The following is a 57,671-nucleotide window of genomic DNA, read 5'->3' on the forward strand; positions in this document are numbered from 1 at the left end:
ACCGGACGGCGGGCCGAGGCGCTCACCCTGTACGCCGACACCCGGCGGATGCTGTCCGCCGAACTGGGCGTCGAGCCCGTGCCCGCCAGGCCCGACCCGCTGACCGACCCGCTCGGCTCAACTCCGGGCGGCCGCTTCGGCGGCAGGCCCGACCCGCTGGCCGGCCAGCCGTCGTCGGCGCGGACCCAGCGCATGCCCGCGCGGGCCGAGGTCGCCCCCGATCCGCTCACCGACCCGTTGTCGGCCGATCCGCTGTCCACGGGCAGGCGGAGCCGTCCCACGCCCCGCTCCCACGAGCCGGCGTCCGATCCGCTGGCCGGCGACCCGCTGTCCACCGGGCACCTTTCCACTGGCCACCTCGCCGCCGGGCGCATCTCCGGCGACCCGCTCTCGACCGGCCCGATCCCCGGCCGCCCGGCGAACGCGCCGAGCGGACGGTTCCCGGCCGGCGACCCGCAGCCCACCCCGGCCGCCTCCCGCCAGGAGCAGCCGCAGAGCTACGCGTGGAGCGGCACGGCCGACATCCTCGACGATCCCGCACCGGCGACCGGGCCCTGGCCGGCGCCGCCCGCGCAGGCCGTCCAGTCCTTCCCGGCGGTCGGGCAGGGCGGGGGCCGTCCGGGCGGCGAGTCCTACGGCGGCAGCTCCTACGAGGTCCGCGCCGGTTGGGCGATGATCGACGAATCCGACACCGTCACCGGCCCGTCGCCCGCGATGTCCACGCCGACCGGCCCCAGCAAGATCGTCTCTCCCACCGGCTACGGTTACGGCTCTCCCGGTGAAGACCTCCTTTCCGGTCACACCGAGCGGCGGCCCTCCCCCGCGCCGGGCGAGCCGGGCGCTCCCGGTTCGAACAGCACCTGGCCCACGTACAGCGAGCTGTACGGCCAGCCCGAGGCCGGAGCGAGCTCCGACGCCGGCCGCGGATCCGCCGCCGGACGCAGCGGCAACCACCGCGCACCCGACCCGGACTATCCCGACTATTACCGTTAAGACTCCGATCTCCCCCCGCGGTCTGCAAAGGGATCCCGCAGGCCGCTGAAATCCCCATGCCCAGGGGCATAGGGTCTGCAGCATGACAGCGAACACTCAGCGTGATGGTGCGGTGTCGTTCCGTCACCTCCGCTCCGTGCTCAGACACGACCTGCCCGCCTCCCTGGTGGTCTTCCTGGTGGCCGTGCCCCTGTCGCTGGGCATCGCGGTCGCCTCCGGCGCGCCGCTCATCGCCGGACTGATCGCCGCGGTGGTCGGCGGCGTCGTGTGCGGCCTCTTCGGCGGCTCCGCCGTACAGGTCAGCGGCCCCGCGGCCGGTCTGGCCCTGGTCGTCTTCGACCTGGTGCGGACCTACGGCTGGCGGGCCACCTGCATGATCACGCTCCTGGCGGGCGTCCTCCAGCTACTCCTCGGCCTGTTCAGGGTGGCCCGCGCGGCGCTGGCCGTCTCACCCGCCGTGGTGCACGGCATGCTGGCCGGGGTCGGCGCGGTGATCGCGCTGTCCCAGCTCCACGTGGTGCTGGGCGGCAGCCCGCAGCGATCGGCGATCGAGAACATCTCCGAGCTCCCCGCCCAGCTCCTCACCGACCATACCGACGGCGTGTGGGTCGGCATGATCACCGTCGCCGTGCTGGTGCTGTGGGCCAAGGCCCCCCACCCGCTGCGCGCGGTGCCCGCCCCGCTCGCCGCCCTGCTGGTGGCGGCGCTCGCCACGAGCACCCTCGGCCTGCAGGTCACCCGGGTCGACCTGGCGAAGAGCATCCAGGGCTGGCAGTCCCCGATCTGGCCGCAGGGCGACTGGCACGCGCTGGCCGGGGCGGTGCTGCTGGTGGCGCTGCTGGCCGGAGTCGAGTCGCTGCTGTGCTCGGTCGGGGTCGACAAGCTGCACGACGGCCCGCGCGCCGACCTCGACCGCGAGCTGACCGGTCAGGGCCTGGCCAACCTGGTCAGCGGGGCCCTGGGCGGGCTGCCGGTGGCGGGCGTGATCGTGCGCAGCACCACGAACGTGCGGGCCGGTGGCCGCAGCCGCTGGTCCACCATCCTGCACGGGTTCTGGGTGCTGGTCTTCACCACCAGCCTGGCCTGGGCCGTCCAGCTCATCCCGATGGAGGCGCTGGCCGCGCTGCTGGTCTTCACCGGCATCAAGATGATCGACCTCGGCCACATCCCGCACCTGCGCGGGCACGGCGAGGTGCCGGTCTACCTGGTCACCTTCTTCGGGGTCGCGCTGCTCGGCCTGGCCGAGGGGGTGCTGCTCGGCCTGGCGCTGGCGGCGCTGCTCGCGCTGCGCAGGCTGACCTGGGTGACCATCCAGGTCACCCCCGAGCCGGAGGGCCGCTGGCACGTGCTGATCGGCGGCTCGCTGACCTTCCTCGGGGTCCCGCGGATCACCGCCGGGCTGTGCCTCGTCCCCGCGGGCGCAGCCGTCGATCTCGACCTCAACATCGACTTCATGGACAACGCGGCCTTCGAGGCCCTGCACGCGTGGCGGCTCGGTCACGAACGGTCCGGCGGCACAGTGGACATCGACGAGATGCATGACGAGTGGTACGCGATGGCCGCCAGCGGCGACCGGATGTTCCCGGCGAAGACCCCGCCGCTGATCCCCGAACGCTGGTGGCTCCCCCTGGGCCACCGGCAGCGCAGGCGGGCGAGCGGCCCCGGCGAGACGCCGCCGGCCTCCGCGCGTGGCGAGGGCGCCGCACCGGTGGCCACGACCGGCCGGGAGCTGCTGGCCGGGGCGGGCGAGTTCCACCGTCGCACCGCGCACCTGGTCCGGCCGTTCCTCACCAGGATGGCCCGCAAGCAGGAGCCGGGGCATCTGTTCATCACGTGCAGCGACTCCCGGATCGTGCCCACGCTGATCACCGCGAGCGGGCCCGGTGATCTGTTCACCGTGCGCAACGTGGGCAATCTGGTGCCCCGGCGCGGGGCCGAGCCGTCCGACGACTCCGTGGTGGCCGCGCTGGAGTACGCGCTGCGGGTGCTCAAGGTGCGCACCATCACGGTGTGCGGCCACACCGGATGCGCCGCGATGACCGAGCTGCTGGAGGTCGGCGACGACCCCGCGGGCGAGCTGCCCGGGCTGCGGCGGTGGCTGCGGCACGGCCGTCCGAGCCTGGAGCGCTTCGCCACGGCGGTCGACGAGGGCGGCGGCACCTCGCCCATCGACCGGCTGTGCCGGCTCAACGTGCTGCAGCAACTGGAGCACCTGCACACCTACCCGATGGTGGAGGAGCTGGTCGCGGCGGGCCGGCTGGAGCTGGTCGCGCTGTACTTCGACATCGCCGCGGCGCGGGTCCACGTGCTGAACCGCGAAAGGTCCGACCCCGCGCCCGCCCCGGAGCCGGGGGCCGGTGAAGGTGGTTCCGCCCGCAGCGGACGGCTTGCGCTGGGGGTGAAATCCCCTGCTCATCAGCGGCGATCGCCCGAAGAATGACCCGTATGCGAACTTTGATCATCGGTGGAACGGTGTTCCTCGGCAGGGCGATCGTCCAGGAGGCGCTGCGGCGCGGGCATCAGGTCACGACCTTCAATCGCGGCGCCAGCGGTGCCGACGCACCCGGGGTCGAGGCGGTGCACGGCGACCGGCAGGTGACCGCCGACCTGGAGCGCCTGGCCGAGCGGCGCGAGTGGGATGCCGTGATCGACGTCTGCGGCTACGTCCCCCGGGTGGTCGGAGAGTCGGTGCGGCTGCTGTCCGGACGGGCCCCGACCTACGCCTTCATCTCCAGCATCTCGGCGATCTCCGAGTTCCCCGCCAAGGCGGTGAACGAGGAGTCGGCCCGCTTCGAGTGCGCCCCTGACGCCGGTCCCGACGACGGCGACTACGGCACGCTCAAGGCCGGGTGCGAGCGCGCGGTGGAACAGGGCTTCGACGGGAACCGGCTGATCATCGAGCCCGGCCTGATCCTGGGCCCGCACGAGAACGTGGGGCGGCTGCCGTGGTGGCTGACCCGGATGCAGCGGGGCGGGCGGGTGCTCGCCCCGGGCGATCCGGCCAAGCCGATGCAGGTGATCGACGCCCGCGACATCGCCGCGTTCACCCTCGACCAGGCCGAGGCGGGCACCGACGACCGGTTCCTGACGAGCGGGGAGCAGGGCAACACCACCTACGGCGGCTGGCTCGCCGAGTGCGCCCGGGTGACCGGCTCCGACGCCGAGCCGATCTGGGTGGACGACGACTTCCTGCTGGAACACGACGTGGAGCCGTGGACCGAGTTCCCGCTGTGGGTACCCAACAAACCCGACATGAAGGAACTCTGGGATATGTCTTCGGCCAAGGCCGCCGCCGCGGGGCTGCGCTGCCGCCCGGTCGCCGAGACGGTGGCCGACACCTGGGCCTGGCTCCGTGACATCCCTGTCGACCAGCGCAGTTTCCGCACGTCAATGCTGACCCACGGCATCGAGCCGGACAAGGAGGCGGCCATCCTGGCCGCCTGGGCCGCCCGCTAGGGGGACCATCACGCGAAACAACAACATTTCCTTCCTTCTTTTCAAAGGTGCTTACTTCCGGTGAGAAAAGGGGAAAGATTGTGAAACTGGGACCGAAGGGAGGCGAGTAACGATGGCGACACCGAAGATGCCGGAAGGCAAGCACCCGCCGCGCGTCCACGCCAAGCGACGCAAGGGTCGCGGCGAGGCCGCGGAGCGGACCTGGCACAAGCCCGACTACCAGATCGTCGAGGCGTCGATGGAGATGACGGCCTACTTCCTCACCCGGTGAGCGCGGGCCCGCCGTCCGGACTCCCGGACGGCGGGCCCCCGGCCGCACGACGACGAGGGGAACCACACATGCCCGTGCGACTCCCGGCCCCCGGCCCCGGCCTGCCGCGGCCCGTCTGAGGAGGCCGCGATGCGGTTACGCGTGCTCGGCACGGCGGCGGGCGGTGGCGTCCCGCAGTGGAACTGCGCGTGCCCCGGCTGCCGGGGAGCCCGAGCCCATCCGGAACGGCGGCGGCTGCACGCGTCGCTGGCGGTGGAGGCCGCGCCCGGCCGGGCCTACATCGTGAACGCCACCCCCGACCTCGGGGAGCAGGTCGAGTCGTGTCCCTGGCTGCTGCCCGGCCCCGGCCCGCGTGACACCCCGCTGGCCGGTGTGCTCCTCACCGACGCCGAACTCGACCACACGCTCGGCGTGCCCCGGCTGCGCGAGGCCGACGAGCTGGAGATCTGGAGCACCCCGGCGGTCCGCGAGGCGGTCGCCGAGCGGCTGGGCCTGGACGCGCTACTGGCGCCGTACGTGGGGCTGACCTGGCGCGGCCTGCCGTCCGGGGATGACTTCGAGCCGCTCGGGGGCCCCGGGGGCCCCGAGTGCACGGTCGAGGTGAGTTCGATCCCGCTGTCGGACAAACGGCCGCGCTACGCGGCCGGTCCCGGATCCCCGGAGGGCGACTGGGTGGTGGCGCTGTGGCTGCGCGACCGGGCGACGGGCGGGTCGCTGCTGTACGCGCCGGCGATGGGCGTCTGGCCGCCCGCGCTCGACGAGGCGGCGTACGCGAGCGACTGCGTGATCGTCGACGGCACCTTCTGGGACGACGAGGAACCCCTGCGGTCCGGCTTCTCCAAGCGCACCGCGACCCAGATGGGGCACCTGCCCGTCACCGAGACCGCCGCGCGGCTCACGGCGCTGCCGGGACGGGCGCTCTACACGCATCTCAACAACACCAGCCCGCTGGTCGATCCGGACTCGCCGGAGCGCGCGGAGCTGGCCGCGCTGGGCCTGGCAGTGGCCGAGGAGGGCATGGTGATCGAGCTGTGAGCACGGCCGAGGCGTGGGACGCCGCGGAGTTCGAGGCGCGGATGCGTGCCGTACCGGCGGCCCGATACCACCACCTGCACCCCTTCAACATGCGGATGCACGCTGGCGACCTGAACCGGGACGAGATCCGCGGCTGGATCCTCAACCGGTTCCACTACCAGCGGCACATCCCGATCAAGGACGCGCTGATCCTGAGCAAGCTGGACAGCGCCGAGCTGCGCCGTTCGTGGATCCGGCGGCTGCACGACCACGACGGCACCCGCGAGGGCGAGGGCGGCATCGAGCGCTGGCTGCGCCTGGGCGAGGCCGCAGGTCTCGACCGGGAGCTGCTGCTGTCCGGCGAGGGGGTGCTGCCGGGCGTGCGCCTGGCCGTCGAGGGTTACGTCGGCCTGTGCCGGCTCGGCTCCCCGCTGGAGGCCGTCGCCGCCTCCCTGACCGAGCTGTTCGCCCCCGACATCATGCGTACCAGGATCGCCGCCTTCGAGCGGCACTACCAGTGGGTCGCCTCCGACGGCCTCACGTACTTCAAGAACCGCGTCCCGCAGGGCTCGCGCGACGGCGTGGAGGCGCTCGCCCTGGTCCTGTCCTGGGCGGACGGCCGCGCCGAGCAGGAGCGGGCGGTCGCGGCGCTGTCCTTCAAGTGCGACGTGCTGTGGTCGCTGCTGGACGCGGTGGAACGGGCCTACCGATGAGCGCGGCCCCCGGCTGGCGGCCCCGGCTGCGCCGCGCGATCATGCTCCGCCACGACCCGGTTCGCGGGAAGGACCTGCTGGTCATGCCCGAGCGCATCGTGGTGCTCAACGAGGAGGCCGCCGCAGTGGTGCGCCTGTGCGACGGCGACCGCACGGTCACCGCCATCGCCGACGAGCTGGGCGCGGCCTGGCCCGGCGCGCCCGTGGACGACGTCGCCGAGTTCCTGACGCGGATCAAGGGCGAGGGGTGGGTGGAGTGAGCGAGGTCGCGGCCCCGTGGGCGATGCTCGCCGAGCTGACCCACGCCTGCCCGCTGCACTGCGCCTACTGCTCCAACCCCGTCGAGCTGATCGCCCGCGAGCGCGAGCTGACGACCGCCCAGTGGGAGCGGGCGATGGCCGAGGCGGCGGCGCTCGGCGTGGTGCACGCCCACCTGTCTGGCGGCGAGCCGCTGTTGCGGCCCGACCTGGCCGCGATCGTGGCGGCGGCGGCCCGGTCCGGGATCTACACGCAGCTCGTCACCAGCGGCGCCGGACTGCGGCCCGCGCGCATGGCCGATCTGGTCGCCGCCGGGCTGCACAGCGTCCAGCTCTCGGTGCAGGACGCCACGCCCGACGCCTCGGACCGCATCGCGGGCGGCCGGTGGTTCGCCGCCAAGGAGCGGGCGGCGGCGCTGGTGCGCGAGGCCGGCCTGCCGCTCGGCCTGAACGTGGTGCTGCACCGCCACAACCTCGGTGCGGTGGGCGAGATCATCGACCTGGGGGTCCGCTGGGGCGCCGAGCGGATCGAGCTGGCCAACACCCAGTTCTACGGGTGGGCCATGCGCAACCGCGACGACCTGATGCCCGGCCGCGAGCAGGTGAGCCGGGCGGAGGAGATCGTCCGGGAGCGGCGCGAGCGGCTGTCCGGGCGGGTGGAACTGGTCTGGGTGGTCCCCGACTACTTCGACGGCGTCGCCAAGCCGTGCATGGGCGGCTGGGGCGCGATCTCGCTGACCATCGCGCCCGACGGGCGGGTCCTGCCCTGCCCCGGTGCCTACGTGCTGCCCGGGCTGGACTTCCCTGACGTCAGGGAGCATCCGCTGCGCTGGATCTGGGAGGAGTCCGCGGCGTTCAACGCCTACCGGGGCACGGCGTGGATGGGCGGGCCGTGCGCGGGCTGCCCGCGCCGGGAGGAGGACTTCGGGGGGTGCCGCTGCCAGGCGTACGCGATCACGGGGGACGCCGCCCGCACCGACCCCGCCTGCTCGCTCTCCCCCGACCACCACCTGATCACCGGCATCGCCTCGGCGGGCGGGCCGGGACGGACGGCGGTCGTGGCCGATCGGAGGATGCCGGGCGACACCTGACGGCGGGCGGCGCTTGTGTGCACAACGCCGCGGAGCCGTGCCCGGTCGTGTCCTATCGTCGTGAGCGCTCGCCTCGGTTCTCGTCCCCCGAACACCGGGGCGAGCCCAGCGCGGGGGACAAGGGAGCGATTTCCCTCTAAGATCGACCTCTCCGGAATCCGCTTACTGGTGCGCAGGGAGCCCGCAGTGGCCACCAACCCCTTACCGAGGGTCGACACCACGTTTCCCAATACCGCGCGTATATACGACTACCTGCTCGGCGGCAAGGACAACTACGCCGCCGACCGCGCCGCCGCGCAACGCATGGTCGAGGTGAACCCGTCCGCCCCCCGCACCGCGCTGGCCAACCGCGCGTTCCTGCGGCGGGCCGTGCGCCACGCGGCCACCGAGGGCGGGGTGCGGCAGTTCCTGGACATCGGCGCCGGGCTGCCCACGCGCGACAACGTGCACCAGGTGGCGATGCGCGCGGCGCCGGAGTCACGGGTGGTCTACGTGGACCGAGATCCCGTGGTCGTGGTCCACGGGCAGGCGCTGCTGGCCACCAGCCCGCAGGTCACCGTGATCCAGGAGGATCTGCGCGACCCCGGCGACATCCTGGACCACCCGGAGACCCAGCGGCTGATCGACTTCGAGCGGCCGGTGTGCCTGCTGCTGGTGGCCGTGCTGCACTTCATCTCCGACCGCGAGGATCCCCTGGGCATCCTGGCGCATCTGTGCGGCGTCCTGGCCCCCGGCAGCTATCTGGTGATCTCGCACACCGTCGATGAGTCTCCCGCGCTGGTGATGAACGCCGCGCGGCGTGGCTTCCAGAACGCCGGTACCCCGCTCAGCCCGCGCGCCAGGCCGGCCGTGGAGCGCTTCTTCGACGGGTTCGAGCTGGTGGACCCCGGTCTGGTCGAGGTGGATCGGTGGCGGCCCGACGACCCCGTCCCGCCCGCTCTGTCGCCGTCGCCGTGGGTGCTGGTCGGCGGGGTGGGCCACAAGCCCTGACCGACCCGATCGGTCGTCCCGCTGGCCGGGTGCGACGCGTCTCGCTTTACTTACTTGGGAGACGAGGGGACCGGCGATGCGACTCGCGATCCACCGCCTGGCGGCGGCGTTAGTGACCATGCTCGGCACGACCGGCGTCGCCGTCGCGGCCGACGCCCCGCGCGACGCCGTCGCGGCGGCACGGGATGAGCCGGCCCCGGTCATGCTCGTCCTGGACGCCTCCGGCTCGATGGCCCAGCCGGCGGCGGACGGCGAGACCAAGATGGCCGCGGCCCGGCGCGCCGTGCGCTCGGTGGTGGAGGGCCTGCCCGCCGACGCGCGGCTCGGCCTGACCGTCTACGGCACGGGCACCGGCAACTCCGACGCCGACAAGCCCGCCGGGTGCCGCGACGTGAAGGTCCTGCACGAGGTCGGCACGCCCGCCGCCGAGCTGGTCGCCACGGCCGACGACATCGGGCCGCGCGGATATACGCCGATCGGCCGCGCGCTGCGCGCGGCGGCCGGGGCGCTGCCGTCCGAGGGCCCGCGCTCCATCGTGCTGGTCTCCGACGGCGAGGACACCTGCGCGCCGCCCGACCCCTGCGAGGTGGCCGCCGAGCTGGCCGAGAACGGCGCCGACCTGCGCGTCCACACGATCGGCTTCGACGTGGACGCCAAGACCAAGAAGCAGCTCGCGTGCGTCGCCCAGCAGACCGGCGGCTCATACACCGACGCGGCCGACGCCCGCGACCTCGCCCCCGCTCTCGACCGGGTGACCGGCATCGCGCTGCGCAACTACGAGCCGACCGGCACACCGGCGCGCGGCGCGGACTCCCCCGAGGGGGCCCCGCTGCTGCGGCCGGGCGACCACCTCGACCAGATCGACACCGGCGAGGCGAAGTACTACACGATCGACGTGCCGCCCGGGAACACCGCCTGGTTCGGCGCGACCGGGGTGTTCCCGGCGGCGTCCTCCGCCAGGGAGTCGGTCATGATCTCCCGTTACACGCCGGACGGCACGCGCTGCGCCTGGCGCGACACGGGCCACAGCAGCGCGGGCGATCCGGTCGTCCCGCTGGTCCGTAGCTGGACCACCGCCGATGGCGCGGACGCCCGTCGGCCCTGCGACCGTCCCGGCCGGTTCGTGGTCATGGTGGAGCGTGAGACCAGGCCCGCCACCGGCGACCCGGCATGGCTGGAGCTGGGCGTCCGCCTGGAGGCCCCCGTCCCGGGCGACCCCGGCCCCGCGAGGGGGACGGACGAGGTCGCCTTCGCCGAACCCTCGGGCGACGCCGCCACGGACGTCACCGGCGGCGGGTCGTTCGCCACCGCGGGCACCCTGTCCGGTCCCGGCCGCTACGCCGACACCGTGCACCCCGGCGAGTACGTGTTCTACCGGGTGCGGCTGGACTGGGGCCAGGGCCTGGCCTACCGGGTGCGGCTGCCCGAGTCGGCGGAGTTCGGCGCGCGCGTCCTGACCAAGACCTACCTGTACGGCCCCGCCCGCGCCCAGCTCGCCGAGTCCGGCACCGTCTGGTACGACGGCCGGACCGCCACGCTGCCCCCCGGCGGCGACGCGATGGCCACCCGGCCGGTCCGCTACCTCAACCGCGAGCTGACCGCCACCAGGGGCCAGGCCGTCGCCGGGTGGTACTACATCGCGGTCAAGTACGGCAGCCGCCCCACCCTGCGCGGCGAGGTCGCCTATCCCCCGGTCGAGATCGGGCTCGACGTCTCGGTGACCGGCGAGCCCGAGCCGGGTCCCGCCTACGAGACCGCGCCCGCCGTCCCGCCGTCCTCCGATCCGCGGCCTTCCGCTCCGGCGACCGAGCCGCCGACGCGGCCCGCACCCTCGCCGGCGAATGGGGGCGCTTGGGGGGCTCTGTCCGATGCCGGGCCGGTGGTGTGGGCCGGAGTCCCGCTGGCCCTGCTGGCGCTGGCGGGATTGATCGTGATTCTGGTCCGCCGACGTCCCCGTTAGCGCCATGATCACGTTACGCTGTGCCATGATCCGGCACGGCCCCGCCGGACGCGCGCGAGGGAAAACGGGTGCACCACATGTCAGACGACCTCCACGAACCGAGCGAGAACCGCGCCAAGCGGCAGCGGGTGGTGGAGGGGATCGACCACACCAAGCCGAGCGTGGCCAGGGTCTACGACTACCTGCTCGGCGGCAAGGACAACTATGCGGTCGACCAGCGGGTGGCGAGCATGCTGTTGCAGCTCGCGCCCGACGCCCCCGAGGCGGCCCGCGCCAACCGGCAGTTCCTCGGCCGGGTGGTGCGCCACCTCGCGGTGAACGCGGGCATCACCCAGTTCATCGACATCGGCTCGGGCTTACCCACCCGGGGCAACGTGCACGAGATCGCCCAGTCGGTGCTCCCCGAGGCGCGGGTGATCTACATCGACAATGACCCCACCGTGCTGGCGCACGGCCGGGCGCTGCTGGCCAAGACCCTGGGCACCGCGGTCGTGGACTGCGACCTGCGCGAGCCGGAGACGCTGCTCCACGACAGCCAGGCGACCGGGCTCGTCGATCTGTCCAAGCCGGTCGGGATGCTCCTCTTCGGCATCCTGCACCACCTCAACGACCACGAGCGGCCCGAGGTGATCGCCGCCGGCCTGCGCGACGCCCTGCCGTCCGGCAGCCACTTCGCCCTCTCGCACTTCTGCAATCCGGGGGCGGCGCATCCAGAGGTGGCCGAGCACGCCAGGGCCGCCGAGCGGGTGTTCAACCAGCGGCTGGGCACCGGGCGCTGGCGCAGCCGGGAGGAGATCCTGGCCTACTTCGGCGACTGGGAGCTGCTGTCCCCCGGGCTGGTGCCGCTGTCCGAGTGGCGTCCCGCGCCAAGCGACGACACCCGGCAGTCGATCACCTACCACGACTTCGTCGGGGGCGTCGCGCGCAGACCCTGACGCGATCGGGGCCGCCTGGCCCGGCGGCGATTCCTGGTGGCCTGCCGTCCATGTACTTCTTCACCCGAAACTGACCACCCGTCCGCGACACGAGGCGAACCAGGCGCCGCCGGGCCTGCCGTCGCCATCGGCCACGGTCTGGTGCCCGCGCACGTGCAGCACGTCAGCGTGTCGGGGTCGCACCCGCACATCGCGGTGCTCACCCCCAGATGGGACCGGTGACCGCCGGGGGCGGGATCAAGTCCGCTGCACCTGCGCCAGCAGCCGGGCCTGCTCCCGCTTCAGGGTGGTGAAGGAGTGCTGCACGTAGGGCCACAGGCCGTTCCGGGGGAAGTCGATCAGCGAGATGTGGTCCTTCCAGTCGGCGGAGTCGAAGCCGTCCTCCTGCCAGTGCGCGAGGACGGCCTCGTAGCCGATCACGTGCGCGCACAGGTCCTCCAGGCACTTGGGCAGGTGGTCCTCCACCAGCAGGTCGGCCCGGGTGATGACGATCTCCGCCATCCGGCGGTTCAGCGGCATGTAGACGTGCGTCATCCACCGCCGCCACGTCGCCATCTGTGACGGCGTCGGCCGGGGCGTGCCGGGCGCGAAGCTCTGGCGCGGCCACATCTCGCCCCACAGCCGGTCGCTCGCCTCCATCAGCGCGAACAGCGGCCCGTAGAACTCGGCGAGCTGCCGGCTCACCCGGTCGAGCCGGTCCTTGCGCCGTGCCAGCCGCAGGTTCGTCACGTAGGTCACGATGAGGCCGGCGACCGCCAGCAGCACCGTCACGCCGAGGGTGATCGCCGCCTCCAGTCCCACAACAGGACAAGCTAGCCCTCCCCGGCCCCGTGGTCCACCGCTTAAATTAATGCTTGACTTATATAAGGCTGGACTGACATTCTCGATGCCATGCAGGCCTTCGAGGTGCTCGGCGACCCGGTCAGGCGCCGCATACTGGAGCTTCTCGCCGACGGCGAACGGCACGCCGGGGCGATGGGCGGAGTCATCCGGGCGGAGTTCGGGATCTCCCAGCCCGCGGTGTCGCGGCACCTGCGGGTGCTGCGGGAGTCCGGATTCGCGAGCGTCCGCCCGGTCGGCAACCGGCGTCTGTACGCCGTCGAGTCCGCCCCGCTGCGGGAGATCGACCTGTGGCTGGCGCGCTTCCGCCGCTACTGGAACGCGCGGCTCGACGCCCTGGGCGCCGAACTGGCACACGGCAGGCATGCGCACCGCGCGGAAGGACCGCAGCGGGCAACGCAACCGGAACACGAGGAAGACACATGACCGACATCGTTCAGCAGGTCAACGCCACCCACCGGGAGATCGGCGACCTCGCGACGAGCACCGGCGCTGGGCGTTCACTGCTGCTGCGCCGCACCTACGACGCCCCGATCGAAGACGTGTGGAGCGCCTGCACCGAGGCCGACCGGATCGGCCGCTGGCTGGCCCCCGTCGAGGGCGACCTCCGGCTCGGCGGCACCTACCAGCTCAAGGGCAACGCGGGCGGCGACATCCTGCGCTGTGAGAAGCCCAGCCTGATCGCGGTGACCTGGATCTTCGGCGAGGGCATGCACACCGAGCTGGAGGTCCGCCTGACGCCCGGCGCCGACGGCGGGACCGTGCTGGAGCTGGAGCACACCTCGTCGGCCGAGATCGTCGACGCGCTGGTCCGCGCGCATGGTCCCGGCCACACGATCAGCATGGGCTGCGGCTGGGACCTCACCCTGCTCGGCCTCGACATGCACCTGCGGGGAGACGAGTTCGACCCGGCGACCTGGGGCGGCACCCCCGAGGGGCGGGACTTCTCCATCCGCGCCTGCCACGCCTGGGGGCCCGCCGTCCAGGCCGCCTGGTCCACCGACGACGACGCCCTCGCCGCCGCCATCGCCTTCAGCACCCGGCACTTCGTCCCCGCGCCCGCGGACCCCTCGGGCGACTGACCCCGGCCGCCCCTGGGTCGTCGTCCGTCAGCCCGAGGAGGACCGACAGCGGGCCGGGCCGGCTCGGCGGGCAGGTGGTGGACGCGGTCGGCCAGGCCCACGCGTTCGATGGCCCACATGGCCGCCAGCGGGTCGGCCCGGCGCCCGGCGAGCAGGTGCGGCAGGTTGACGTTCTGGAGCACGTCCAGGGACGGCATCAGGTTGTAGGACTGGAAGACGAAGGCCGCCCGCTCGCGCCGCAGGACGGTGAGCTGATCCTCGGTCGGCTCGCCGAGCGGCTGGTCCGCCGGCGTCACGCTGCCAGAGGTCGGCGTGTCGAGGCCCGCCGCGCAGTGCAGCAGGGTGCTCTTCCTGGACCCGACGGGCCCATCACCGTGGCCCCCTAGACGAAGACCACTCCGCCATCCCCGCCCTCGGCGAACTCCTGGCCGACCGCGGCCTCACCCTCGTAGCCGAAGTCCTCGCCTCCGGCCTCTACCAAGAACCCCCCGACCGCACCAACGACACCGACTTCACCTTCGGCCTGACCCGAATCATCGCCGGCATCGAAGCCCTCACCCCGCCTCCCCCACCCGCCGCCTGAGCCCGCCAGAGGAATTCAGTCCTCCGGGGCACCGCACGATCAGGCTTTCTCGTGGCCAGATGGAGATTCGGGGATCGTCGGCGAGGCGCCGACACCCCCTCGGCCCCAGGGGCGTCCCATCAGAGGCGCGCCTCGCCCTCCCCCGGCGCCACCGGCACGTGAACCGACTGCCGCCACTCCAGTGCCTCCGGAACCGTTTACAACGTACCGTGATCAGAACCGCCGACCGACTCGGATGTGCCCGTTCTCGTTGCCCTCTCCGGGCTGGATTGGGCGTGCGGCGGGTCCAAGCGCCCGGCCGGGGTGGACGGCGGAACAGCGGCGGGACGGGCGGGGGCAGGAGGCCCACTGGGGCCTGTCCGTGCAGGGGAATGTGGGGAAGGCGGACGAGTCGGCCTGTAGGCCGGGTTTTGTGCCTGCCCCGTAGGGCGGGCGGCGGCCATCCATCTAGGGCCGTCGTTGCCGACGGCCTCAAGCGGTCTACCCGCGCGGCATCGGGCGGGCAGCCCTCGAACGTCGCGCGCGGGGTGGTCCTTTCGGGCCGCCCCTTCTTGACCTTGCTCCGGGTGGGGTTTACCTAGCCGCCCACGTCGCCGTGGGCGCTGGTGGTCTCTTACACCACCCTTTCACCCTTACCTCCCGGCGGGCCGGGAGGCGGTCTGCTCTCTGTGGCACTGTCCCGCGGGTCGCCCCGGGTCGGTGTTACCGACCACCCTGCCCTGTGGAGCCCGGACCTTCCTCGGCGGGCCCCTTACGGGACCCGACGCGACCGCCCGGCCGGCTCGTCCGCCGTCCTTTCAGCTTAGCGTTTCTCAAGCGCGTTCCAACCGATCAACAAGCGCGGACCGGTCGAATGGGACAGGTCACCGGCCGGGAGGGCGGTGGCACGAGCGGCGGTCGTGCCGGCAGCCCCGGAGTCCGGCACGACCGCTTCTTGGGCGGGGGAATCAGCGCAGGTGGGCGGTGTCGTTGAAGGACTTCACCACGGCGGGCCCGTCGGCGTAGTACTCGATCATGGACAGGCAGGCCAGGTCGAGGTGCATGCGGTAGAGGGCCGCCGGGGGCGCCGCGAGGGCGAGGCGGAGCAGGGTCTTGATCGGCGTGACGTGCGACACCGCGAGCACGGTCTTGCCCGCGTGGTCGGCCAGCAGGCGTTCCAGGGTGTCCTGAACCCTCTCGGCCACGGCCTCGAAGCTCTCGCCGCCGGGCGGGGCGGCCTCGGGGTCGGCGAGCCAGGCCTCGAAGGCGTCTGGCCAGCCGCGCCTGATCTCGGTGAAGGTGCTGCCCTCCCAGTCGCCGAAGTCGGTCTCGCGCAGGCCGTCCTCGATGATGATGGGCAGGCCCGAGCGGGCCGCGACCAGTTCGGCGGTGGCCCGGGCACGGGCCAGCGGCGAGGACACGATCACCTCGATCTCGTACGGCTTGCGGGCCAGCCGCGCCGCCGCCGCCTCTGCCTGGGCCACGCCGTTCGGGGTGAGCCCGACGTCGCCCTTGCCGGAGAAGCGGCGCTCTACCGAGAGCGGGGTCTCGCCGTGCCGCAGGAGCAGCAGGGTGGTGGCCGCCGTGGTCGGGCCGCGCCAGCCGGTGCCCTTACGGGACAGCGGGTCGGTCTCCTCCTCGGCGAGCAGGGAGGCGACCTCGGACTCCTCGTCGGCGGGCCGGGCACTGGCGCTCCAGGCCAGGCCCTTGGCCGCGGCGTCCATGGCCTCGTTGGCCAGGCGGTCGGCGTGGCCGTTGCGCTCACGGGGGATCCAGGTCCAGGTGACGCGCAGGCGCCGGGCGAGCGCGGCGGCCTCGACGGCGAGCGGCCGCAGCCCCTCGTTCTTGATCTTCCAGCGCCCGGACATCTGCTCGACGACCAGCTTGGAGTCCATCCGGACCTCGACCGCCGAGCCCTCGCCGCCGAGCGACAGCACGGCGGCGAGGCCGGAGATGAGACCTCGGTATTCGGCGATGTTGTTGGTGGCGACCCCGATGGCCTCGGCGTTCTCGGCCAGGACCGCGCCGCCGGGGTCCTTGACCACGGATCCGTAGCCGGCGGGGCCCGGGTTGCCCCGGGATCCGCCGTCGGCTTCGACCACGAACTCCGTGGCGGAGGCGGCAGGGCTCACAGACCGGACTCGGGGGTGCGGACGAGGATGCGGCGGCACTCCTCGCAGCGGACGACCTCGTCGGGGGCGGCGGCCCTGATCTGGTTGAGGTCGGCGATGGACAGGGAGACCTTGCACCCCTGGCACCGCCCGCCGCGCAGCATCGCCGCGCCGACGCCGTACTGGCCGCGCAGCTTCTCGTAGAGGGCGAGCAGGTCGGCGGGGATGTCTGTGGCGATGCCGGAGCGCTTGCCATCCGTCTCGGCACGCTCCTTGTCGATCTCGGCGAACGCGGTGTCGCGGCGTTCCTCACCGGCGGCGCGGACCGTGGCGGCCTCGTCGCGCTCGGCGGTCAGGGTGGCGACGCGGGCGTCGGCCGACTCGCGGCGTTCCATGATCTCCAGCACGACCTCTTCGAGGTCGCCTTGCCTGCGCCGCAGGGAGGTGATCTCGGACTGCAGGCCGGCCAGTTCCTTGGGGGATCCGACCTGGCCGGAGTCGAGGCGCTTCTGGTCGCGCTCGGCGCGGCTGCGCACGGCGTCGACGTCACGCTCGGCCTTCGCCTGGTCGCGGGCGAGGTCGCCGGACTCCGTCTCGGCGCTGATCACCTGTGTGGACAGGCGGGCCTGACGTGCCGCCGCCTCGTCGATCTCTGCCAGCTCGGGCAGCGTGCGGCGGCGGTGGGCCAGCCGGTCGAGGATGGAGTCGAGCTCCGCGAGCTGGAGCAGTCGCTTCTGGGCTTCCGGGGCTGCTTTCACTTCGTATCCTCGCACTGTGCTGTTGTGGTCCAGGCGTCTGTGACCGTCGGGGAGACGCGCGTCTCAACAGTAATCCCCCGCGCGGCGAGGCGGGACGCCAGACGGGCGGCGGCGTCGGCCAGCCACGGCCATTCGGTCGCCCAGTGCGCGGCGTCGAGCAGTGCGGGCCCGCCGTCCTCGACGAACTCGCTCGCGGGGTGGTGGCGCAGGTCGGCGGTGAGGAAGGCGTCCACGCCCGCGGCCCTGGCGGTGCTCAGCAGGGAGTCGCCGGCGCCTCCGCTGACCGCGACCTTGTGCAGGACGCGTTCGGGGTCGCCCGCCACGCGCAGGCCCCAGGCGGTGCGCGGCAGGCCGTTGGCGGCGTGGGCGGCGAACGCGGCCAGCGTCATGGGGGCGGGCAGGCAGCCGATCCGGCCGAGGCCGCGCGTGGGGTCGCCGGGGGTGGGCAGCAGCGGCACGAGGTCGCCGGTCAGGCCGACGGCCCTGGCCAGGGCGTCGGAGACGCCGGGGTCGGCGGCGTCGGCGTTGGTGTGCGCGGTGTGCAGCGCGATGCCGTTCCTGATCAGGGTGTGCACGACCCGGCCCTTGGCGCTGGTCGCGGCGACGCTGGTGGTGCCGCGCAGGTAGAGCGGGTGGTGGGCGACGATCAGGTCGGCGTTCCAGGTCAGTGCCTCCTCGACGACGACCGCGACCGGATCGACGGCGAACAGCACCCGGTGGACCTTCGCGGCCGGATCACCGCAGACCAGGCCCACCGCGTCCCACGACTCGGCCCAGGCGGGCTCGTACATCGACTCGATCTCCGCGACCACGGCGGCAAGCGTTGCTCCTGGCACGTTGCGCACCTTACCCGGCGCTCATACTGTAAGCGCATCCTGACACGGGAGGGCGGGCATGCCCACTGTCGCGATCATCGGCGCGGGGTTCGGCGGACAGTGCACGGAGATTCGGTGGCGAGCCGCTGGAATCGCGTCGTTCACGGTTTTTGAGAAGGCCGATCGGATCGGCGGCGAGCGGCGGGGCAACGCGCATTCAGGATCGGGGTGCGATATCCCATTCCATTTGCATTCTTACTTTTTTGAAAAATATTCCACCCGGACTCGCCGCCATTACGCCGCGGGCATTCCCACGGGTAACGTCGTCCCCGGACATGCCAAGGACCTGAGGAGGGGCTGAACGCGATGCCGCCCGAGGAGCCGCCCGGCGTCCCGCCGGACATGCTGGCGGACCTCGCGGAGCTGGTGCTCTGCGAGTCCTACTCCGCCGACCTGGCCGCGGTCGCGCGCAGCGCCGCGACGGTCGCCGCCATGGGCCGCCGGATCCTCGGCGAGCCGCCCGAGTCGATCCTCATCGACGGCGTGACCCACCTGCGCTGGAGCTTCGGCGCGCCGCGCGTCCTGGTGCTCGGCCACCACGACACGGTCTGGCCGATGGGCACGCTGTCCACCCATCCATGGTCGGTCACCGACGGCATCGCGCGCGGCCCCGGGGTCTTCGACATGAAGTCGGGGCTGGTCCAGGCGTTCCACGCGCTGGCGGCGCTGCCGTCCCTGGACGGCGTGACCCTCCTCGTCACCGGCGACGAGGAACTGGGCTCGACGACCTCCCGCACGCTCATCGAGGACTGCGCGCGCGGCCTCGCCGCCACGTTCGTCCTGGAGGCCAGCGCCGACGGCGGCGCGCTGAAGACCGCCCGCAAGGGGGTCTCGCGCTATGAGCTGGTGGTGCGCGGCCGGGCCGCGCACGCGGGCCTGGAGCCCGAGCAGGGCGTCAACGCGGGCGTCGAGCTGGCCCACCAGGTGATCGCGATCGCCGCCATGGCCGAGGGCGCGACCACCGTGACCCCGACCCTCCTGTCGGCGGGCACCAGCCCGAACACCGTGCCCGCCACCGCGCGGATCAGGGTCGACGTCCGGGTGCCCGACCAGGCCGCCCAGGAGCGGGTGGACGCGCTGATGCGCGGCCTGACACCCACGCTGGCCGAGGCGCGGCTGGAGCTGATCGGCGGCCCGAACCGCCCGCCGCTGGAACCGGCCTCCTCACGGGCGCTGTTCGAGCTGGCCGAGGGGATCGCCGGCGACCTCGGCATCGGGCCGCTCACCGGCATCGCCGTGGGCGGCGGGTCCGACGGCAACTTCACGGCGGGGATCGGCTGCCCGACCCTCGACGGCCTGGGCGCGGTGGGCGGCGGCGCGCACGCCGACCACGAGCACGTCGTCCTGGCGGAGATGCCGCGCCGTACGTCCCTGGTCCGCGAGCTGGTCAGGGCCGTGCTCGACGGCGAGACCGGACGAGGGGCCGGATGACCGGCGAGACACCCGGCACGGAGCGGGGCGAGGGCCCGCGACCGTCCGGGGTCGAGGTCCGCGAGCTGGACGACCTGGACGAGTTCGAGCGGGTGTATCGGCTTTTCGATGAGATCTGGCGGTTCGGCTCGGGCGCCGCGCCGGTCACCGTCGAGCTGATGCGGGCGCTGGCGCACTCCGGCAACTACGTCGCCGGGGCCTACGCGGACGGCGAGCTGGTGGGCGCGTCCGTCGGCTTCCTGTCCGCCCCGGCCGGGCGGGCGCTGCACTCCCACGTGACCGGCACCCGCGAGGGCGGCGGCACCGGGTTCGCGCTGAAGCTGCACCAGCGCGAATGGGCGCTGGCCAGGGGGCTGGACACGATCACCTGGACCTACGACCCGCTGGTGCGCCGCAACGCGCACTTCAACCTGACCAAGCTGGGCGCGCTGCCCACGGAGTACCTGCGCGACTTCTACGGCGTGATGGACGACGCGATCAACACCGGCGAGGAGTCGGACCGGGTGCTCGCCTCATGGGACCTCAACGCGCCCCGCGTGGCCGCGTGCTGCTCGGGCGTGCCGTACCGCCCGGCGGTGTCGCTGGAGGCCGCCGTCGCCCTGGAAGATCGCGGCGGGCGGCCCCTCGCCCAGTTGACCGGGGCCGACGTGGTGCTGGTCGCGGTGCCCGCCGACATCGAGCTGACGCGCCGCCGCGATCCGCTGCTGGCCAGGGAGTGGCGGCTGGCCGTGCGCGAGACGCTGGGCGGCCTGATGGACGGCGGCGCGCGGGTGACCGGCTTCCATCACCGGACCTACTACGTAGTGGAGAAAGCGTGAAGATCACCGGAGTCGAGCTGCGCCGGATCGCGATGCCGCTGGTCTCGCCGTTCCGCACATCCTTCGGCACCGAGACGGCCCGCGACGTGCTGCTGGTTCGCGTGGTGACGCCCGAGTCGGAGGGCTGGGGCGAGTGCGTGGCGATGTCCGAGCCGCTGTACTCCCCCGAGTACGCCGACGGCGCGGCCGACGTGCTGCGCCGGTTCCTGATCCCCGCGCTGCCCGAGCACGTGGACGCCCGCTTGGTCGGCGCCGCGCTGGAGCACGTCAAGGGGCACCAGATGGCCAAGGCGGCGCTGGAGGCCGCCGTGCTGGACGCGTCGCTGCGCGCGTCGGGGGAGTCGTTCGGGCGGTTCCTCGGGGCGGAGCGCGACCGCGTGCCGTGCGGCGTCTCGGTGGGGATCATGGATTCGATCCCCCGGCTGCTGGACACCGTCGAGGGTTACCTGGCGGAGGGATACGTAAGGATCAAGCTGAAGATCGAGCCGGGCCGCGACCTCGCCCCGGTGCGCGCGGTGCGCGAGCGCTTCGGCGACGACGTGCTGCTACAGGTGGACGCCAACGCCGCCTACACCCTGGCCGACGCCCCGCGCCTGGCCCGGCTCGACGAGTTCGGTCTGCTGCTGATCGAGCAGCCGCTGGCCGATGACGACCTGGTGCAGCACGCCGCGCTGGCCCGCCGCCTGGCCACGCCCATCTGCCTGGACGAGTCGATCACCTCGGCCGCCCAGGCCGCCGCGGCGATCACGCTCGGGTCCTGCTCGATCATCAACATCAAGCCGGGCCGGGTCGGCGGCTATCTGGAGTCCCGCCGGATCCACGACCTGTGCCGCGCGCACGGGGTGGCGGTCTGGTGCGGCGGCATGCTGGAGACGGGGATCGGGCGCGCGGCGAACGTGGCGCTGGCCGCGCTGCCGGGCTTCACGCTGCCGGGCGACACCTCGGCCTCCGGCCGCTACTTCGCCACCGACGTCACCGAGCCGTTCGAGCTGTCGGACGGGCATCTGGAGGTCCCGCGCGGGCCGGGGCTGGGGGTCGAGCCGCTGCCCGAGGTGCTGGCCGAGGTGACCACGGCCACCGAGTGGATCCCGCGTTAGAGGCGGCCGCTAGGAGGTCCGTTTGAGGTAGTCGTCGCGGACCTTCGACCTGCTCAGCTTGCCGGTCGGGGTGCGCGGTAGCTCGGCCACGAACTCGATCGTCTTGGGCCGCTTGTAGCGGGCGATCCGCCGCGCGCAGTGGCCGAGCAGTTCGGCGACCAGGGCGGGTCCGGGTTCGGCGCCCGGCGCGAGCTGCACCAGGGCGACCACGTTGTGGCCCCACTCCGGGTCGGGCACGCCGATCACGGCGGTGTCGGCCACCGCCGGATGCTCGAACAGCGCGGCCTCGACCTCGGCGGGGTAGATGTTGACCCCGCCGGACACGATGAGGTCGGTGCGCCGGTCGCACAGGAACAGGTAGCCGTCGGCGTCGAGGTAGCCGATGTCGCCGGGGGTGTACCAGTCGCCGCGCATGCTGGCGGCGGTCTTATCCGGGTCTTTGTGGTACTCGAAGGAGTTGGCGGTGGACCTGACGTAGATCAGGCCGGGTTCCCCCGGCGGCAGTTCGGCGCCGTGGTCGTCGAGGATCCTGGCCTCGAAGGTGGGCGCGGGCCTGCCCACGGTGCCGGGCCGCAGCAGCCATTCGTCCGGCTTGACGGCGAAGGCGATGGCCGACTCGGTGGAGCCGTAGTACTCGTAGACCACCGGCCCCCACCAGTCCATCAGCGCCTGTTTGACCGGCACCGGGCAGGCCGCCCCGGTGTGCACGACCTGGGCCAGCGACGACACGTCGTATCCGGCGCGGACCCGCTCGGGCAGCCGCAGGATCCGGTGGAACATCGTCGGCACCATCAGCGTGTTGGTGACCCGGTGCTCCTGGATCAGGCCCAGCACGGTCTCGGGGGCGAACCACGGCGCGATGACCACGGTGTGCCCCATGTGCAGGGCGAAGACGGTGTGCGCGCACGGCGCGGAGTGGTACATCGGCGACGTCACCAGGTGCACGCCGTCGCCGGGGCGCAGGTCGAGGACCTCGCCGAGGAACCAGAGGTGCAGCGGGAGCACCTGTTCGGGCTCGGCGTCGCGCGGGGTGCGGCGCACGCCCTTGGGGCGGCCGGTGGTGCCGGAGGTGTACCACATCATCGTGCCGGCCCTGCGGTTCTCCGGGGGGCGGGCGGGCATGCCGGCGGCGAGCGCGGCGACGCCGTCGAGCACGGGCGTGGCGCCCGCCGCGCGGCGTACGGCCTCCGCGTACGGCCCGGCCGTGATCACCGCCCGCGGGTCGCAGTCGTCCAGGATGTAGGCCGTCTCGGCGACGGTCAGGTGCCAGTTGACCGGTACGTAGTACATCCCGGTCTGCCCGGTGGCCAGCGGCAGCGCCACGGCGTCGAGGCCGTTGGGCAGCACTCCGGCGATCACGTCTCCGGGGCCCGCCCCCATGGCGCGGAGGCCGTGGGACACCCGGTCGACCAGGGCGCGCAGCTCGCCGTAGCCGGTGACCGTGCCGTCGGGCCCGATCACGGCCCGGCGACCGGGATCGGCCTCGGCGATGCGGTAGAAGCCCGGCAGGGAGGCGATATCACCCTTGTCGCCCATATCACCCAGGTCACCCATGGCTCACGGCTCCAGAGGCTCGGCGAGGTGCGCTCGTGGATCAGGTGCGCGTCTGCCCACAGATATACCCCATGCCGACGCGGCGGGGTTCGGTATGGCGAGACGCCGCCATCCAGATGAAAGCCGACGTATGCCAGGAATGGGAATTTTACCCATTCTTAGAGCTGAATCTCCCTGACTCCGAGCAGCATATCCCTAACGTGATCACCTGATTACCGGGGGCTCGGGTGAGCAGAAGGCACAGATGGTCCATCAGGACGCGGCTGGCCGTCGGCGCCGGTCTCGTCATGGGACTCATCTGTCTCGCGGCCTCCGCGCTCGTCCTGCTCGGGGTGCGTCAGATGGCCTTCGGCTACCAGCAGGAGCGGCTCATCACCTCGACGCTCAACCTGGCGAACCACATCCAGGAGGGGGACGTGCCGAAGCCCCTCACCACGACGGAGCCGCCCGCCGTACAGGTGATCGACCCGCAGGGGCGGATCGTCTCGGCCACGCCCCGGGTCATCGGGGAGCCGCCGATCGCCGCACTCCCCCAGGGGCACAGGTACCACGACCTACGCGGCCAGTGGCGGCGCTGCGACGTGCCCGGGTTCCCCCGGCAGTGCATGATCGTGATCGGTTACCGGGTCCACAACCCGAACGGCGACTGGACGGTGTACGCGGCCGACGACGACGTCCCGTGGTACGTCGACGTGCGGTTGCTGGGCGCCCTGGCCGGCACCTCGCTGCTGCTCGCGGGGGTGATGACGGCGGGCACCTACCGCACCGTCCGCAAGACGCTGGCCCCGGTGGACGCCATCCGGGCCGAACTCGACGAGATCAGCACCACCGACCTGGGCAGGAGGGTGCCGGTCCCGCCGTACCAGGACGAGATCCGCCGCATGGCCGAGAGCGTGAACCGCACCCTGGACCGCCTGGAGACCCTGGTGGAGAAGCAGCGGCGGTTCGCCTCCGACGCCTCCCACGACCTGCGCAGCCCGATCACGGCGATGCGCACGCAGGTGGAGGACGCCCTGCTGCATCCGGGCGACACCGACTGGATCCAGCTCTCGCGGACCCAGCTCGGCAGCCTGGAACGACTGGAGGCCTTGGTCAGCGACCTGCTCATGCTCGCCAGGCTGGACGCGGGCGCGCCGTCCAGGAGAGACCGGCTGGACCTCTCCGAACTGGTGCGCGGCGAGCTGGACCGGCGGCGGCGGCGGGTGCGGGTGGTGCCCAGGCTGCAGGGCGGCGTGGAGGTGCTCGGCGACCGGCTCCGGCTGGCCAGGCTGCTGACCAACCTGGTGGACAACGCGGAGCGGCACGCCGCCTCGGAGATCGTGGTGACGGTCAAGTCCGAGGACGGCACCGCGGTCTTGGAGGTCCTCGACGATGGCTCGGGAATCCCGGAGGAACAGCGGGAGGTGGTGTTCCAGCGGTTCACCAGGCTCGCCGCCGCGCGCAACCGGGACGCCGGTGGAACGGGCCTCGGCCTACCGATCGCCAGGGAGATAGCCGAGGAGCACGGCGGCACCCTCACCGTGCGGGACAGCCCGAGCGGGGCCAGGTTCGTGGCCCGGTTCCCGTCGGCGCGCGCGTGAGGCACCCCCCTCCGCCGCGCGCGCCGACGGGGGTCACTTGGCGTCCGGGTCGGCGGGCATCATCCGATCCAGTTCCCGCAGTTCCACATCGAGCGTCTCCAGCGTGGCCAGCAGGTCGTCGGGCTCCTCCCGGCGCTCCCGCTCGGCCCCGCAGACCACGGCCAGCAGGGGAGCGCAGCGCTCGATCTGCTCCGGCGTCGCACGCAGCCGGACCACCTCGATCGCGTTCTGCACCATCTGGTCCACGATCGACTCCCCGTGTCGCTCCCCCGGCGGTCCTACGCCCCCGAGATCTCCCATGTCCGCGGGCATGACGCCGGTCCGGGGCGGGCCGCCCGTTCTCGTGCCGGGTGAGTGCGGTGGCCGGGAAGGCGCCGCACGGTACGGCACGGCCCCCGTCCCGCGGTCGGCGGACCACTCGTCGCGGGCTCCCTCCTCCTGCAGGGCGCGCAGCACCTCCGAGGCCCGCCAGCGGATGCGCAGCAGGTTCTCCCTCGGTTCCCCGGTGACACGCGGCGGCGCGGGCCGCCCGGCGGCGGGACGCCGTTTCGGCACGACCCCCGGCAGCACGACGAGCAGCATGGCGAGCGCGACCATGGCGCCCCCCACGACGACGCTGACGGTGAGCGGCTCGCCGTACACCAGGACCGACAGCAGCGCCACCCACAGCGGCTGCGACGACAGCAGCACCGCCGCGGGCACCGCCCGCACGTGGGCCTGGCCGTAGGTCCTGGCCAGGAAGCCCAGGGCGCACGAGACCACGGCGAGGTGGGCGAGGACCGCCCAGTCGGTCCCCGTCGCGGGCAGGGTGAGACCGCCGGGCAGGGACAGCGCGCCGGTCATGACCGCGATCGTGGCGAGCTGGATCACCGTGATCGCGTAGCCGTCCGCCGGGCGGTCGGTGGTCAGCCGCCCGAGGACCAGGGTGTGCGCGGCGTACAGCGCCGCCGCGCCGAGCGTGGCCGACAGCGCCAGGAACGAGACGTCCTGGCCCTCGACCCCCCGCAGCAGGGTGAACACCGCCATCGCGCCCGCCGACAGGGCGACCGCGACCCACACCCGCCGGGAGATCCGCATGCGCAGCACCAGCAGGCCGAGCACCGGCGTCATGACCACGTTGCAGCCCACGGCGAAGCCGGAAACGGAAGAAGGCAGGCTGTGCAGCGCGACGGCCTGCGCGGTCTGGCCCACCCCGAAGAGCAGACCGAGGACGACCCCCCGGGACCAGGTGGCCCGGGAGAGCCCGCGCAGGCACGCGGGCCTGAGCGCGAGCAGTACGAGGACCCCGATGCCGTAGCGCTCGGTGAGCAGGTCGGCCACGGGTATCCGGATGATCAGATCTTTCATCAGTGGAAACGCCGACCCCCAGGCGGCACTGACGAACAACAGAAGCGCGGCTCCCAGTAGGGGGCGGGAAGCTACTACTGCCATGACCAGCAGGATTCCATTACCATTCGCGACCGGCCGGTGACGTATCGCGCGGCGGTTTGGTCCTGTACCACTCGGAGTGATTCACCCTCAACCGGGGCTGATACCAGGGGCGCGCCGTTGAGCCAAATTGATGACTAGCGCACAGTCTTAGAGGTGTTATTAGATGGGCCGCCCAATTGGGCCCCCTGGTGGCGGTCCGCCGGGGATACTTGCGGCATGATCAGAAGCCATCCGCATCGCCCCGCGCCCGCCCGTCCGGGAGGCGGCGCGTGACCCGCGCCGCCGTCGTCACCGGCGGCGCGTCCGGTATCGGCCTGGCCTTCGCCCGCGAGCTGGTCCGGCGCGGCGCGCACGTGACCCTCGCCGACGTCAACGCCGAGGGCGTCGCACGGGCCGCCCGCGACCTGGGCCCCCTCGCCGCGGCCGCCCACCTCGACGTCACCGACGCGGAGGCGGTCGCCGGCCTCATGACCTCGGTGCGCGACCGGCACGGCAGGCTCGACCTGGTCTTCAACAACGCGGGCATCGTCGTCGGCGGCCGGGCCGAGGAGTACACCCTGGAGCACTGGACCAGAACCGTCGAGGTCAACCTGCTCGGTGTGATGCACGGCGTGCGCGCCGCCTACCCGATCATGCTGGCGCAAGGGCACGGGCACATCGTCAACACCGCCTCCGCGGCCGGGCTGGTCCCCGCGCCGATGATGATCCCCTACACCGCCACCAAGCACGCGGTCGTCGGCCTGTCGCTGGCGCTGCGCGCCGAGGGGGCCGCGCGCGGCGTGAAGGTCACCGTCGTCTGCCCGGGGTTCACCGACACCCCGATGCTCACCGCCCCCAACCCGGGGCTGCCGCGCACCTCGGCGAACGGCCGGGCGCGCGCGGCGGCGCTCCGCTTCCAGCGCCGCCTCTACCCGGTGGAAGATCTCGCCGCCGACATCGTCAGGGGCGTGGCCAGGAACCGGGCGATCGTGGTGGTGCCCGGATCGGCGCGGCTGGCCTGGCTCGCGACCCGCCTTTCGCCCGCGCTGGCGGTCCGCGGCGCGTCCGCCGTAGTGCGCTGGGCCTCCCGCTGACGCCGGGCCCCCGGGAGATGGCACCATTGGGGGGGTCGTGCAGACCTCTGGAAGGGATGAGGGCTCCGGTGAGGCGGATTCTGGCGGGGCTGATCGTGCTGCTCGCGTGCTCGGCCCCGGTGGCCGCCACCGCGACGGCCGCGCACAACGTGCTGATCGGCAGTTCCCCGAAGGACGGCGCGCGGCTCGACGCGCCCCCCGAGACCGTGGTGCTGGAGTTCGACCAGACCGTGCGGCAGGGGTTCGCGCGGATCACGGTCACCGGCCCGGACGGCACGCGGCCGGAGACCGGCGAGCCCGAGGTGCGCAGGTCCAAGGTCACGGCCACGCTCGGCGGGGCCGACCGGCCGGGCGACTACGTGATCGGCTACCGGGTCCTGTCCTCCGACGGCCACCCGATCGCCGGGAAGATCACCTTCAGACTGACCGCCGCGCCCGCCTCCGCGGCGCCCGCATCGGAACCGGCCGCGCAACCGCCCACAGAACCGGCCGCGCAACCAGCCACGCAACCGGCGGCGGCTCCGGCCGCCGTTGCGGCGGACGAGGACCTCAGCGCCCGGGCGGCCGAGGCCGCCCAGAACGGCGGCGCGGGCATGGCCGTCCTGTGGATCGGCGCGGCGATCGTGTTCCTGGGCGGGGCGACCATCGTGGCGATGCGCCGCACCCGCGTCACGGCCGACGAGTGAGCGGGCGAGCGATCCGTGTTCAAGCGTGACGATCGGCCCACGGCCGCCGTGGGGGCCCCGGCCCGTGTCCCGTACGCGCTGACGGGCGGCCTGGTGGGCGGCGCCGTCGTGGCCGTGCTGGCCGGGACGATCCTCACCGCCGAGGAGGCCGTCCCCGGAATCCCCCTGCCCGGTCCCGTGGTCGCCTACGGCCTGCCCGTGGTGCGAGTCCTGCTCGACGTGGCGGCCCTCGCCGTGGTCGGGCTGTCGCTGCTGCCGAAGCTGATCGGCTTCGACTCCCCGGAGACGAGCGAGCCGGTGCTGCGCCGGGTCCGCCCGGCCACCGTGTCCATGGCGTGGGCGTGGGCGCTGCTGGCACTGGTCACCGTGGTGTTCCAGGCGGCAGAGCTGACCCCGGGGGTCTTTCCCACCCCCGCCTCCGTCGCCGGATACGTGAGCGAGGTCGGCGCGGGACAGGGCCTGGTGATCAGCGCGGCGTGCGCGCTGACCTGCGCCGGCGTCGGCCTGCTCGCGGTGCGCTTCGGCGAGGCCGTCCCCGCCGAGCTGCGCGTCGTGGTGGCGCTGTTCGGGCTGCTCCCCATCCCGGTGACCGGCCACGCGGTGAACTCCGTGTGGCACGACCCGATCATGATCTCCATGGAGCTGCACGTGATCGGCGCCGCGGCCTGGACCGGCGGGCTGCTGATCACGGTGGTGTACCTCGCCGCGCGGCCCGGCCTGCTGGCGATCGTGCTGCCGAGATTCTCCAGGCTGGCCACGATCTGCCTGGTCCTGGTGGGCGTGTCAGGCTTGGTGTCGGGTCTTTCCACGATGGCGCTCACCCCCGGCGTGGAACTGCCGGGGGCGCTCCTCACCAGCGGCTACGGCCTGCTGGTGGTGACCAAGACCGCGCTGCTGGCGCTGCTGCTCCCGCTGGCGGCCCGCATCCGGTTCGTGCTGCTGCCGCACGTGGCGCGCGGACGCGCCGCCGGGGTGGCCGCCTGGGCGGGCGCGGAGCTGACCGTGATGGGCCTGGCCTACGGTGTCGCGGTGGTGCTCACCCGGGCGGCGATCGGCTGACCGGCCCGCCGGTGCAGCACCGCCACCGCCAGCCACAGCACGGCGAGCAGCGCGGCGGCGACCGGCGCCGAGGTCATCGCGGGCGGCGGCGCGGCGAGCACCACCCCCTGGACGGCGAGCCCGCCGTACGCCACGGCGGTCGCGAGCACCGCCCCCACCACGGCGCGCACCGCGAACGGCCGGACGACGAACGCCAGGTCCACGCAGAACGCCGCCGCCACCAGGAAGAACGGCACCGCCGAGGGCGGGAAGTCGGCCGCGGTCAGCAGCGGCCAGATCAGGCACCGGTAGACCGCGTAACCACCCGCGACGGCGGTCGCCGTGAACGGCCTGCCGACCAGCTTGCGCGCCACCACCAGCACCAGCAGCCCCGCCACCACCGCGTACACCGGATACAGCCACTCGGGCATCGGCATCGAGAACTGCAGCACCATGCCCCGGTCGACCGGCCGCTGGAGCTGGTCGGCGGCGAACCGCAGCAGGATCGGCTCGGCGTAGGGGGTGCCGTTGTCCCAGGCGGTGATGCCCAGCACGCCGTACTCGTGGTGCTGGTTCGGGAAGAGCATGTTCTCGAAGAAGCACAGGAAGAACGCACCGAGCGTGAGGTCACGGCGTCGGCCGGGGGCGGCGCCCAGGTGCCAGCCTCGGATCACGCCCGCCATCATCAGCGCGGTGCCGACGTACAGCATCATGTGCGACGGGCTCCACGCGGTGATGTCGAGCCCGTTGACGGCGTGGTTGATCAGGTCGAGCGGCACGGCGATGAGGAACACCCCGGTGCCCCACTGGATGAGCCGCAGCGCGGCCCGGTCGACGCCGTAACCGGTGTACCCGTGGATGATCGTGAGGGCCACCGCGATCACGGTGCCGACGGTGTTGATCAGGTGCGGCGGGGCCAGGTCGTCGCGCAGCCACTTGAAGTGCCACGAGACGTCCCACGACGAGCCGAGGATCTTCAGCGCGAAGGCGGCGAGCCACCCGGCGTAGAGCAACCGGAACAGGTCGGCCGGAGTCTCACGCCCGGGGATTCCGCGCGTCCAGTACGGCTTCGCCCAGGCCAGCAGGCGGGCGGGCGCTCCGGTGAGCGCGGCAGTGGCTTTCACGCGGTGAATGATGCCCGCCCGTCCTCGTTCTTCGCAATCGGGGATGACCCTGGGATGTCACGCGTGGGCCCCCGCCGGGGGCCATAGGATGTGCCCGTGACACACGGCCCGGATGACCTGCGTCCGGTGGACCTCTTCGACGAGGAGCCACCGCTGCTGGACGAGCAGACCAGAGACGACACCGACATCGGCTGGGGCGCCCTGTTCGACGACTCCGGCGACCCCGACGACACGGCCCGGCTGCTCGAGGAACGCCCGCCGCACTGGGGCTGACCCGCCCTGGTTCGGCGACCGGCCGTCCTCCGGCCGCTCAGGACACGATGTCCTTGGTGCGGAAGCGGCGGAAGGCCACGGCGACCAGGATCACCGAGTAGCTCACCGACACCGCCACGCCGCGGATCATCCCGCTCCAGTCCGGCTCGGGCGCGAGCGCGTCCAGCCACGCCGTGTTCCAGAACGTCGGCAGCAACTGCCTGAGCTCGCCGAGCACCTCCACGGCCTGCAGGATGTTACAGACGATCACCAGCCCGACCGCGCCGCCCACCGCGCCGAGCGGTGAGTCGGTGACCGTCGAGAGCAGGAACGCCAGCGAGGCCACCACGAGCTGGCAGACCAGCACGTAGCCGATCACCACGCCGAACTTCCACAGGGCCGAGGCGGCGGGCACGATCTCGCCGGTGCCGGGCACCTGGATGTCGTCCCAGCCGAACGCGAGCGTCCCGGCGAGCAGCGCCATCACCGGCAGCGCGATCACGGCCGCCGCGGCGTAGCCGAGCGCGACGACCAGCTTCTGCCGCAGCAGGCGGTCCCTCGGCACCGGGGCGGCCAGCAGGTAGCGCAGCGACGACCAGGTGGCCTCGCCCGCCACCGTGTCGCCGCAGAACAGCGCGACGGCCACGACCAGCAGGAAGCTCGCCGACACCGACAGGGCGAAGGCGGCGAAGTTCAGCCCGCTCGCCGTCGCCAGGTCGGACATCCGCAGCCCCGAGCCGACGGCCTGACCGGGCTGCGGCTGCCCGGCACCGAGCTGGAACGCCACCACCAGCACCCACGGCAGGGCGAGCAGCAGGCCGAACATCACCATGGTGCGCCTGCGCCGGAACTGCCGGACGATCTCCACCGACAGGGGCAGCGTGCGCCCCGGGGAGTATCCCGGCGCGGTGACCGTTCCGGTGTTCGTGCGGTTCACGCGTGGTCTCCGATCAGGGTCAGGAAGACGTCCTCAAGGCGGCGGGGCGAGCCGTTGGACCGGGGGGCGGTCTCCAGCAGCTCGCTGACGGGCCCCGCGGTGACCAGGCGGCCCCGGTGCATGACCACCACGTGGTCGCAGGTCTGCTCGACCTCGGCCAGCAGGTGGCTGGAGACGATCACCGTGCGGCCCTGCGCGGCGTAGCGGATCAGCACCCGCCGCATCTCCCTGATCTGCGGCGGGTCCAGGCCGTTCGCGGGCTCGTCGAGGACCAGCAGGTCGGGCAGACCGAGCATGGCCTGGGCGATGGCCAGCCGCTGGCGCATGCCCTGGGAGTAGGTGCGGACCGCCCGGTCGAGCGCCGCGCCGAGCCCGGCGATCTCCAGGGCCTCGTCCATCTTCGCGTCACCGGCGGGCCGTCCGGTGGCGCGCCAGTACAGCTCCAGGTTGGCCCGCCCGCTCAGGTGGGGCAGGAAGCCGGGTCCCTCGACGAAACAGCCGATCCTGGACAGCACGGGCGCGCCCGGGGACACCTTCCGGCCGAAGATGTGGATCTCCCCCGCGTCCGGCCTGATCAGTCCCATCAGCATGCGCAGGGTCGTCGTCTTGCCCGCCCCGTTCGGGCCGAGCAGGCCGAGCACCTGGCCGCGCTCCACACGGAACGACAGGTCGTCCACGACCCGTTCGCCGTCGCGGTAGCTCTTGGTGAGGCCGCTGATCACCAGCGGGGGCGCGTCGGCGCCGGGAGCCGCGTCGCCGTCGGCGGTGCGGCGGCGCCGTCCGGTGAGCAGGATCAGCGCCGCCACGGCCAGCGCGGCGAGCGGCATCGCCCAGGTCCACCAGACCGGGCCCGCCGCGGGCGCGCTCAGCTCGGCCGTGGGCAGCCTGAGGCCGCCGCCGTCCGCCGGCAGCCCGATCGTGTGGACGGCGGGCGCGGCGGGCATCGCGTAGCCCAGGTCGGTGGTGCCGACGCTGAGCCTGATCCGGTGACCGGCCGCGAACAGGTGGTCGATGGCGGGCAGCCGCACGGTGACCTCGCCCCCGCCCTCGGGGACGACGACCTTCAGCGGCGCGACCAGCCCCTTGGGCAGGACCGGCGGGCGGGTGCCGCCGGTGACGTCCTGGAGCCTGGCGAACAGCGTCACCTCGCGCCCGGCCGCGTCGGTGTCGGCCACCCGCACGGTGACCGACGGGCTGCCCGTGACACGGACCGGGCGCTCCAGGAGAGCGGTCTCGAAGCTCGCGCTCTGGCCCGGCACGTCGGTGGCCGCGCCCAGGTTGCCGGCCGCCACGTCGCCCAGCACCCCGCCGAAGCCGGGGACGGTGGAGACGGCGGCGGGCGACCCGCCGGGCGGGGTGGCCACCCGCTGGTCGGGGCCGGACAGCGGCAGTTCGGTGGAGGCCGAGCCGGACAGACCCGGATAGCGGTCGGTGGCGGCGTGCAGTTGGACGGGGCGCCGGGTGCCGGGGTCGCGCCCGCCGTCCCTGGTCACCTCGAAGCCGCTGCCCGGGATGCCCGAGCCGCCGTCGCGCGCCAGGAAGTGGTCGAACCAGGCGGTGGTGCGCTCGTGCACCCAGTCCGCCTCGCCGTCGCCGCCGTCGTGGCCGCCGTCGAACCACGCCACCTGGACCGGCGCCCCGGTGGCCGCGACGGCCCTGGCGTTGGCGTCGGCGTGCTCCAGCGGGAACAGGGAGTCGCGCTGCCCCTGGAGCAGCAGCGTGGGGATCTTGATCCGGCCGGGCACGGACACCGGGCTGGAGCGCCGCAGCAGCTCGATCGCCTCGGCGGTGGCCTTCCCGGTCTCCGCGACCTGCCGGTAGAGGTCGCAGATCTCCGGCAGGAAGCGCCCGCAGGCGGCCTGCTCCCCGGTCAGCGGCGCCGGGGGGAACGCGCGCGCCGCCGGGGCGCCCGGCTCGCGGACGACGTCCTGCGCGCCGGACCTGCCGAAGAAGATTCCGGCCCACATGCGCTTGAAGACGCCGTCCTCCGGCCCCTTGCCGTCGGCGGCGTTGGGGAAGAGCGCGGCGGCCAGGTCGTACCAGGTGATCTGCGGGACGATGGCGTCCACGCGGGGGTCGTGGGCGGCGGTCAGCAGGGCGATCGACCCGCCGTACGAGCCGCCCGCGATGCCCACCCGGGGGTCGCCCGCGGCGTCGAGCCGCACCTCGGGGCGCTTGGCCAGCCAGTCAAGCAGCGCCCGGGTGTCCTTGACCTCGTAGTCCGGGGAGTTCAGCGCGATCTGCCCGGTGGTGCGGCCGAACCCTCGCGCGGACCAGGTCAGCACCGCGTATCCGGCCTCCGCCAGGCGCTCGGCCTGGTCGCGCACGCTGCGCTTGCTGCCGCCGAAGCCGTGGGCGAGCAGGACGGCGGGCGTCTTGCCCGCGCGCGCCGGGGTGAAGAACGTCGCATCGATCGTGACCCGCTGATCGCCCGCCGGTCCGTCCATGACGTCGATGGCCGTGTCCACCGCCGTCACGGACGGTGACGACGGCCAGAACGCCCATGCCGCGGCCGCGCACACGACCACGACGACCAGCGCGGCGATGATCCCGCGGATCCCGCGCCTTCCCCTACGACTCATGCGGTGAGCCTACTCAGGGGTGCTGAGAGATCGCTGAGATGATTTGTCCTGATTATTTGCTCCGTGCGAAAAACCTTGTCACCGCATTCCGGCGCGAGCCCGTGCGTCCGCGGAGACCCGGAGTACGATGCGCAAGCAGGTGTCAGCTACCCCCCGGTGAGGCGGCCATGGCAGCCCCAGCAGGATGGCGGCGTGAAGGCAATCTGCCCGCGGAGCTCACCAGCTTCGTCGGGCGGACCCGGCTGCTGACCAACCTCAAGCGCCACCTTCATGAGTCACGCCTGGTGACGGTGACCGGCATCGGCGGGGTCGGCAAGTCCCGCACGGCGCTGCGTCTCGCCCACCAGGTCCGCGGCCAGTACGCCGACGGCGTCTGGTTCGCCGATCTCTCGCGCCTGCAGGACTCCGGCATGGTCGAGCACACCATCTCCGCCGCGCTCGGCATCGCCGACCAGTCGGCCAGGCCCGAGACCGACCGGCTGACCGAGTGGGTCGGCAAGCGCGAGATGCTGCTGATCATCGACACCTGCGAGCATCTGATCGAGGCGTGCGCGCGGCTGGTGGTCCAGCTCCTCAAGCAGGCGCCCAACCTGCGCATCCTGGCCACCAGCAGGCAGTCGCTCCAGGTGCCCGGCGAACACGTGATGCCGATCCCGCCGCTGGTCGTGCCCGGCGACGATCCGGCGGAGAGTCTGTTCACCAACGAGTCCGTGCAGCTCTTCGCGGCCCGCGCCGGGGCCGTGGTGCCCGACTTCACCCTCGACGAGCACACCATCGGCCCGGTCGCCGAACTGTGCCGCAGGCTCGACGGCATCCCGCTGGCCATCGAACTGGCGGCGGTGCGCCTGCGGGCGCTGTCCGTGCAGCAGATCCTGGCGCTGCTGGCCGACCGGTTCAGCCTGCTCGCCGGGGCCAGCCGTACGGCCCTGCCCCGGCACCAGACGCTGCGCGCCGCCATCGGCTGGAGCCACGAGATCTGCGAGCCCGCCGAACGCCTGCTCTGGGCCAGGCTCTCGATCTTCTCCGGCGACTTCGAGCTCGACGCGGCGCGGGCCGTCTGCCACGACGAGGTCAGCCTCCCGGAAGACCAGATCATGGATCTGGTCGGCGGCCTGGTGGAGAAGTCCGTACTGCTGAGCCACAACCAGAACGCGGGCGTGCGCTACCGCCTGATCGACACGCTGCGCGACTACGGCGAGGAGTGGCTGAAGAAGCTCGGCCAGATGGAGGACATGCGCCAGCGCCACCGCGACTACTATCTGCGGCTGGCCAAGACCGGCGAGCACGCCTGGTCCGGGCGCCGCCAGCTCTACTGGTTCATCCGGATGCGGCAGGAGCACGACAACGTCCGCACCGCGCTCGACTACTGCCTGACCAACCCCCGGCACCACAAGGTCGCCCTGGAACTGCTCACCGCGCTGTGGTTCATGTGGGTGGCCTGCGGCTTCGCCCGCGAGGGCAGGCTGTACCTGGAGCGGGCCCTGTCCGCCAACCCCGAGGCCAGCAAGGAGCGCTGCAAGGCGCTGTGGGTGCTGTCCTACGTCTGCAGCGCGCAGGGCGACATCGAGGCCGCGCAGCACTGGGCCGAGCAGTGCAGCTCCGAGGCGGTCAAGGTGGGCGACTCCGGCGCGGTCATCCTGGCCACCAAGATGCAGGGCACCGCCGCCGCGCTCGCGGGCGACCCGCAGAAGGCCACCGCGCTGCTCGGCGTGGCCATCGAGTTCAACCGCTCAGGGCCGGAGCTGAACCCCGGCCTGCTGCCCGCGATCCTGGAGCTGGCGTTCGTGCTCATCGCGCAGGGCGAGCCGAACGAGGCCGAGGCGTTGCTGCGCGACCTGCGGCACACCTGCGACCAGCGCGGCGAACTCTGGCTGCGCTCCTACGCGCACTGGGCGACCTCGCTGGCCCAGCGGGCGCTGAACCGACCGTCCGACGCGCTGGACAACGTGCGCGAGGCGCTGCGCATCAAGGAGCACTTCCACGACGTGCTCGGCGCGATGATGTGCCTGGAGGCCATGGCCAGCATCGCCGCCGACTCCGGGCACGCCGAACGGGCCGCGCACCTGCTCGGCGCGGCGGAGACCAACTGGCCGCTGTTCGGGCTGCCGCTGCTGGGCTCGCCCTTCTTCGGCGCGGAGCACGAACAGTGCGTCAAGGAGTGCAAGAAGCTCATGGGCGAGAGCGCCTACGACGAGTGCTTCCTGCAGGGCGCGCGGCTCAACCTGGAAGAGGCCATCGCGTTCGCACTCGAAGACGACACGCGCTCCCCTTCGGTGTGAAGCGTGCCCTGCCGGGTGTTTGCGCCGCCGTCAGCGCCCGAAGAGATCCTCCAGCCGGTACCCCGCCCCGGTGACCTGACTGACGTCGCCGGCCCTGCGGTAGCGATTGGTCTCACGCTGCCACCGCTCGTATCCGCTGATCCAGGCGGCCAGCGCCGCCGCGTAGCGGCCGACGGTCTCCGTTTCCCGTGACGTCAGCGCCAGCGCCGCGCAGACGTCCGCGAGCTCCGCGCGTAATTGCACGAACCTGGTGACCCGTCCTTCGACGAATCGATAGGCGCGCGCTATCGCGTCGTCGAGGGAACACTCGCATTCGTTGCCGATGACCAGCACGAGATTGTCGGTCTCCCCCGCCGCGATCTCCTTCTCCAGGGAGGCCAGGTCATTGGCGAGATTGACGAAGTCGGCGGTGAGACCGCGCATGATCCGCAGATGCGGAATGTTGAAGGCGACCGGCGGCACCTCGAACTCCCCGGCGACCTCACAGGCATCGGTGAACTGCTGCATGGCCCCCGTGACCAGGCGCTGCTCCAGATAGCAGTCCAGCGGCAGATATCCGCCCCGGCGGCGATTCGCCGACTCATGGACGAGCGAGGCGAAATAGCGCCGCCAGCTCTCGGCGGCACGCGCCCGCCAGGCGGGCGACTTGCCCGCGCAGGAATCCCGCCACACCTCCGAGAAGGCCGCCCGCAACGGGCTCGCCGACGGCCCGCCGACCCCGGCGCCCGGTTCGAGCAGGACCGCGAACCCCTCGGCGATCTCCCGCGCGGCGACCGGGTCACGACCGGCGGGGCCGTCGAACTGGTCGTCCAGCAGCGTGCACACCGAAACGATGCGATTGGCCAGGTCGAGCCCCCGATCGGTGGCACCGGGAAAGGCGTAGCCGACCAGTCGCTCCGATTGGAAGAGGGTGTAGAGGGCGAGCGTCGCCTCGCTGAGCAGCCGGCGCTCCGCGAGCCAGGCGAGATTGCGCTCCCCGGCGGCCTGCCAGCCTTCGTGCTGTTCACGGGGTAGGGGAATATCAAAGGTCACGTCAGCGGGCATTGCGTCGCTCCAGGATCGCCGCTATCAGTGGACCGGGATGTCGTCGACCCCTGCCACGGAGCCGGGAAAGGGAAAGCGCCCGAAGCCATACCCCGGCTCTCATCGGGTAACCCCGCTCCGGTGAATCTGTTTCATCGGGTGAGCCGGGCTATTGGTGTGGTGTCACGCGGTTGTCCGTTAAACACGAAGCGCTACTATCGCCTTTCCGAAACCCTCCCAGGGCCGGTCGCCCGCCGTCCCGGTAGTCCCGGACTCGCGGACCAAAGGTCGCGGGTGCGCCCGCCCGCGTTCCTCCGGCCGGTTGCGCGCGAGCCAGCGCCGCCGGTGCTCGTGGCCACCACGGACGCCACCGACGTCGCGGGCGGCGTCCTTCCCGGGCAACGACTACCTCTGGGTCGCGCTCAACCCCGGCTGGGGGGCCATCGCCGCGGTGCGGGCGGCGGCCGGTTCGAGATCATCACCGGATCCGCGGCCCCGCGCGAATGGCGCCACACCCTACCCCCACCGGTTGTAGAGCCTGCGTGCCCACAGGTATCCGGCCAGCGCGATGACCGCACTCCAGAGCGCCGCCGCCGCGAAGGTGGATCCCGCGGGCTGCCCGGCCAGCAGCGCGCGCAGGGTTTCGATGACCGGCGTGAACGGCTGGTGTTCGGCGAACCAGCGCAGCGGGCCCGGCATCGACTCCGGCGGGACCACGCCGCTGCCCAGGAACGGCAGCAGCATCAGCGGCATCGGCAGGTTGCTGGCCGTGGCCACGTTCTTGGTGACCATGCCCAGCGCGGCCGACAGCCAGGTGATGGCGAAGGTGAACATCGCCAGCACGCCGATCACCCCGAGCCAGTCCAGCGCCGAGGCGGCGGGATGGAAGCCGATCAGCAGGGCCGTCAGTGTCACGGCCGTGATCGCGATGAAGTTCTGGACGAGCGCGCCGAGCACGTGCCCGGTCAGGACGGAGACGCGGGCGATGGCCATGGTCTTGAACCTGGCGACGATGCCCTCGGTCATGTCCATGGCCACCGAGATCGCGGTCCCCTGCGCGGCGCTCGCGATCGTCATGATCAGGATGCCGGGAGTGACGAAACCGACATAGGCGGCGCGGTCGCCGCCGATCCCGGTGCCCATGATGCCGCCGAGGACGTAGACGAACAGCAGCAGGAACACCACCGGGACAGCCACGTAGGTGAGGATCAGGGTGGGGTAACGCCACATGTGCCTGATCTGGCGGCGCAGCATCGTCGCCGAGTCGGTGATCGCTCTCATCGGGCGGACTCCTCGGTCAGGGCGAGGAAGACGTCGTCCAGGTCGGGCGTGTGCATCGATAGCTCGGCGACGGCAATGGCCTGTGCGTCCAGCCATTCCAGGAGCTTGCGCAGCGCCCCGAAGCCGGTGTCGGGAATCTGCACCGTGAGGGACTCCTCGTCGCGCGAGGTGGCCCCCACCTGGGAAGCCGCCCTCAGGTAACCGTCGGGGTCGGCGAAGCGCAGGATCAGATGCCCGCCGGGGACCAGTCGTTTGAGCTCGCCCGGCGTCCCCTCGGCGACGAGGCGGCCCCCGTTGAGCAGAGCGATGCGGTCGGCGAGTTCGTCGGCCTCCTCCAGGTATTGGGTGGTCAGGAAGATGGTCACGCCGTCCTGCTGGACGAGGTCCCTGACGATCTGCCACATGGTGCGGCGGCTGCGCGGGTCCAGGCCCGTGGTCGGTTCGTCGAGGAAGATCAGCTCGGGGGTGCCGACGAGGGTCATGGCGAGGTCGAGGCGGCGGCGCATGCCGCCGGAGTAGGTGACCGCCGGCTTGCGCCCCGCGTCGGTCAGGTCGAAGCGCTGGAGGAGTTCGCGGGTACGGCTGCGGCCTTCGGCGCGGCCGAGGTGGAGCAGGTCGGCCATGAGGCGCAGGTTCTCCTCGCCGGTGAGGAATCCGTCGACGGCGGAGAACTGGCCGGTGACGCCGATCGCGGTACGCACCTTGTCGGGTTCCTTGGCCAGGTCGTGCCCGGCGACCCGGATCTCGCCGGCGTCGGCCTTGATCAGGGTGGACAGTATCTGCACCGTGGTGGTCTTGCCCGCGCCGTTGGGGCCGAGCAGCGAGAAGACGGTGCCCTGCGGGATGGACAGGTCGATGCCGTCCAGGACGCGGTGGGTGCCGTAGGACTTGTGCAGCCCTGTCACCGAGACGAAGGGGGATGGAGCGACCGGCTCGTCGCGATAGTACGCGTTCATCATGATTGAAAGCTACGTTGCTTTCAGAAATTCCGTCAATCGACCAATGCATATATTCGCAGGTCAAGACCGTCAAATTGATGCGCTGACGGTGAAGCTGAATGCAACGAAACATTGCATTGCGTGGTGCCGAACGCAATAGTGGTGTCATGTCAGCCGGAAGATTGACCCTGCAGGACCGCCGGCGCATCGCGACCGGCCTCGCCGAAGGCCGCTCCTACGCCGAGATCGCCAGGCGGCTGGACCGGCCGACGTCGACGATCAGCCGTGAGGTCGGCCGTAACGGCGGCCCCGGCGGCTACCGCCCCGAGCGGGCGCACCAGGCGACGGCACGGCGAGCACGGCGCGGCACCCTGGCAGGTTCACCCGTGGCCGAACCCCGGGGCCACGAGACCTTCGAGATGGAAGGGAGCGCCGTCGAGATGGCGGTCGGGATGGGCCTGCCGAAAATGATGGCGCGCGTGCTCATCGGCCTCTGGCTGAGCGAGGAAGGCAGGCTCACCGCGGCCGAGCTGTCGCGCGGACTGAAGGTCAGTCCCGCCTCGATCTCCATGGCGGTGGGCTACCTGGCCCAGCAGGGGCTGATCAGGCGCGAACGTGATCCCCGGCGGCGGCGCGACATCTACGTGGTCGACGACGACGCCTGGTACCACTCGACGGTGATCGGCTCCCGGCAGACACTCGCGGCGGCAGAGCTCGCGAAGGCGGCGGGACAGGCGCTCGGGCTCGACACGCCTGTGGGACGCCGCCTGGCCAGGGGCGGCGCGTTCCTGGAACGGATCAGCCTGGACGGCCTGGCGTCGGCTGAACGCTGGCGCGACCTCCCGCCGTGATCAGGCCGCAGGGGGCTGCCCACGCCGCAGGCCGCGCAGAAGATCGGCCACCGCCTCCGGAGTGTCGAGGGCGGCGTTGATGAATTGCCATAAGGCAGTCGGGATCAAATGACCAGCGTTGAGCACGGGGGTCACCTAAGCCGATCCCGGCCGATGACCGAGTCATGGTTCTCATCGGGCGTGCCCTCATGACCAGGAATTATCCATTGCGTTTTACAAACCCGCCTTCACTCAGCGGGAAAGTGGCGGGAGCCAACACGTTCGCGCAGGTCATGGTCCTTACCCAATGCTCTTTCACAGAAGAGACAGCATTGCCGGAACGTCCCGATCGGCGTCCCGGCGACCAGAACGTCGGGCGAAAGCCCCGACCCGGATCATACGACCGAGCGGACGGCTAAGAGGTCCTAACGAAATGATCTCTGTTGTGGTTTGATCTCTCGCTGGAGCCGAGCGAGAGGGGGCCGGGCAGCCAAGCCAAGCCGCTGATCCCCGAACACCGGCGGCGGTTTCGGCACCCGGGCCGCAGGCGGCTCGATGACCGCCTGGCATTGCAGGGCATTCCGTTCGTGCCGCACACCGGCATCGCCTGCGTGCCACCGACACCCTGGACCTGTTCCCGCGCCGCGGTGGACTCCTCCCACATCAGGGCCCTGAAAGGGGGGCACAGACCGGCCCGTCCCCGGTCGACCGGTGACGGCCGGGCAGTAAGCACCACCTGATCACCGACGCCTCCGGCATCCCGCTCGCGGTCATCCTGACCGGCGGCGACCGCAACGACGTCACCCGGCTCCCGCCGCTGCCGCACGCGATCCCCAAGATCCGCGGCAAGCGCGGGCGTCCCCGCCGACGCCCCGGATCGTCCTGGCCGACCGCGGCTACGACCACGACAAGTACCGCCGCATGGTGCGCGGGTCGCAGATCCGTCCGGTGATCGCCCGCCGCGGCACCGAACACGGCTCCGGCCTCGGCAATCACCGCTACGTCGTCGAGCAGACCTTCGGGCTGCTCCATGTCTTCCGTCGCCTGCGGATCCGCTGGGAGATCCGCGCGGACGTCCACGAAGCATTCCTCAGCCTGGCCTGCGCGCTCATCTGCCGGCGACGACTCGCTTCATCGTGTTGGGAGCTCCAAGAGTGATGAGGGTCGAGGGCACGATGGCGGCCACCAGTCGGACCCCAGGGCCGCCTGATGGCGCTACCCCGACGCCGACGGCGGGGAGACAGAAGGGAGCCACCGCGATCTGCGGGGCGCGGCCCTCCGGTCCCGAGCGCAGCGAGGACGGCTCGCACGCCTGAGAAGGAACTGTCCGAGCGCAGCGAGGGCGATCAGACGCGCGGCAGCGCGACCCTCGGCAGGCCGGGGGTGAGGAAGCCGGACCTTCAGGCGAAATGCGCAGGGGCAGTGCGTTCCCCCCGCAAGGGATGAGGGCGACGGCCCGGCACCCGGACCGATGTGAGAGGGCCCATGGGCATGCGGTGGCCTGCTCCTTCGGCGGTGGGGGTGACGGCCCGGAACTCAGCCTGACGGCCAAGGCGGACGGGGCATATGGCGGCGCATTCCTCGGGGCCAAGGTGGGGCGACGCCCGGAACCCAGACGGGCGCGAGGGCTGGGGGCAATGCGGCGGCGTGTTCCTCTGCGAACGGCGACCGCGACCGTGACGGCGGGCATGACAAAGGCGGGGGCGGGGGCGAGCGGGCGCGCTTACGCTCGGTTGGGGCTTGGCCGGGGTGCCGGGGGTCCGTTGGGGAGCAGGGATGGAGTGTCAGTAGGAGTACGAGCGGGCGTAAATAGGGCGTACCTGACATAAGGTTCGAAGATTGCTAGAGCATGACGAATCATGATTGATCCACTCCCGAGAGGGGTATGGCCGCTTCCAGTTTTACGGACTTATGCCCTATTTACTCCTTTCGCACCAACGCACGTTATATGGAGGTTTGCGTGGATAGTGTCGTGTTGCCCGATTTGTGGATACCGTTCCCCTCGCGGATCAATCCGTTCGAGGCGGAGGTGGCCGAACACACGACCGAATGGGCGAACCGATTGGGTCTCATCACCGGGGAGACCGAGGCGGTGCGGTTCGCCGGCGAATCTTATGCTCGCCTGGTCGCACGGTTGTACCCGGAGGCGTCGCTGCCCGATCTCGCGCTGGCGGCGGATCTCAACAGTTGGTTTCACGTCTTCGACGACCAATTCGAATTAGCTGACGTTGGCCGGAACCTCCATCTCACCCGGCTGCTCGCCGAGCGGACCGAGGCGTTGCTGCGTGGCGAGCCGCCAGGCCCGGCCGCAGGGCCGTTGTTGCTGGGTGTGGCCGACCTGCGGGCGCGGATGCGGATCAGGGCGAGTGACAACTGGTGGGCCAGGTTCTCCGCCGATCTGCGGCAGTGCCTGGACGGCGCGCTGTGGGAGGTGGACAACCGCATCTCCGGCAAGGTGCCCGACCCGGAGTCCTACGTTCACCGCAAGCTCGACATCGCCTACGTGCCCCCGTCCTTCGACCTGATCGAGCTGATCGAGCACTTCGAGGTGCCGGCCGCGATCCGGCACTCTCCCGAGTACACGACGCTGCGGCACGAGGCCGGGCACGTGGTGGTCTGCACCAACGACGTCATCGGCCTGCGCAGGGAACTGCTCCAAGGCGAGTTCCACAATCTGGTCATCGTGCTCTGGAAGGCGAACGGCGGAACCCTCCAGGACGCCGTGGACGAGGTCGAGCGCACCATCCGCATCCGGATCGGGCGCTATCTGGCGGCCAAGGACGCGCTGGAGGACCGGTTCGACGCGCTGCGCGCGAGCGAGCAGGTGCGCGTGGCGACCCGCCGCTGTGTGACCGGCTTCGAGGACTGGATGCGCGGTTACCTGGACTGGGCGCTGGAGACCCGCAGGTTCACCGACGCGGTGCTGCCCGGCGAGGTGGGCAGTTTCCACCACGAGCTCATCGACTGAACCAGCTCAGGTACTCCTCGTTGCCGAACATCCGTGCCGTGTCGGCCGCCGACGGCGTGCCCGCGTGCGGATCCGCTCCCGCTGCGAGGAGCGCCCTGACCACTTCCGGTTCCTTCTTGAACACCGCGCCGGCGAGCGGCGTCTGTCCCCGGTCGTTGGCGCGGCCGGGGTCGGCGCCGCGCTCGGCGAGGGCGCGCACGGTCTCGGCGTGACCGTGGTAGGCGGCCAGCATCAGCAGGGTGTCGCCCTTGCCGTTGGTCAGGTTGACCGGCACTCCGGCGTCGACGTAGGCGGCCAGCGCGGCGGTGTCTCCCGCCCTGGCGAGGTCGAACATCCGGGTGGCGAACTCCTGGACGTCTTCCGCAGGCTCCTCCGGCTCCATGCTCGCCATTGTGCACCGGTAAGGTGCGCACGGCGGAATTGACAGGCGCGCGGCGTAGGTTGAGGGGAACAGGACCTCACGAAAGGGTGGGAGAACGTGTTCGACCCGACGGATCTCTATCGGCTCGGCGAGGAGCTGCCAGAGCTGACCGATCCGGTGCTGCTGTACCACTTCGACGGGTTCGTGGACGCCGGCGGAGCCGGCCGGCTCGCGTTCGGCCACCTGCTCGACGAGCTGGAGCACCGGGTCGTGGCGACCTTCGACGTGGACCGGCTGCTCGACTACCGGTCACGCCGTCCGATCATGACCTTCGACACCGACCGATGGGTGGAGGCCGAGACGTCGCAGCTCGCCGTCCACCTCGTCCACGACACGACGGGCACGCCGTTCCTGCTGATGACCGGGCCGGAGCCGGATCGTGAGTGGGAGCTGTTCATCCAGGCCGTGGGGCAGGTCGCCGATCGGCTCGGGGTGGGCAAGATGGTCACGGTGCACGGCATCCCGATGGCGATCCCGCACACCCGGCCGCTCGGCCTCACCGCGCACGCGACGCGTCCGGAGCTGATCAGCGGGCAGAACAGCTCCTTCGGCAGGGTCCAGGTGCCGGGGAGCGTGGCGGCCATGCTGGAGTTCCGGCTCGGCGCCGAGGGCCGCGACATGCTCGGCTACGCCGTCCACGTGCCGCACTACCTGGCGCAGGCGGAGTACCCGCAGGCGGCGGTGGCGGCGCTGGAGGCCGTCACCAAGGGCACCGGGCTGGTGTTCCCGACCAACGGCCTGCGCGGTGCCGCGGAGAAGACCACGGCGGAGATCGAGGAGCAGATCCAGGGCTCCGCCGAGCTGTCCACGGCGATCACCGGCCTGGAGCAGCAGTACGACGCCTTCGCCGAGGGCGCGCTCCAGGAGAACCTGATGGCCGAGACCACGCCGATGCCCACGGGCGACGAGCTGGCCGCCCAGTTCGAGCGCTTCCTGGCCGAGCGAGACGAGACGGAGAGCTGATTTCCCGAGGTCACGGCCATGATCCGCGCATGATCGGCGGATGGTGATCCTCTATGGTGGTGGCCATGGGGTCTGAGGACGTGCGGGCGGGGCTCATCGGGTACGGCACGGCGGGCGAGTTCTTCCACGCCCCGCTGATCGCCGCGACCCCGGGGATGAGCCTCGCCGCCGTGGTGACACGCGACGCCGGGCGGGCCGGGCGGATCGCCGCCGTGCACCCCGGTGCCCGCGTGGTGGACGCGGCGGAGCGCCTGTGGGAGCTGTGCGACCTGATCGTGGTGGCCACGCCGAACCGCACCCACGTGCCGCTGGCCACCGCCGCGCTGCGCGCGGGCCTGCCCGTGGTGGTGGACAAGCCGCTGGCGGGCACGTCCGGCGACGCCGCCGCGCTGCTCCGGCTGGCCGCCGAGCGCGGGCTGATGCTCACCGTCTTCCAGAACCGCCGCTGGGACGGCGACTTCCGCACCCTGCTGGCGCTGGCCCGCTCGGGCGAGCTGGGCGAGATCCGGCGGCTGGAGTCGCGCTTCGAGCGGTGGCGGCCGGCCCCCAAGGGCGGCTGGCGCGAGTCGGGCGGTCCCGAGGAGATCGGCGGGCTGCTCTACGACCTCGGCAGCCACCTGGTGGACCAGGCGCTCACGCTGCTCGGCCCGGTCTCGGCCGTGTACGCCGAGTCCGACGCGCGCCGTCCCGGGGTGTCGGGCGACGATGACATGTTCATCGCGCTCACCCACGCGAACGGCGCGCGGTCGCACCTGTGGGCGAGCGCGGTCGCGCCGCATCTCGGCCCGCGCTTCCGGGTGCTCGGCTCGCGCGCCGCCTACGTCAAGCAGGGCCTCGACGTCCAGGAGGAGCGGCTGCGCGCGGGTGCGCACCCGGATGAGACGGGTTTCGGCGACGAGCCGCCCGAGCGCTGGGGCGTGGTCCGCGCGGGCGACGAAAGCCGCAGGGTCCCCACCGAGCCCGGCGCGTACCTCGCCTTCTACGAAGGGGTGGTGGCCGCGTTGCGGGAGGGCGCCGCTCCCCCGGTCGATCCGGCGGACGCGGTCGCGGCGCTGGCGGTGCTGGAGGCCGCCCGGGCGTCCGCGGCCGGGCGGAAGGTGGTCACCCTGCCCTGAGGCCGTCCTTCGGGGGGTCGACCAGCCGGGTGCGCAGCGCCTGGGTGTCGTCGTCGGTCCAGCCGTTGGCCTTGAGCCAGGCGAGGGGGCCGCCGAACCGGGTGTCCAGGGTGGTGAGGAACTGTTCCATGTAGGGGGCGCGGGGCAGGTAGTAGTCCTCGGTGGCGTGCCGGTCGAGGTCGGCGCGGTAGGTATCGCTGGCCCGCAGCCGCGCCAGGATCCGGTGGATGCGGTCCCCGGTGGCCACGTAGTCGTCGATGATCGCCTCGCGGGTGGCCCCGGCGACGGACAGGGCCAGCGCGCAGACGACTCCGGTGCGGTCCTTGCCGGCCGCGCAGTGCACGATGGCCGCGCCGCCGTGACCGGCCAGCACGCGCAGCGCGGCGACCACCGAGTCGGGACGGTCGCGCAGGTACGAGTAGTAGTAGCCGGTGATCTGCAGTTCGGCGAGGTCGGCCGCGTCGCGTTCCTCCGTCCAGGGCAGGACGCGGTCGATGTCCACGCCCCCGGCCTCGATGTCGGTGTGCAGCCCGGCCTCGGCGAACAGGGTGTGGTGGTGGATCGTCACCCGTGCCGCGCGGGTGAGCGGCCCCGGCCCCTCCAGTGAGACCTCCGCCACCGAGCGCAGGTCCACGACCCGCCGCAGGCTGAGGTCGCCGACCAGCCGGTTCACGTCGCCGGGCGTGAGGCCCTGCAGGTTGTCCGAGCGGAAGATCCGGCCCGGACGGGTGGCCCCTCCGTCGGCCGTGGGCAGTCCGCCCAGGTCACGTACGTTCACGGCGCCTTCGAGGTCGATCCATCGCGTCACGGCACCCATCCCCTCCTATGCACGCTATGAGCTTCATTAGGCTATATGTGAAATTCGGCCGGGTCCCTAAAAGGTGGGTTGGCGGGGAAATAATCGAGGTTCTCACTAAGCTCCTTCTCAACTGTCATATATCCGCGGTCATCGGTTAGGACAGAAGGTGGCGCCCGTCGGCGGCGCGTGCCGTACGGGGGTCCTCAGGAGAACGGCGGGACGGGAGGACCGGTGGATCCCGAAGCCGGTTATCGGCAGTGGCGTGAGAACCGGGCACCGCGCGTGGCGGTCGATCCGTCGCTGGACGACGAGGTGCGCGAGACCCTGCGGGCGGGCCCGATGGAGCTGCGCGCCGCCAGGGGGCGGCCCGCCCAGGGCGCGGAGCCGGAGCCCGCCTCCCTGGCGCGAGGTCGCGGCGGACGGCGGGCGGGCTCCCCCGGCGTGGACCCGTTCACCCTGTTCTCCCTCATCGGATTCCTGGTGCTGGTGGCCGGGCTGACCAACCTGCGCGGCCTGTTCGTGGCGCTCATCGTGATCGGCGGGGTGGCGGTGGCGCGCCGGGCGGTCATCCGGTCCAGCGGCAGGAAGGAACGCGGCCGGGTACGGCTGGCCGTCCAGTACGCCGACCATTACGTGCTCCCCGAGGAACTCGACCGGGACTGCGCCGACCTGCTCCGCCGCGCCCAGGACGCCGCCGACTCCGTGTTGTCCTCCCACGTCAACGCGGCCGGACTGATCGACACCATCGACAACGCGGTCACCCTGCCCGAGGAGGTGTGGCAGATCGCCAGGCGGCTCGCCCGGGTCTCGGCGATGTCGGCCGAGCACCGCAGGATCGTGCCGCGGGACCTGCCGTACGAGGTCTCCGCGGCCTTCACGCCGTACGACGAGGCGCTGCAGGCCGCGTTCACCGCGCTCACCGAGCGGGTGCGGACGCTGGAGGACTACGCGGTGCAGGTCTACCGCGCCGACCAGGTGTACCAGGCCTTCCAGCGGCTGGAGGTGCTGGCCGAGCGCGCCCCCGACTATCAGGACCTGGTGGCCGACACGGTGAGCGACGGCAGCGCGGGGCCGCGCATCGAGCGACTGTCCGACCAGGCCGCGCACGTGCGGGAGATGTTCCACCAGAGCGTCGAGGAGGTGCGGCGGACCGGCGCGGGCCTGCTCACCACGGGCCACGACCTCAGCGAGAATCCGGAGGATTACCGCCGGGAACCCGGTTGAGGTGCTCGCGGACCCTGCCCATAGCAGCCCGGTCCCCCAGGCTCTCGAAGATGTCGTACGCCTCCCGCAGCGGCTCGTCGGCCGCGCCAGGCCGCTTCGCGTCGATCCGCACCCGGCCCAGGTAGTAGAGCGACTGCGCGGCCCACCAGCGGTCGCCCAGCTCGTCGAAGGCGCGCTGGGCGCCGCGCAGGGTCTCCTCGGCCTCGGCGAACCTGCCCAGCCGGGCGTGCGCCCGCCCGGCCGAGACCAGGGTGCGCGCCACCCCCCAGGAGTCGCCGAGCGAGCCGAGCATCTCCGCCGCCCGGCGCACGTGCTCCAGCTCGCGCAGGCCGTGCTCACGCCCGGGGTTGCCGACCTCGCCCGCCGCGCGCAGGCAGCGGGCCTCCTCCCACAGCTCGCCCCTGGCGCGGAACATCTCGGCGGCCCGGTGCAGGCTCAGCCCGGCCTTGGTGAACGCGCCCTCGGCCCCCGCCGGGTCGCCGCCGTCTCTGCGGGTCCTGGCCTGGGCGGCGAGGACCTCACCGTACACGCGCAGGGTCTGTGCCTCGGAGTAGCGGTTGCCGTCGGCCTGGAACACGTCGAGGGCCTGTTCGAGCAGTTCGGCGGCCTGGTCGAGGCGCGGCTGGCGCAGCCGCAGCTCGGCCAGGTTGCGCTGGGAGCGGGCCGACCACCAGCGGTCGTCCTCGGCCAGGAAGGCGTCGATCGCCTCGGTCAGGTACTCCTGGCCGCGGTCCATGTTGCCCTCGCTGGACAGCGTCATGCCGACCGCGCGCATGGCGCGGGCCGCCCACCAGGTCTCGCCCAGCCCGGTGAAGATCTCCAGGGCGCGCTCGGCGTCGGCCAGCGCCTCGCGCCGCAGGCCCAGGCCGCCGGTGACGGCCGAGCGTTCGAGCAGCGCGATGCCCAGCGACCTCGGGTCGTTCATGTGCTCGGCGGCCTCGCACAGCACGTCGGCCACCGCCCGCCAGTCGGTCCAGTAGGCGCGCAGCGAGTGGCACAGCGAGCAGAAGGCCCGGCCGAGGGCCCAGGCCGGCTCCCACAGCGCCAGGTTCCTGGCCTGGCCGATCACGGCGACCAGGCTGAGCCGTTCGGCGTTGAGCCAGTCGGCCGCCGACGCCTGGACGCGGACCGCGCTCTGCCCGTCGGCGTGCTTGCCCGCCCGCGACCAGTCCTGCGGCCAGCGGGCCATCGCCGCGTTCTGCGCGCGGTGCCGGTATCCGGAGAGCACTCGCTCGATGGCCGCCCTGCGGTGCTCCTCCTGCTCCTCGGCCAGGGCGATGTCATGGGCGAACAGCCGGACCAGCTCGTGCAGCCGGTAGCGCAGCACCCCGGCGGCGTCCTTGCCAGAGCACTCGGCGAGCTGGGCGTCCATCAGCGCCTCAAGCTGGTCGGCGCCCTCCAGCGGCGAGATGCCGAGCAGCTCGCCCGCCACCCAGCCGGGGACGTCGGGTGCCGCGACCTGGCTGAGCAGCCGCAGCAGGCGTTTCTGGATGTCGGTGCAGTCGGCGTAGCTGAGCCGCAGCGAGGCGCGCACGCCCTTGTTGGGGGCGAGTTCTAGCTGGTCGAGGCGGCGGCGTTCGTCGTCGAGGCGTTCGGCCAGCTCGGCGAGCGACCAGTTCTCCCGGGTGGCGAGCCGGCCGCCGCAGATGCTGATGGCCAGCGGCAGGCGCTCGCACAGGCCGACGATCTTCTGCGCGGCGGGAGGGTCGGCGTCTACCCGCTGGTCGCCGGCCAGGCGGGCGAGCAGTTCCACGCCCATGGCCTGGCTGAACACCTCAAGGCGCTTGTCGTATGTGTTGAGCAGGAAGAGCGGCTGCCGGGAGGTGACGATGACGGCGCAGCCCGGCTCGGCGGGCAGCAGGTGCCTGACCTGGTCGCCGTCGTGGGCGTTGTCCAGGCCGATCAGGATGCGGCGGCCCCTGGTCCAGGTGAGCCAGAGTTTGCGCAGTTCGTCCAGGCCGCCGGGGTCGGTGGTGAGACGGACCCCGAGGGCGCGCAGGAAGCCGGTGAGCACCTCTTCTGGGGCGATGGGGGCGTCGACGCCGCGCAGGTCGGCGTACAGGCGGCCGTCGGGGAACCAGTCGCCGACGTGGTGGCCGAACATGGCGGTCAGCGCGGACTTGCCGACGCCGGCCCTGCCGTACACGGAGACCACGAGGGACGCGGTGGCGTCGTCCCTGGGGGTCCGGCCCCGTCCGCTGAAGCGTTCGGTGAACACGCCGCGCAGTTCGGCGAGGGACTCCTTGCGGCCGGTGAAGTGGGCGCTCGGCGGCGGCCACTGGTCGGGGGGCCGCCAGGACGCGCCGGGCTCGCCGTCCGGCTGGCCGGCGCCGCGCCCGGCCGGTCTGGTGGTGGCCCAGGTGAGCAGGCCCACCAGCAGCCCGGCCGTGATGGTCGCGCCGATCTTGACCTGGGTGGGGAGGTCCCACACGTCGAGTGAGGTGGCCAGGATGCTGGCCGCGGCCGCGGCCACGCCCGCGGCTGCGGGCGCGGCGAGAGGAACACCGCGGCGGCCACCCCCGCGCCTGCCGGACCATTTCGACGCCCCGGGCATCAGCCCAACCTCCGAGGGAGAGATCGGCCTCTGTCTTGATTCAACCAGATGCCCGGGGGACGAGCGCGCCGTCGGACTCGCGGATTCGCCGGAGCGGCTCAGCGGGTCCGTGCGAGGCAGGTGGCGGTGGCGGTGCGGCTCGGGTCGCTCTCGGAGGTGGCGTTTAGCGTGATCTTGCCGTTCCTGTCGCCTCCGGACCGCTTGGCGTCCACGTACACCTGGACGGTGCGGCCGGCCTCCGCCGTCGCCAGCTCGTTCGGCAGCGACACCGACCAGCCGCGCGACTCCGCCTTCGCCGACAGGCGGTAGACGTCGGAGTTCAGGTAGGAGGTGACGTCCTCGGGGTGCTGTCCCGGCTTGGCGCCGCCCTTGCCGCTGTTGCGCAGCGAGAAGGAGCACCTGGCCCAAGAGCCGCCGGTCGGAGCGCCGTTCGCGTGCTGGAGCTTGACCCCGCGCCGCTGCTGCCCGGCGCCGTCCAGCGACCGGATCGCCACGGTGTAGGAGAGCACGCCCGCCTTGTCGCGCTGGACGTCGAGGACGTAGAAGTGCAGCCGGTTGGCCTGGTCCACGTACTCGTATTCGCTGCCCGAGCCGGTCCCGGCGTGGAACAGCGCGTCCGAGAGCTGCCGGTAGTCGCCGACGGTGATCGGGACCTGGGTGCCGTCCGGCAGCACGTAGTCGGTCATCCCGATGTCCTGCGGGTTGGCGTCGATCACCCACTCGAACGGCTTGAACGGCGTGACCTCCTTGTTCCTGGTCTTGGCCAGCAGCACGCCCGAGTCCGGGGTGAAGGAGTCCGCGCCCATCCGGTCCACGACCTCGACCGTGTAGTTGTCGTAGCCACCGGCGTCGCAGAACGGGTCGGTGTTCACGTCGCAGGCCGGGCTCTTGTCGCCGCTGTCGAAGGCGATGTTGATCCCGGACAGGCCCCTCTTGCCGGGCTGGACGACCCGCGCGGTGACCTTGGCCACCACGAGGCCGGAGTCGTCGAGGGCGTCACGCGACAGGCGCAGCACGTTCGCCTCGTCCACCATGCCGAGCTGGATCTTGTTGCGCAGCATGTGCTGGGCGCCCATCGAGCCGCCGCCCGTGGGCGGGATGGCCCAGCGGCTGTGCGGGCCGCCGGGGCCGTTGAAGCTGCCCCGGCTGAGCATCTCCCAGATGCCGGTGTAGGCGCGGCGGCGCGGCACCGAGTATGGGTTGTTGTAGTTGTCGCCGATGCCCAGGATGTGGCTCAGCTCGTGGGCGAAGACGCCCTGGCCGGAGCTCTCGGCCTGGGTGGAGGAGCCGCCTCCGGCGTTCGGCCACAGCGAGGAGGCCGACGCCCAGGAGGTCCATTCGACGTACCTGGTGGGCGCCCAGTTGGGCATGGTCTCGTCCGGCGGGCCGAAGTCGTCGGTGACCTGCTCCTTGGCCGGGAACTTCATCGAGCCGAACTCCTGCCAGGTGGCCGACTCGTCCTGCCCCGCGCTGAGGAAGAAGACGAAGTCGAAGCCCGCGGGCACCTCCTGGCCCACGTCCGCCACCCAGGCGGCGCGGCCGTCCGTGCGGATGTTGCGGTTGCAGGAGTCCCCGGGCGGGCAGGTGCTGGGGTTCTGGAACTCCATGCCGTACTCGTGGTCCTTGCCGGGCATCTGGTACGGCCCGAACTCGGTCAGGTCCACGCCGTAGCGCCCGCCGGAGTCCTCCATCCAGTACTCGTGGATGGTGTGCCCGCGGTTGACCTGGTTCGGGGTGTTGAGGAAGTCCTTGTAGAACTTCGCCACCTGGGCGCGGGGCACGTCGTGGGCCTCGGCGCTCGGGTTCTTGAACACCGTCGAGCCCTGCGGCTGGGTCACCACGAACGGCTGGTTGGGGTAGTCGAGCAGCACCAGTGCGCCCTTGAAGGTGCGCGTCGAGCCCTTGACCGACGGGTCGGCCCAGTTGGTGCCGGGCGGTTTCTTGTAGTCCGCCCACGTCATGTTGTCGGGGTTCTTCCAGTTCTGCGGGTCGATGGGGGCGGGTGCCCCCGCCTCGCGGCGCAGCGCCGCGACCTGGCCGTCGCTCTGCCACGGCTGCTGCTGCGGCCAGTGGTCGTAGCGCCAGGGATGTTCGGGCGGGGCCGGCGGCTCGGCGGCGGCGGGGACGCCTGCCCCGGTCACCGCCAGGGGCGCGAGCACGACCGTCGCGATCAGCAGCTTGAGGAACTTCCGGCCGGTCACAGCATCATCCCTCCGCCGTACGGCACGCGGCAATGAGCGGGTACCACGACACGCTCAGCGAAGGACGCTACAGACGGTCTTGACGGAGATCATCGAACAGTTGTAGGGAAGGTTCGCAGCCATATTTCCGGCGAATGTCGAAAAGGGCTGATCGGAGGTGTTCATGGCCGGTGATCTCCAGTCCCTCGTGGACGATCTCGCCTCCCGGTTACGCCGCCCGCTGCTGCTGGAGGACCGGCTCCAGCGGGTGGTCGCCTACACCGAGCAGGACGGTCCGATCGACGACATCCGCCGCGACTCGATCCTGCGCAGGCACACCACGCCCGAGGTGCGCGAGTGGCTGCGCGGCGCGGGCATCCACGACGCCCCCGGCCCGCTGCGCACCCCCGGCGCCGAGGCCCTCGGCCTGCTGCCCCGGGTGTGCCTGCCGGCCAGGCACGGCGGACGGCTGCTCGGCTTCCTGTGGTTCATCGACACCGAGCCGCGCATGACCGACACCGAGGTGGAGATCGCCGCCGCGGCGGCGCCGGGCGTCGCGCTGGCGCTGTTCCGGGAGAGCATCGCCAGCGGGCTGGCGTCCCGGCGGGAGCTGGAGGCGGTGACCGAGCTGCTGATCGGCTCGGCCGGAGGCGCGGCCAGGACGCTGATCGAGGCGGGCGCCTTCCCGCAGGGCGGGCCGGTCACCGCGATGGTGGCCCGGCCCGCGTCGGGCCGGGAATCCGACGACGCGACGCGGCTGGCGCTGGAGCAGGGGCTGCTGGCCGTACGGCGCAAGGCGGGCTCGCGCGGGCTGCTCCACCTGGTCCGCTACGACCACGGGGTTCTGCTCGCCGCGGCGGGCAGCGCGGTCCGGCCGGAGGACGTGCACGCGGTGATGGGCCCGCCGGTGGTCGTCGGGGTCGGACGGCCGCGCCCCGAGCTGCGCCAGGCCGCCGCCTCCTATCTGGAGGCGGCACAGGCCGCCGAGACCGCCGTGCGGATCGCCGGTCTGGGCCGCACGGTGGAGTGGGCGGACCTCGGCGTCTACCGGCTGCTCACCCAGTTCCCCCGGGGCACCTTCGGGCTGCACCCCGGCCTGGAGCCGCTGCTGGCCGACGCCGCCCACCTGCCGCTGCTGGAGACCCTGGAGACGTACCTGGACCTCGCGGGCAGCGCGGTCGCCACCTCGCGGACCCTGCGGCTGCACCGGACCTCGCTGTACTACCGGCTGCAGCGCGTCGAGGAGCTGGCGGGGACCGACCTGAAGGACGGGGCGGAACGGCTGACCCTGCACCTGAGCCTGAAGCTCGCCCGGCTGTCGGGCCGCTACCGGCCGAGGACGCCGGAGGCTAGAGAACCCTGATCGCCAGCACGCAGATGTCGTCCTCGGTGCGCTCGTCGCGCAGCAGCTCGGTCAGCAGGTGGTCGAGCACCCGCTCGGGGTCCTCCCCAGGACCGGCGGAACGCGCCGCCGCGAGCAGCGCCTCGATCCCCTCCTCGATGTCCCGGCCGCGCCGCTCGACGATCCCGTCGGTGTAGAGGATGACCAGATCGCCGGACTGCAGGACGGTGCTCTCCAGCTCGTACTCGGCCGACCGCTCGGCCCCCAGCAGGGGACCGGGCCTGACCGGGAGCAGGACGGCCGTGCCCTCCCTGACCAGCACCGGCGCGGGATGGCCCGCGCACGCCCAGGCCAGCACGTGGGTGGCCGGGGCGAAGTGACCGACGATCGCGGTGCCGGTGGCGGTGATGCCCGCGGTGCTGTGGTAGATCAGCTCGTTGAGCCAGGTGGTGAGCCGGTCGGCGGAGGCTCCGGTGTAGGCCAGCCCGGCCAGGCCGCTGCGCATCTGGGCCATCAGGCTCGCCGCGGTCAGCCCGTGGCCCATGGCGTCGCCGATGGCGAGCAGCACGTGCCCGTCGGGCATCTCGCGGGCCTTGTACCAGTCACCGCCGAGCCGGTCCACCTCCTCGCCCGGGTAGTAGCGCAGGCCGACGGTCAGCCCCGGGAGGTCGATCGTGCCGCGCCGGATCGGCAGGATGCTGTCCTGCAGCCGGACGGCCACCCGGCGCTCCTCCTCGGCTCGCCGCCGCGCCCGGACGACGCCGGAGTGCGCGGCGGCGAGGGCGCGCTCACGGCGGCGGCTCGCCGTCACGTCCAAGGCCAGCACCCTGATCGCGATCAGCAGGCCCTCGCTGTCCAGCACCGGCTCGCTGACCATCCGCACGTGCCTGATGCCGTGCCGGTGCATCACCCGGAACTCGGTCTCGGCGGCCTCGCGGTACTCCAGCAAAGTGCGCAGGCCCTCGTCCACCACGCCCCGGTCCTCCGGCACGACCTGGCCGGGGAACTCCTCGATGGGCAGCGGCCCCTCGGGGTCCTCGCGGCCGAAGATCTCGTACATCTGGCGGGTCCAGCGGATCCTGCCGGTCGCCAGGTTCCACTCGCCCCAGCCCAGCTCGGCGATGCGCTGCGCCCGTTCCCAGCCCGCGACCAGGCGTTCCTCGTCGTCGTGGGTGCGCCAAGAGACGAGCAGGCCGTCGCCCGCGGGGACGGCACGCGCCGTGATCGACGCCGGCCACAGTCGGTCCTCCATGATCTCGACGTACTCGAAGGGCCCCCGGTACATCGGCTCCCCGGTCTCCATCACCCGGATGAACGCGTCGTACAGTCCCGATCTGACCGAGCCGGGACTGCCCATGGTGAGCCGCCGCCCGAGCAGGCCGTGCGCGGACGACCCGGTCACGTCCACCGCGGCCGGGCTCACCGCGGCGTAGTGGAAGTCCACCACCCGGCCCGACCGGTCACGGATGGGCAGCAGGTAGCACGCGGACACGTGCACGACGTCGAGGGTGACCCACACCCAGTGGGGCACCTCGACCCTGGCCTCCTCGGGCACCGGCGGCTCGCCGCCGCGCATGGACAGGGCGACGTCCAGGACGTCCACGCCGCTCTCCCTGGACAGCCCGGTGAGGTATTCGAACGCCTCGCGCGGGCGGATCTCCATCCTGGCGGCCAGCTCGCAGGTGACCGCGTCGACCACGGCCTCGCGGCGCATGCCGGTGCGCAACCTCTCCAGTTGCTCGCCGATCAGCTCACCCGCGGAGTGGCTCCCCCCGAGCCCGTCGTACGGCCCTGCGCTCATCCTCCTCCTGTTCCCCGCCCGCGGTATGCGACCTTCCGGCGGGGAGCCAAGTTTCGGCCGGGGCCCGCCCGCGATCAGTTCTCCCGGGGCCGGTACGCCTCGATGAGCAGCGCCTCGGCGTCGTCCAGGTAGGACTCCAGCGCGCGGGCGGCCCGGTCGGTCTCGCCCGCCGCCAGCAGGGCGACCAGCTCCTGGTTGCGCGGCACGAAGGGGCCGTGGAAGGAGCGGGGGTCGATCATCACGTGGAAGACCAGGCGCAGCTCGGCCAGGAGCTGGCGCATCACGTCGTCGAGCCGCTGGCTGTCGTTCATCCTGGCCAGGGCCTGGTGGAAGCGGATGTTGGCGGTGCCGACGTCGCGCCAGCGCTTCTCCTCGGCGGCCTGCTCGCCCTCCCGCAGCGCCTCGCGCATCGCGGCGATGCCCTCGGGGGTGGCCCGGCGCACGGCCGCGCCCTCGATCACCCGCCGCACCCGGTAGACGTCGGAGACGTCGCCGGCCGACAGGACGCGGACGAACACCCCCCGGTTCAGCTTGTGTTCGAGCAGCCTCTCGTGCGACAGCAGCCGGAACGCCTCCCTGAGGGTGTTGCGCGAGACGCCGAGCGCCCGCCCGATCGCCTCCTCCGACAGCCGCTCCCCCGGCGCGAAGAATCCCTCGGCGATCCGCTCGCGCAGGATGTCGGCCACCTTCTCCGCGGTACTGCTCCGGCCCAGACGTTCCCGATCGTGCTCCAGCGCCGTGACGTGCTCCATGCTGCCAAGAAATCATCCAACAAACCTCTTGTCGAATTGTTGAACAATTCATATGTTGAAAAAAATCCCCCCGACAGGAGCGGACGCGATGACAGGCTCCCGGCCCCACGCACGGCGGGTGATCACCGCCAGCCTGATCGGCACCTCACTGGAGTGGTACGACTTCTTCCTCTACGGAACCGCCGCCACCCTGGTGTTCAACAAGCTCTTCTTCCCGACCTTCGAACCCCTCACCGCCACCTTCCTCGCCTTCACCACCTACGCGGTGGGGTTCGTCGCCCGGCCCGTCGGCGGCGTCGTGTTCGGCCACTTCGGCGACCGGGTGGGCCGGAAGAACATCCTGGTCATCACGCTGCTCATCATGGGCGTGGCGACGGTCCTGATCGGGCTGCTGCCCGGCTACGCCACGATCGGCGTGGCCGCCCCGCTGCTCCTGGTCGCGCTGCGCTTCCTGCAGGGCCTCGGGCTCGGCGGCGAGTGGGGCGGCGCGGTGCTGATGTCCATCGAGCACGGCGACCCGCGCAGGCGCGGCCTCAACGCGAGCTGGCCTCAGGTCGGCGTGCCCGCGGGCAACCTGCTGGCCGCCGCCGTGCTCGGCCTGATGGCGGCGACGCTGCCGGAGGACGCCTTCCTCTCCTGGGGATGGCGCGTGCCGTTCCTGATCTCCGGCGTGCTGGTGCTGGTCGGCCTGTGGATCCGGCTCAGGATCGCGGAGTCGCCGCTGTTCGCCGAGGTGGAGCAGGCGGGCAGGAAGGCCCGGATGCCGGTGTTCGACGTGTTCCGCGCCCACCGCCGGGCGCTGCTCACCGCCATCGGCGCGCGCATCGGGGTGGACGTCGCCTTCTACACCTTCGCCCTGTTCATCGTGCAGTACGTGGCCAACACCCTCGACCTGCCCCGCACCGTCGGGCTGAACGCGGTGCTCGCGGGTTCGGCGCTGCAGCTCGTGCTCATCCCGCTCTTCGGCGCCCTGTCCGACCGGTACGGCAGGCGCCCCGTCTACGCCGCGGGCGCCCTCGCCGCCGCCGTGTGGATCTTCGCCTTCTTCCCGCTGCTGGACACCCGCTCCACCGCGCTGATCACCATGGCCGCGATCGTCGGCCTCGCGGCGCACGCCGCGATGTACGGCCCGCAGGCCGCCTTCATCGCCGAGCTGTTCAGCACCCGCCTGCGCTACAGCGGCGCCTCGATGGGCTACCAGATCGCCGGGGTGCTCGGCGGGGCGCTCGCGCCCATCATCTCGCTGGCCCTGCTGGAGGCGACCGGCACCACGGTCGCGATCTCCCTGTACGTGCTGGCCATGCTGGCCCTCACCGTGGCCGGGCTGGTCGTCGCCCCCGAGACCCGTGACCTCGACCTGGCCGCCGATCCCGGCGACCGCACGCCTCTTCCCGGCTGACCGGCGGCCCGCCGCGCCCGGCTCGGCGCGCGGTCCACGGGGGCCCGCGCGCCGCGGGCTCAGCGCCGGGCGGCGGGCCGGAAAGCGGCCACCGGCACCGCCACCGCGAGCCCGAAGGTGAGCAGGCCGAGCGGCACATGGGTGGTCACGTTGCCCATCCCCCCGACCGCCGACTGCGCGAAGCCCAGCAGCAGCAGGATCAGGCTGACCGCGGCGGGCCAGCCGGGCCCCCGTCCCGCCCGCCAGTAGACGACCGCCAGCACGAGCTGGATCAGTCCGAACAGGTGGACC

Annotated in this window: 49 protein-coding genes, 1 other RNA gene and 2 pseudogenes (1 of these 52 running past the window's edge); 31 read left to right on the forward strand and 21 right to left on the reverse strand. The window is 72.2% G+C overall.

Features of this window, described 5'->3' with window-relative positions; translation table 11 throughout:
* The 11 genes from P3X83_RS36295 to P3X83_RS36345 all read left to right on the forward strand — a co-directional run.
* A partial coding sequence (locus tag P3X83_RS36295; protein WP_277309893.1) for a BTAD domain-containing putative transcriptional regulator occupies positions 1-993 on the forward strand: 993 nt, incomplete at its 5' end.
* A gap of 82 nt (positions 994-1,075) precedes the next feature.
* On the forward strand, positions 1,076-3,433 hold the full coding sequence (locus P3X83_RS36300) for a SulP family inorganic anion transporter (protein WP_277309894.1): 2,358 nt from the start codon (positions 1,076-1,078) through the stop codon (positions 3,431-3,433).
* Positions 3,434-3,438: 5 nt separating this feature from the next.
* Positions 3,439-4,449, forward strand: a complete 1,011-nt coding sequence (locus P3X83_RS36305; RefSeq protein WP_277309896.1) for an NAD-dependent epimerase/dehydratase family protein — start codon at positions 3,439-3,441, stop codon at positions 4,447-4,449.
* A gap of 112 nt (positions 4,450-4,561) precedes the next feature.
* Positions 4,562-4,720, forward strand: coding sequence for a pyrroloquinoline quinone precursor peptide PqqA (gene pqqA / locus P3X83_RS36310; protein WP_277309898.1), 159 nt, complete (start codon positions 4,562-4,564; stop codon positions 4,718-4,720).
* A gap of 129 nt (positions 4,721-4,849) precedes the next feature.
* Entirely contained in the window at positions 4,850-5,755 is a 906-nt protein-coding gene (locus P3X83_RS36315) for an MBL fold metallo-hydrolase (protein ID WP_277309899.1), read from the forward strand.
* Entirely contained in the window at positions 5,752-6,447 is a 696-nt protein-coding gene (pqqC, locus tag P3X83_RS36320; protein WP_277309900.1) for a pyrroloquinoline-quinone synthase PqqC, read from the forward strand. Before P3X83_RS36315 ends, pqqC begins: the two co-directional genes overlap by 4 nt.
* Positions 6,444-6,707, forward strand: coding sequence for a pyrroloquinoline quinone biosynthesis peptide chaperone PqqD (pqqD, locus tag P3X83_RS36325; RefSeq protein ID WP_277309901.1), 264 nt, complete (start codon positions 6,444-6,446; stop codon positions 6,705-6,707). The genes pqqC and pqqD overlap by 4 nt, the downstream gene beginning before the upstream one ends.
* Positions 6,704-7,795, forward strand: coding sequence for a pyrroloquinoline quinone biosynthesis protein PqqE (gene pqqE, locus P3X83_RS36330; RefSeq protein ID WP_277309902.1), 1,092 nt, complete (start codon positions 6,704-6,706; stop codon positions 7,793-7,795). The genes pqqD and pqqE overlap by 4 nt, the downstream gene beginning before the upstream one ends.
* Positions 7,796-7,981: 186 nt before the next feature.
* Complete coding sequence (locus P3X83_RS36335; protein WP_277309903.1) at positions 7,982-8,785, forward strand: SAM-dependent methyltransferase; 804 nt, start codon at positions 7,982-7,984, stop codon at positions 8,783-8,785.
* 76 nt (positions 8,786-8,861) lie between these two features.
* Positions 8,862-10,745, forward strand: coding sequence for a VWA domain-containing protein (locus P3X83_RS36340; protein WP_277309904.1), 1,884 nt, complete (start codon positions 8,862-8,864; stop codon positions 10,743-10,745).
* A 77-nt stretch (positions 10,746-10,822) separates the two neighbouring features.
* Positions 10,823-11,680, forward strand: a complete 858-nt coding sequence (locus P3X83_RS36345; protein ID WP_277309905.1) for an SAM-dependent methyltransferase — start codon at positions 10,823-10,825, stop codon at positions 11,678-11,680.
* A 237-nt stretch (positions 11,681-11,917) separates the two neighbouring features.
* On the opposite strand, the gene P3X83_RS36350 is transcribed toward P3X83_RS36345, so the two are convergent.
* The gene (locus tag P3X83_RS36350; RefSeq protein ID WP_277309906.1) at positions 11,918-12,481 is read right to left on the reverse strand and encodes a hypothetical protein; all 564 of its coding nucleotides are present in this window, start codon (positions 12,479-12,481) and stop codon (positions 11,918-11,920) included.
* A 90-nt stretch (positions 12,482-12,571) separates the two neighbouring features.
* Here P3X83_RS36350 and P3X83_RS36355 point away from each other — a divergent pair, with 90 nt between their 5' ends.
* Together P3X83_RS36355 and P3X83_RS36360 are read left to right on the forward strand one after the other, a co-directional pair.
* Positions 12,572-12,946: a metalloregulator ArsR/SmtB family transcription factor gene (locus tag P3X83_RS36355; protein WP_277309907.1), complete on the forward strand. Its 375-nt coding sequence runs from the start codon at positions 12,572-12,574 to the stop codon at positions 12,944-12,946.
* Complete coding sequence (locus P3X83_RS36360; protein WP_277309908.1) at positions 12,943-13,602, forward strand: SRPBCC family protein; 660 nt, start codon at positions 12,943-12,945, stop codon at positions 13,600-13,602. Before P3X83_RS36355 ends, P3X83_RS36360 begins: the two co-directional genes overlap by 4 nt.
* A gap of 98 nt (positions 13,603-13,700) precedes the next feature.
* Here P3X83_RS36360 and P3X83_RS43390 read toward each other — a convergent pair.
* From P3X83_RS43390 to P3X83_RS36380, 5 genes and pseudogenes are all read right to left on the reverse strand, one after another.
* A pseudogene (locus P3X83_RS43390) lies at positions 13,701-13,958 on the reverse strand (ATP-binding cassette domain-containing protein); the annotation flags it as partial.
* Between the two features lie 610 nt (positions 13,959-14,568).
* Positions 14,569-14,970, reverse strand: an RNA gene (rnpB, locus tag P3X83_RS36365) — RNase P RNA component class A.
* 162 nt (positions 14,971-15,132) lie between these two features.
* Positions 15,133-16,296, reverse strand: coding sequence for a bifunctional RNase H/acid phosphatase (locus tag P3X83_RS36370; RefSeq protein ID WP_277309909.1), 1,164 nt, complete (start codon positions 16,294-16,296; stop codon positions 15,133-15,135).
* Positions 16,293-17,033: a C4-type zinc ribbon domain-containing protein gene (locus P3X83_RS36375; RefSeq protein ID WP_277309910.1), complete on the reverse strand. Its 741-nt coding sequence runs from the start codon at positions 17,031-17,033 to the stop codon at positions 16,293-16,295. The genes P3X83_RS36370 and P3X83_RS36375 overlap by 4 nt, the downstream gene beginning before the upstream one ends.
* The gene (locus P3X83_RS36380; RefSeq protein ID WP_277309911.1) at positions 17,030-17,869 is read right to left on the reverse strand and encodes a Nif3-like dinuclear metal center hexameric protein; all 840 of its coding nucleotides are present in this window, start codon (positions 17,867-17,869) and stop codon (positions 17,030-17,032) included. Before P3X83_RS36380 ends, P3X83_RS36375 begins: the two co-directional genes overlap by 4 nt.
* Positions 17,870-17,927: 58 nt before the next feature.
* On the opposite strand from P3X83_RS36380, the gene P3X83_RS36385 reads away from it, so the two are divergent.
* From P3X83_RS36385 to menC, 4 genes are read left to right on the forward strand one after another with little or no spacing between them, the layout of a single operon-like run.
* Positions 17,928-18,209, forward strand: a complete 282-nt coding sequence (locus P3X83_RS36385) for an NAD(P)-binding protein (RefSeq protein WP_277309912.1) — start codon at positions 17,928-17,930, stop codon at positions 18,207-18,209.
* Between the two features lie 5 nt (positions 18,210-18,214).
* Complete coding sequence (locus tag P3X83_RS36390) at positions 18,215-19,339, forward strand: M20 family metallopeptidase (protein WP_277309913.1); 1,125 nt, start codon at positions 18,215-18,217, stop codon at positions 19,337-19,339.
* Positions 19,336-20,157 (forward strand): GNAT family N-acetyltransferase, encoded by an 822-nt coding sequence (locus tag P3X83_RS36395; protein WP_277309914.1) that lies wholly within the window; start codon positions 19,336-19,338, stop codon positions 20,155-20,157. The genes P3X83_RS36390 and P3X83_RS36395 overlap by 4 nt, the downstream gene beginning before the upstream one ends.
* A complete protein-coding gene (menC, locus tag P3X83_RS36400) occupies positions 20,154-21,254 on the forward strand; it encodes an o-succinylbenzoate synthase (protein WP_277309915.1) in 1,101 nt (366 codons plus the stop codon). The genes P3X83_RS36395 and menC overlap by 4 nt, the downstream gene beginning before the upstream one ends.
* A gap of 9 nt (positions 21,255-21,263) precedes the next feature.
* Here menC and P3X83_RS36405 read toward each other — a convergent pair whose 3' ends face one another.
* Positions 21,264-22,808, reverse strand: a complete 1,545-nt coding sequence (locus tag P3X83_RS36405) for an AMP-binding protein (RefSeq protein ID WP_277309916.1) — start codon at positions 22,806-22,808, stop codon at positions 21,264-21,266.
* Positions 22,809-23,035: 227 nt separating this feature from the next.
* Between P3X83_RS36405 and P3X83_RS36410 the strand changes: the two genes are divergently transcribed.
* Positions 23,036-24,388: a HAMP domain-containing sensor histidine kinase gene (locus P3X83_RS36410; RefSeq protein ID WP_277309917.1), complete on the forward strand. Its 1,353-nt coding sequence runs from the start codon at positions 23,036-23,038 to the stop codon at positions 24,386-24,388.
* 33 nt (positions 24,389-24,421) lie between these two features.
* Here the strand turns inward: P3X83_RS36410 and P3X83_RS36415 are convergent, their stop codons facing one another.
* Entirely contained in the window at positions 24,422-25,819 is a 1,398-nt protein-coding gene (locus tag P3X83_RS36415) for a DMT family transporter (RefSeq protein WP_277309918.1), read from the reverse strand.
* Between the two features lie 269 nt (positions 25,820-26,088).
* On the opposite strand from P3X83_RS36415, the gene P3X83_RS36420 reads away from it, so the two are divergent.
* From P3X83_RS36420 to P3X83_RS36430, 3 genes are all read left to right on the forward strand, one after another.
* Positions 26,089-26,892, forward strand: a complete 804-nt coding sequence (locus P3X83_RS36420; RefSeq protein WP_277309919.1) for an SDR family oxidoreductase — start codon at positions 26,089-26,091, stop codon at positions 26,890-26,892.
* 68 nt (positions 26,893-26,960) lie between these two features.
* The gene (locus P3X83_RS36425; protein WP_277309920.1) at positions 26,961-27,578 is read left to right on the forward strand and encodes a copper resistance CopC family protein; all 618 of its coding nucleotides are present in this window, start codon (positions 26,961-26,963) and stop codon (positions 27,576-27,578) included.
* Between the two features lie 15 nt (positions 27,579-27,593).
* On the forward strand, positions 27,594-28,637 hold the full coding sequence (locus tag P3X83_RS36430; protein ID WP_277309921.1) for a CopD family protein: 1,044 nt from the start codon (positions 27,594-27,596) through the stop codon (positions 28,635-28,637).
* Here the strand turns inward: P3X83_RS36430 and P3X83_RS36435 are convergent.
* On the reverse strand, positions 28,595-29,740 hold the full coding sequence (locus P3X83_RS36435) for a hypothetical protein (protein WP_277309922.1): 1,146 nt from the start codon (positions 29,738-29,740) through the stop codon (positions 28,595-28,597). The two genes, P3X83_RS36430 and P3X83_RS36435, sit on opposite strands and share 43 nt — an antisense overlap.
* A 96-nt stretch (positions 29,741-29,836) precedes the next feature.
* Here P3X83_RS36435 and P3X83_RS36440 point away from each other — a divergent pair, with 96 nt between their 5' ends.
* Positions 29,837-30,013, forward strand: coding sequence for a hypothetical protein (locus tag P3X83_RS36440; RefSeq protein WP_277309923.1), 177 nt, complete (start codon positions 29,837-29,839; stop codon positions 30,011-30,013).
* 37 nt (positions 30,014-30,050) lie between these two features.
* Here the strand turns inward: P3X83_RS36440 and P3X83_RS36445 are convergent, their stop codons facing one another.
* Both P3X83_RS36445 and P3X83_RS36450 read right to left on the reverse strand, forming a co-directional pair.
* Complete coding sequence (locus P3X83_RS36445) at positions 30,051-30,929, reverse strand: ABC transporter permease subunit (protein WP_277309924.1); 879 nt, start codon at positions 30,927-30,929, stop codon at positions 30,051-30,053.
* On the reverse strand, positions 30,926-33,511 hold the full coding sequence (locus tag P3X83_RS36450) for a CocE/NonD family hydrolase (RefSeq protein ID WP_277309925.1): 2,586 nt from the start codon (positions 33,509-33,511) through the stop codon (positions 30,926-30,928). The genes P3X83_RS36445 and P3X83_RS36450 overlap by 4 nt, the downstream gene beginning before the upstream one ends.
* Before the next feature lie 167 nt (positions 33,512-33,678).
* Between P3X83_RS36450 and P3X83_RS36455 the strand changes: the two genes are divergently transcribed.
* Positions 33,679-35,790, forward strand: coding sequence for an ATPase (locus P3X83_RS36455; protein WP_277309926.1), 2,112 nt, complete (start codon positions 33,679-33,681; stop codon positions 35,788-35,790).
* A gap of 30 nt (positions 35,791-35,820) precedes the next feature.
* Here the strand turns inward: P3X83_RS36455 and P3X83_RS36460 are convergent, their stop codons facing one another.
* The 3 genes from P3X83_RS36460 to P3X83_RS36470 all read right to left on the reverse strand — a co-directional run bounded on the left by P3X83_RS36460 (position 35,821) and on the right by P3X83_RS36470 (position 39,053).
* Complete coding sequence (locus P3X83_RS36460) at positions 35,821-36,834, reverse strand: hypothetical protein (protein ID WP_277309927.1); 1,014 nt, start codon at positions 36,832-36,834, stop codon at positions 35,821-35,823.
* Between the two features lie 495 nt (positions 36,835-37,329).
* Positions 37,330-38,094 (reverse strand): ABC transporter permease, encoded by a 765-nt coding sequence (locus tag P3X83_RS36465; protein WP_277309928.1) that lies wholly within the window; start codon positions 38,092-38,094, stop codon positions 37,330-37,332.
* Positions 38,091-39,053 (reverse strand): ATP-binding cassette domain-containing protein, encoded by a 963-nt coding sequence (locus P3X83_RS36470; RefSeq protein ID WP_277309929.1) that lies wholly within the window; start codon positions 39,051-39,053, stop codon positions 38,091-38,093. Before P3X83_RS36470 ends, P3X83_RS36465 begins: the two co-directional genes overlap by 4 nt.
* Positions 39,054-39,199: 146 nt before the next feature.
* On the opposite strand from P3X83_RS36470, the gene P3X83_RS36475 reads away from it, so the two are divergent.
* From P3X83_RS36475 to P3X83_RS36485, 3 genes and pseudogenes are all read left to right on the forward strand, one after another.
* A complete protein-coding gene (locus P3X83_RS36475) occupies positions 39,200-39,883 on the forward strand; it encodes a helix-turn-helix domain-containing protein (RefSeq protein WP_277309930.1) in 684 nt (227 codons plus the stop codon).
* A gap of 482 nt (positions 39,884-40,365) precedes the next feature.
* Positions 40,366-41,020: pseudogene (locus P3X83_RS36480) on the forward strand (IS5 family transposase).
* Between the two features lie 802 nt (positions 41,021-41,822).
* Positions 41,823-42,830: a hypothetical protein gene (locus tag P3X83_RS36485; RefSeq protein ID WP_277309931.1), complete on the forward strand. Its 1,008-nt coding sequence runs from the start codon at positions 41,823-41,825 to the stop codon at positions 42,828-42,830.
* Here P3X83_RS36485 and P3X83_RS36490 read toward each other — a convergent pair.
* Positions 42,820-43,212 carry an ankyrin repeat domain-containing protein gene (locus P3X83_RS36490; RefSeq protein ID WP_277309932.1) on the reverse strand — a complete coding sequence of 131 codons (393 nt, stop codon included), beginning with the start codon at positions 43,210-43,212 and terminating at the stop codon, positions 42,820-42,822. The two genes, P3X83_RS36485 and P3X83_RS36490, sit on opposite strands and share 11 nt — an antisense overlap.
* A 96-nt stretch (positions 43,213-43,308) precedes the next feature.
* Between P3X83_RS36490 and P3X83_RS36495 the strand changes: the two genes are divergently transcribed.
* Complete coding sequence (locus tag P3X83_RS36495) at positions 43,309-44,214, forward strand: PAC2 family protein (protein ID WP_277309933.1); 906 nt, start codon at positions 43,309-43,311, stop codon at positions 44,212-44,214.
* A 65-nt stretch (positions 44,215-44,279) separates the two neighbouring features.
* Positions 44,280-45,329 (forward strand): Gfo/Idh/MocA family oxidoreductase, encoded by a 1,050-nt coding sequence (locus P3X83_RS36500; RefSeq protein ID WP_277309934.1) that lies wholly within the window; start codon positions 44,280-44,282, stop codon positions 45,327-45,329.
* On the opposite strand, the gene P3X83_RS36505 is transcribed toward P3X83_RS36500, so the two are convergent.
* The gene (locus tag P3X83_RS36505) at positions 45,316-46,146 is read right to left on the reverse strand and encodes a tyrosine-protein phosphatase (RefSeq protein WP_277309935.1); all 831 of its coding nucleotides are present in this window, start codon (positions 46,144-46,146) and stop codon (positions 45,316-45,318) included. The two genes, P3X83_RS36500 and P3X83_RS36505, sit on opposite strands and share 14 nt — an antisense overlap.
* 213 nt (positions 46,147-46,359) lie before the next feature.
* Between P3X83_RS36505 and P3X83_RS36510 the strand changes: the two genes are divergently transcribed.
* Positions 46,360-47,352: a hypothetical protein gene (locus tag P3X83_RS36510; RefSeq protein WP_277309936.1), complete on the forward strand. Its 993-nt coding sequence runs from the start codon at positions 46,360-46,362 to the stop codon at positions 47,350-47,352.
* Here the strand turns inward: P3X83_RS36510 and P3X83_RS36515 are convergent.
* Both P3X83_RS36515 and P3X83_RS36520 read right to left on the reverse strand, forming a co-directional pair.
* On the reverse strand, positions 47,312-49,906 hold the full coding sequence (locus P3X83_RS36515) for a tetratricopeptide repeat protein (protein WP_277309937.1): 2,595 nt from the start codon (positions 49,904-49,906) through the stop codon (positions 47,312-47,314). The two genes, P3X83_RS36510 and P3X83_RS36515, sit on opposite strands and share 41 nt — an antisense overlap.
* Positions 49,907-50,004: 98 nt before the next feature.
* Complete coding sequence (locus P3X83_RS36520; RefSeq protein WP_277309938.1) at positions 50,005-52,107, reverse strand: M6 family metalloprotease domain-containing protein; 2,103 nt, start codon at positions 52,105-52,107, stop codon at positions 50,005-50,007.
* Between the two features lie 163 nt (positions 52,108-52,270).
* On the opposite strand from P3X83_RS36520, the gene P3X83_RS36525 reads away from it, so the two are divergent.
* A complete protein-coding gene (locus P3X83_RS36525) occupies positions 52,271-53,449 on the forward strand; it encodes a helix-turn-helix domain-containing protein (protein WP_277309939.1) in 1,179 nt (392 codons plus the stop codon).
* Here P3X83_RS36525 and P3X83_RS36530 read toward each other — a convergent pair.
* Positions 53,436-55,229: a SpoIIE family protein phosphatase gene (locus tag P3X83_RS36530; protein ID WP_277309940.1), complete on the reverse strand. Its 1,794-nt coding sequence runs from the start codon at positions 55,227-55,229 to the stop codon at positions 53,436-53,438. The genes P3X83_RS36525 and P3X83_RS36530 overlap by 14 nt on opposite strands.
* A gap of 74 nt (positions 55,230-55,303) precedes the next feature.
* A complete protein-coding gene (locus P3X83_RS36535) occupies positions 55,304-55,981 on the reverse strand; it encodes a GntR family transcriptional regulator (RefSeq protein ID WP_277309941.1) in 678 nt (225 codons plus the stop codon).
* Positions 55,982-56,069: 88 nt separating this feature from the next.
* Between P3X83_RS36535 and P3X83_RS36540 the strand changes: the two genes are divergently transcribed.
* Positions 56,070-57,380: an MFS transporter gene (locus P3X83_RS36540; RefSeq protein ID WP_277309942.1), complete on the forward strand. Its 1,311-nt coding sequence runs from the start codon at positions 56,070-56,072 to the stop codon at positions 57,378-57,380.
* Positions 57,381-57,439: 59 nt separating this feature from the next.
* Here the strand turns inward: P3X83_RS36540 and P3X83_RS36545 are convergent, their stop codons facing one another.
* Positions 57,440-57,671 carry the 3' portion of a hypothetical protein gene (locus P3X83_RS36545; RefSeq protein ID WP_277309943.1) on the reverse strand. It continues 173 nt past the right edge of the window, so only the last 232 of its 405 coding nucleotides appear in the window; its start codon lies beyond the right edge, outside the window — the gene reads right to left on this strand; it ends in the stop codon at positions 57,440-57,442.

The sequence above is a fragment of the Spongiactinospora sp. TRM90649 genome (genome assembly GCF_029382225.1).
GTDB lineage: Bacteria > Actinomycetota > Actinomycetes > Streptosporangiales > Streptosporangiaceae > Spongiactinospora.

Coding starts and splice junctions, on each gene's coding strand:
- P3X83_RS36500 (WP_277309934.1), top strand. CDS start 44,280: ATGGGGTCTGAGGACGTGCGGGCGGGGCTCATCGGGTACGGCACGGCG.
- P3X83_RS36390 (WP_277309913.1), top strand. CDS start 18,215: ATGCCGCCCGAGGAGCCGCCCGGCGTCCCGCCGGACATGCTGGCGGAC.
- P3X83_RS36490 (WP_277309932.1), bottom strand. CDS start 43,212: ATGGAGCCGGAGGAGCCTGCGGAAGACGTCCAGGAGTTCGCCACCCGG.
- P3X83_RS36455 (WP_277309926.1), top strand. CDS start 33,679: ATGGCAGCCCCAGCAGGATGGCGGCGTGAAGGCAATCTGCCCGCGGAG.
- P3X83_RS36395 (WP_277309914.1), top strand. CDS start 19,336: ATGACCGGCGAGACACCCGGCACGGAGCGGGGCGAGGGCCCGCGACCG.
- P3X83_RS36515 (WP_277309937.1), bottom strand. CDS start 49,906: ATGCCCGGGGCGTCGAAATGGTCCGGCAGGCGCGGGGGTGGCCGCCGC.
- P3X83_RS36525 (WP_277309939.1), top strand. CDS start 52,271: ATGGCCGGTGATCTCCAGTCCCTCGTGGACGATCTCGCCTCCCGGTTA.
- P3X83_RS36405 (WP_277309916.1), bottom strand. CDS start 22,808: ATGGGTGACCTGGGTGATATGGGCGACAAGGGTGATATCGCCTCCCTG.
- P3X83_RS36465 (WP_277309928.1), bottom strand. CDS start 38,094: ATGAGAGCGATCACCGACTCGGCGACGATGCTGCGCCGCCAGATCAGG.
- P3X83_RS36385 (WP_277309912.1), top strand. CDS start 17,928: ATGCCCACTGTCGCGATCATCGGCGCGGGGTTCGGCGGACAGTGCACG.
- P3X83_RS36305 (WP_277309896.1), top strand. CDS start 3,439: ATGCGAACTTTGATCATCGGTGGAACGGTGTTCCTCGGCAGGGCGATC.
- P3X83_RS36540 (WP_277309942.1), top strand. CDS start 56,070: ATGACAGGCTCCCGGCCCCACGCACGGCGGGTGATCACCGCCAGCCTG.
- pqqA (WP_277309898.1), top strand. CDS start 4,562: ATGGCGACACCGAAGATGCCGGAAGGCAAGCACCCGCCGCGCGTCCAC.
- P3X83_RS36345 (WP_277309905.1), top strand. CDS start 10,823: ATGTCAGACGACCTCCACGAACCGAGCGAGAACCGCGCCAAGCGGCAG.
- P3X83_RS36535 (WP_277309941.1), bottom strand. CDS start 55,981: ATGGAGCACGTCACGGCGCTGGAGCACGATCGGGAACGTCTGGGCCGG.
- P3X83_RS36475 (WP_277309930.1), top strand. CDS start 39,200: ATGTCAGCCGGAAGATTGACCCTGCAGGACCGCCGGCGCATCGCGACC.
- P3X83_RS36450 (WP_277309925.1), bottom strand. CDS start 33,511: ATGAGTCGTAGGGGAAGGCGCGGGATCCGCGGGATCATCGCCGCGCTG.
- P3X83_RS36360 (WP_277309908.1), top strand. CDS start 12,943: ATGACCGACATCGTTCAGCAGGTCAACGCCACCCACCGGGAGATCGGC.
- pqqD (WP_277309901.1), top strand. CDS start 6,444: ATGAGCGCGGCCCCCGGCTGGCGGCCCCGGCTGCGCCGCGCGATCATG.
- P3X83_RS36340 (WP_277309904.1), top strand. CDS start 8,862: ATGCGACTCGCGATCCACCGCCTGGCGGCGGCGTTAGTGACCATGCTC.
- P3X83_RS36300 (WP_277309894.1), top strand. CDS start 1,076: ATGACAGCGAACACTCAGCGTGATGGTGCGGTGTCGTTCCGTCACCTC.
- P3X83_RS36470 (WP_277309929.1), bottom strand. CDS start 39,053: ATGATGAACGCGTACTATCGCGACGAGCCGGTCGCTCCATCCCCCTTC.
- P3X83_RS36355 (WP_277309907.1), top strand. CDS start 12,572: ATGCAGGCCTTCGAGGTGCTCGGCGACCCGGTCAGGCGCCGCATACTG.
- P3X83_RS36415 (WP_277309918.1), bottom strand. CDS start 25,819: ATGGCAGTAGTAGCTTCCCGCCCCCTACTGGGAGCCGCGCTTCTGTTG.
- P3X83_RS36505 (WP_277309935.1), bottom strand. CDS start 46,146: ATGGGTGCCGTGACGCGATGGATCGACCTCGAAGGCGCCGTGAACGTA.
- P3X83_RS36530 (WP_277309940.1), bottom strand. CDS start 55,229: ATGAGCGCAGGGCCGTACGACGGGCTCGGGGGGAGCCACTCCGCGGGT.
- P3X83_RS36315 (WP_277309899.1), top strand. CDS start 4,850: ATGCGGTTACGCGTGCTCGGCACGGCGGCGGGCGGTGGCGTCCCGCAG.
- P3X83_RS36460 (WP_277309927.1), bottom strand. CDS start 36,834: ATGCCCGCTGACGTGACCTTTGATATTCCCCTACCCCGTGAACAGCAC.